This window comes from Mesorhizobium sp. P2_E9, assembly GCF_056403815.1.
In genome coordinates this window covers 113724-171394 of record NZ_JBFUET010000014.1, presented here as the reverse complement: position 1 = coordinate 171394, position 57671 = coordinate 113724, and the positions used below count along the sequence as shown (strand labels likewise).

General features: G+C 60.6%; 51 protein-coding genes and 2 pseudogenes (1 of these 53 only partly in view). 27 read left to right on the top strand and 26 right to left on the bottom strand.

The window, feature by feature from the left end; translation table 11 throughout:
• The first annotated feature begins 431 nt into the window (after nt 1–431).
• From AC1D05_RS24780 to AC1D05_RS24770, 3 genes and pseudogenes are all read left to right on the top strand, one after another.
• Nucleotides 432–2081: an ABC transporter substrate-binding protein gene (locus AC1D05_RS24780; RefSeq protein ID WP_477444347.1), complete on the top strand. Its 1650-nt coding sequence runs from the start codon at nt 432–434 to the stop codon at nt 2079–2081.
• Nucleotides 2082–2347: 266 nt separating this feature from the next.
• Nucleotides 2348–2999, top strand: a pseudogene (locus tag AC1D05_RS24775) (GntR family transcriptional regulator).
• Nucleotides 3000–3147: 148 nt separating this feature from the next.
• The gene (locus AC1D05_RS24770; RefSeq protein ID WP_095774056.1) at nt 3148–4026 is read left to right on the top strand and encodes a LysR substrate-binding domain-containing protein; all 879 of its coding nucleotides are present in this window, start codon (nt 3148–3150) and stop codon (nt 4024–4026) included.
• A gap of 55 nt (nt 4027–4081) precedes the next feature.
• Here AC1D05_RS24770 and AC1D05_RS24765 read toward each other — a convergent pair whose 3' ends face one another.
• Nucleotides 4082–5077, bottom strand: a complete 996-nt coding sequence (locus AC1D05_RS24765; protein ID WP_477444346.1) for an isopenicillin N synthase family dioxygenase — start codon at nt 5075–5077, stop codon at nt 4082–4084.
• Between the two features lie 193 nt (nt 5078–5270).
• A complete protein-coding gene (locus tag AC1D05_RS24760) occupies nt 5271–6182 on the bottom strand; it encodes a LysR substrate-binding domain-containing protein (RefSeq protein WP_477444345.1) in 912 nt (303 codons plus the stop codon).
• Nucleotides 6183–6591: 409 nt separating this feature from the next.
• On the opposite strand from AC1D05_RS24760, the gene AC1D05_RS24755 reads away from it, so the two are divergent.
• The 9 genes from AC1D05_RS24755 (at nt 6592) to gfa (ending at nt 16446) form a co-directional block, all read left to right on the top strand.
• Nucleotides 6592–8142: a trimethylamine methyltransferase family protein gene (locus tag AC1D05_RS24755; protein WP_477444344.1), complete on the top strand. Its 1551-nt coding sequence runs from the start codon at nt 6592–6594 to the stop codon at nt 8140–8142.
• An 8-nt stretch (nt 8143–8150) separates the two neighbouring features.
• Nucleotides 8151–9260, top strand: a complete 1110-nt coding sequence (locus AC1D05_RS24750; protein WP_477444343.1) for a mandelate racemase/muconate lactonizing enzyme family protein — start codon at nt 8151–8153, stop codon at nt 9258–9260.
• Entirely contained in the window at nt 9260–10321 is a 1062-nt protein-coding gene (locus AC1D05_RS24745; protein ID WP_477444342.1) for a GlxA family transcriptional regulator, read from the top strand. Before AC1D05_RS24750 ends, AC1D05_RS24745 begins: the two co-directional genes overlap by 1 nt.
• 84 nt (nt 10322–10405) lie before the next feature.
• Nucleotides 10406–11311 carry a dihydrodipicolinate synthase family protein gene (locus AC1D05_RS24740; RefSeq protein WP_477444341.1) on the top strand — a complete coding sequence of 302 codons (906 nt, stop codon included), beginning with the start codon at nt 10406–10408 and terminating at the stop codon, nt 11309–11311.
• Between the two features lie 2 nt (nt 11312–11313).
• On the top strand, nt 11314–12813 hold the full coding sequence (locus AC1D05_RS24735) for an aldehyde dehydrogenase (protein ID WP_477444340.1): 1500 nt from the start codon (nt 11314–11316) through the stop codon (nt 12811–12813).
• Nucleotides 12810–14156, top strand: a complete 1347-nt coding sequence (locus AC1D05_RS24730; protein WP_477444339.1) for an NAD(P)/FAD-dependent oxidoreductase — start codon at nt 12810–12812, stop codon at nt 14154–14156. The genes AC1D05_RS24735 and AC1D05_RS24730 overlap by 4 nt, the downstream gene beginning before the upstream one ends.
• The gene (locus AC1D05_RS24725; protein ID WP_477444338.1) at nt 14146–14685 is read left to right on the top strand and encodes an enolase C-terminal domain-like protein; all 540 of its coding nucleotides are present in this window, start codon (nt 14146–14148) and stop codon (nt 14683–14685) included. Before AC1D05_RS24730 ends, AC1D05_RS24725 begins: the two co-directional genes overlap by 11 nt.
• Nucleotides 14682–15809, top strand: coding sequence for an S-(hydroxymethyl)glutathione dehydrogenase/class III alcohol dehydrogenase (locus AC1D05_RS24720; protein ID WP_477444337.1), 1128 nt, complete (start codon nt 14682–14684; stop codon nt 15807–15809). The genes AC1D05_RS24725 and AC1D05_RS24720 overlap by 4 nt, the downstream gene beginning before the upstream one ends.
• Before the next feature lie 67 nt (nt 15810–15876).
• Complete coding sequence (gfa, locus tag AC1D05_RS24715; RefSeq protein ID WP_477444336.1) at nt 15877–16446, top strand: S-(hydroxymethyl)glutathione synthase; 570 nt, start codon at nt 15877–15879, stop codon at nt 16444–16446.
• A gap of 433 nt (nt 16447–16879) precedes the next feature.
• On the opposite strand, the gene dddP is transcribed toward gfa, so the two are convergent.
• From dddP to AC1D05_RS24685, 6 genes are all read right to left on the bottom strand, one after another.
• Nucleotides 16880–18211 (bottom strand): dimethylsulfonioproprionate lyase DddP, encoded by a 1332-nt coding sequence (dddP, locus tag AC1D05_RS24710; RefSeq protein WP_095774066.1) that lies wholly within the window; start codon nt 18209–18211, stop codon nt 16880–16882.
• Between the two features lie 134 nt (nt 18212–18345).
• Complete coding sequence (locus tag AC1D05_RS24705; protein WP_477444335.1) at nt 18346–19305, bottom strand: GlxA family transcriptional regulator; 960 nt, start codon at nt 19303–19305, stop codon at nt 18346–18348.
• Nucleotides 19306–19450: 145 nt separating this feature from the next.
• Nucleotides 19451–20143, bottom strand: coding sequence for a corrinoid protein (locus tag AC1D05_RS24700; RefSeq protein WP_477444334.1), 693 nt, complete (start codon nt 20141–20143; stop codon nt 19451–19453).
• A 92-nt stretch (nt 20144–20235) separates the two neighbouring features.
• Nucleotides 20236–21885, bottom strand: coding sequence for an ABC transporter substrate-binding protein (locus AC1D05_RS24695; RefSeq protein ID WP_477444333.1), 1650 nt, complete (start codon nt 21883–21885; stop codon nt 20236–20238).
• Nucleotides 21886–21948: 63 nt separating this feature from the next.
• Nucleotides 21949–23490 carry a trimethylamine methyltransferase family protein gene (locus AC1D05_RS24690; RefSeq protein ID WP_477444332.1) on the bottom strand — a complete coding sequence of 514 codons (1542 nt, stop codon included), beginning with the start codon at nt 23488–23490 and terminating at the stop codon, nt 21949–21951.
• A 260-nt stretch (nt 23491–23750) separates the two neighbouring features.
• Nucleotides 23751–24659 carry a LysR substrate-binding domain-containing protein gene (locus AC1D05_RS24685; RefSeq protein WP_477444331.1) on the bottom strand — a complete coding sequence of 303 codons (909 nt, stop codon included), beginning with the start codon at nt 24657–24659 and terminating at the stop codon, nt 23751–23753.
• Nucleotides 24660–24897: 238 nt separating this feature from the next.
• On the opposite strand from AC1D05_RS24685, the gene AC1D05_RS24680 reads away from it, so the two are divergent.
• From AC1D05_RS24680 to AC1D05_RS24660, 5 genes are all read left to right on the top strand, one after another.
• Complete coding sequence (locus AC1D05_RS24680; RefSeq protein WP_477444330.1) at nt 24898–26151, top strand: NAD(P)/FAD-dependent oxidoreductase; 1254 nt, start codon at nt 24898–24900, stop codon at nt 26149–26151.
• A 17-nt stretch (nt 26152–26168) separates the two neighbouring features.
• The gene (locus tag AC1D05_RS24675; RefSeq protein ID WP_023731455.1) at nt 26169–27041 is read left to right on the top strand and encodes a dihydrodipicolinate synthase family protein; all 873 of its coding nucleotides are present in this window, start codon (nt 26169–26171) and stop codon (nt 27039–27041) included.
• Between the two features lie 22 nt (nt 27042–27063).
• The gene (locus AC1D05_RS24670; protein WP_477444329.1) at nt 27064–27678 is read left to right on the top strand and encodes a short chain dehydrogenase; all 615 of its coding nucleotides are present in this window, start codon (nt 27064–27066) and stop codon (nt 27676–27678) included.
• A gap of 87 nt (nt 27679–27765) precedes the next feature.
• Entirely contained in the window at nt 27766–30207 is a 2442-nt protein-coding gene (locus AC1D05_RS24665) for a GcvT family protein (protein ID WP_477444328.1), read from the top strand.
• Between the two features lie 142 nt (nt 30208–30349).
• Entirely contained in the window at nt 30350–30715 is a 366-nt protein-coding gene (locus AC1D05_RS24660) for a helix-turn-helix domain-containing protein (protein ID WP_477444327.1), read from the top strand.
• 125 nt (nt 30716–30840) lie between these two features.
• Here AC1D05_RS24660 and AC1D05_RS24655 read toward each other — a convergent pair whose 3' ends face one another.
• A complete protein-coding gene (locus AC1D05_RS24655; RefSeq protein WP_477444326.1) occupies nt 30841–31602 on the bottom strand; it encodes a TIM barrel protein in 762 nt (253 codons plus the stop codon).
• Between the two features lie 193 nt (nt 31603–31795).
• Nucleotides 31796–32827, bottom strand: coding sequence for a LacI family DNA-binding transcriptional regulator (locus tag AC1D05_RS24650; RefSeq protein WP_477444396.1), 1032 nt, complete (start codon nt 32825–32827; stop codon nt 31796–31798).
• Between the two features lie 39 nt (nt 32828–32866).
• Between AC1D05_RS24650 and AC1D05_RS24645 the strand changes: the two genes are divergently transcribed.
• The 10 genes and pseudogenes from AC1D05_RS24645 to AC1D05_RS24600 all read left to right on the top strand — a co-directional run bounded on the left by AC1D05_RS24645 (nt 32867) and on the right by AC1D05_RS24600 (nt 42009).
• The gene (locus AC1D05_RS24645; protein WP_477444325.1) at nt 32867–33565 is read left to right on the top strand and encodes a hypothetical protein; all 699 of its coding nucleotides are present in this window, start codon (nt 32867–32869) and stop codon (nt 33563–33565) included.
• On the top strand, nt 33562–34362 hold the full coding sequence (locus tag AC1D05_RS24640; RefSeq protein WP_477444324.1) for a 3-methyl-2-oxobutanoate hydroxymethyltransferase: 801 nt from the start codon (nt 33562–33564) through the stop codon (nt 34360–34362). Before AC1D05_RS24645 ends, AC1D05_RS24640 begins: the two co-directional genes overlap by 4 nt.
• Before the next feature lie 30 nt (nt 34363–34392).
• A pseudogene (locus tag AC1D05_RS24635) lies at nt 34393–34904 on the top strand (hypothetical protein).
• Between the two features lie 134 nt (nt 34905–35038).
• Entirely contained in the window at nt 35039–35980 is a 942-nt protein-coding gene (locus AC1D05_RS24630) for a sugar ABC transporter substrate-binding protein (protein ID WP_477444323.1), read from the top strand.
• Between the two features lie 76 nt (nt 35981–36056).
• A complete protein-coding gene (locus AC1D05_RS24625) occupies nt 36057–37595 on the top strand; it encodes a sugar ABC transporter ATP-binding protein (protein ID WP_477444322.1) in 1539 nt (512 codons plus the stop codon).
• Nucleotides 37596–37624: 29 nt separating this feature from the next.
• Entirely contained in the window at nt 37625–38653 is a 1029-nt protein-coding gene (locus AC1D05_RS24620) for an ABC transporter permease (RefSeq protein WP_095774089.1), read from the top strand.
• A 69-nt stretch (nt 38654–38722) separates the two neighbouring features.
• Complete coding sequence (locus AC1D05_RS24615; RefSeq protein ID WP_095774090.1) at nt 38723–38929, top strand: LacI family DNA-binding transcriptional regulator; 207 nt, start codon at nt 38723–38725, stop codon at nt 38927–38929.
• 440 nt (nt 38930–39369) lie between these two features.
• Nucleotides 39370–40197 (top strand): transporter substrate-binding domain-containing protein, encoded by an 828-nt coding sequence (locus AC1D05_RS24610; RefSeq protein WP_142887134.1) that lies wholly within the window; start codon nt 39370–39372, stop codon nt 40195–40197.
• Entirely contained in the window at nt 40187–41035 is an 849-nt protein-coding gene (locus AC1D05_RS24605; protein WP_477444321.1) for an amino acid ABC transporter permease, read from the top strand. The genes AC1D05_RS24610 and AC1D05_RS24605 overlap by 11 nt, the downstream gene beginning before the upstream one ends.
• Before the next feature lie 35 nt (nt 41036–41070).
• Nucleotides 41071–42009 (top strand): homocysteine S-methyltransferase family protein, encoded by a 939-nt coding sequence (locus AC1D05_RS24600; RefSeq protein ID WP_477444320.1) that lies wholly within the window; start codon nt 41071–41073, stop codon nt 42007–42009.
• A gap of 266 nt (nt 42010–42275) precedes the next feature.
• Here AC1D05_RS24600 and AC1D05_RS24595 read toward each other — a convergent pair whose 3' ends face one another.
• From AC1D05_RS24595 to mdcA, 16 genes are all read right to left on the bottom strand, one after another.
• Complete coding sequence (locus tag AC1D05_RS24595; protein ID WP_477444395.1) at nt 42276–43391, bottom strand: LLM class flavin-dependent oxidoreductase; 1116 nt, start codon at nt 43389–43391, stop codon at nt 42276–42278.
• A gap of 37 nt (nt 43392–43428) precedes the next feature.
• Nucleotides 43429–44367 carry an ABC transporter substrate-binding protein gene (locus AC1D05_RS24590; RefSeq protein WP_477444319.1) on the bottom strand — a complete coding sequence of 313 codons (939 nt, stop codon included), beginning with the start codon at nt 44365–44367 and terminating at the stop codon, nt 43429–43431.
• A 102-nt stretch (nt 44368–44469) separates the two neighbouring features.
• Nucleotides 44470–45411, bottom strand: a complete 942-nt coding sequence (locus AC1D05_RS24585) for an ABC transporter substrate-binding protein (RefSeq protein WP_477444318.1) — start codon at nt 45409–45411, stop codon at nt 44470–44472.
• Between the two features lie 110 nt (nt 45412–45521).
• Nucleotides 45522–47324 (bottom strand): amino acid ABC transporter permease/ATP-binding protein, encoded by a 1803-nt coding sequence (locus AC1D05_RS24580; protein WP_477444317.1) that lies wholly within the window; start codon nt 47322–47324, stop codon nt 45522–45524.
• A 186-nt stretch (nt 47325–47510) separates the two neighbouring features.
• Nucleotides 47511–48035 carry a GNAT family N-acetyltransferase gene (locus AC1D05_RS24575; protein ID WP_477444316.1) on the bottom strand — a complete coding sequence of 175 codons (525 nt, stop codon included), beginning with the start codon at nt 48033–48035 and terminating at the stop codon, nt 47511–47513.
• Entirely contained in the window at nt 48032–49261 is a 1230-nt protein-coding gene (locus AC1D05_RS24570) for a M20 aminoacylase family protein (protein ID WP_477444315.1), read from the bottom strand. The genes AC1D05_RS24575 and AC1D05_RS24570 overlap by 4 nt, the downstream gene beginning before the upstream one ends.
• Complete coding sequence (locus AC1D05_RS24565) at nt 49261–50607, bottom strand: LLM class flavin-dependent oxidoreductase (RefSeq protein WP_477444314.1); 1347 nt, start codon at nt 50605–50607, stop codon at nt 49261–49263. Before AC1D05_RS24565 ends, AC1D05_RS24570 begins: the two co-directional genes overlap by 1 nt.
• Before the next feature lie 28 nt (nt 50608–50635).
• Nucleotides 50636–51622 carry an MsnO8 family LLM class oxidoreductase gene (locus AC1D05_RS24560; protein ID WP_477444313.1) on the bottom strand — a complete coding sequence of 329 codons (987 nt, stop codon included), beginning with the start codon at nt 51620–51622 and terminating at the stop codon, nt 50636–50638.
• 184 nt (nt 51623–51806) lie between these two features.
• The gene (locus AC1D05_RS24555; protein WP_477444312.1) at nt 51807–52217 is read right to left on the bottom strand and encodes a DUF3088 domain-containing protein; all 411 of its coding nucleotides are present in this window, start codon (nt 52215–52217) and stop codon (nt 51807–51809) included.
• Nucleotides 52218–52547: 330 nt separating this feature from the next.
• Entirely contained in the window at nt 52548–53480 is a 933-nt protein-coding gene (locus AC1D05_RS24550) for a malonate decarboxylase subunit epsilon (protein WP_477444311.1), read from the bottom strand.
• Nucleotides 53481–54425, bottom strand: coding sequence for a triphosphoribosyl-dephospho-CoA synthase MdcB (gene mdcB / locus AC1D05_RS24545; RefSeq protein WP_477444394.1), 945 nt, complete (start codon nt 54423–54425; stop codon nt 53481–53483).
• A 20-nt stretch (nt 54426–54445) separates the two neighbouring features.
• Nucleotides 54446–55126, bottom strand: a complete 681-nt coding sequence (gene mdcG, locus AC1D05_RS24540) for a malonate decarboxylase holo-[acyl-carrier-protein] synthase (RefSeq protein ID WP_477444310.1) — start codon at nt 55124–55126, stop codon at nt 54446–54448.
• Nucleotides 55101–55829 carry a biotin-independent malonate decarboxylase subunit gamma gene (gene mdcE, locus AC1D05_RS24535; protein ID WP_477444309.1) on the bottom strand — a complete coding sequence of 243 codons (729 nt, stop codon included), beginning with the start codon at nt 55827–55829 and terminating at the stop codon, nt 55101–55103. The genes mdcG and mdcE overlap by 26 nt, the downstream gene beginning before the upstream one ends.
• Nucleotides 55816–56763 (bottom strand): biotin-independent malonate decarboxylase subunit beta, encoded by a 948-nt coding sequence (locus AC1D05_RS24530; protein ID WP_477444308.1) that lies wholly within the window; start codon nt 56761–56763, stop codon nt 55816–55818. The genes mdcE and AC1D05_RS24530 overlap by 14 nt, the downstream gene beginning before the upstream one ends.
• Nucleotides 56760–57077: a malonate decarboxylase acyl carrier protein gene (gene mdcC / locus AC1D05_RS24525; protein WP_095774106.1), complete on the bottom strand. Its 318-nt coding sequence runs from the start codon at nt 57075–57077 to the stop codon at nt 56760–56762. Before mdcC ends, AC1D05_RS24530 begins: the two co-directional genes overlap by 4 nt.
• 12 nt (nt 57078–57089) lie before the next feature.
• Nucleotides 57090–57671 carry the final stretch of a malonate decarboxylase subunit alpha gene (mdcA, locus tag AC1D05_RS24520; protein ID WP_095774262.1) on the bottom strand. The gene runs 1065 nt beyond the window's last position, so only the last 582 of its 1647 coding nucleotides appear in the window; its start codon lies beyond the right edge, outside the window — the gene reads right to left on this strand; the stop codon is at nt 57090–57092.

Sequence of the window (57671 nt, the reverse complement as noted above, 5' to 3'; positions counted from 1 at the left end):
CTCCCACTTGCAGGATCGCCGTTGGATCGCTTGCCAGTCCGACTGAGGGAAATTCATGCACCTCGGGACGGAAACTTTTCAGCACCGCAAGTCAGCCTCTCGGCATCATAGCCAGCAATAGCCACGATAGAGCCGCACATTCGCTCGCTTCAATAGTCTTTCCGAATGTCCGCCTGACTGCTCAACCGCAAACTTCTCGAGGTGGGCGGACGTGCAAGCGCGACGGACAATCCGAACCGCACCAAGATTGATATGTTGTCAGGAGCCGAGTGCCTTTTAGTCAACGCGGGCGTGAGTTTTTTGCAGTAGGGCAATCGCCGCACATTCAGCAATAGTCCGGCACTGAGCGGCTCACGCGCCGGCTTCTTTCTTCTCCGTGTGTCGAGGACACTACGAGAGGAATTGAGAACGTCAAACTGGGGGATTGAAAAATGAGCTTTTTTCGAAGCAGTGGCGATCGCGTGCCGAGCGCTATCGAGGCGATGGCGCAAGAGGCACGTGCGGGTCGCATGGACCGGCGCGAGTTCCTGGCGCTGGCAAGCGCCTTCGGCGCATCGACTGCGCTTGCCTATGGCATGATCGGCCTTGCGGTGCCGGATCGGGCCCTGGCCGAAGAGCCGAAGAAAGGCGGAACGCTGCGCGTCTCGATGTCGGTGAAGGGGCAGAAGGATCCGCGCACTTACGATTGGGTGGAGCTCGCCAACATCTCGCGCTGCTGGCTGGAGCCTCTGGTCCGCTACACCAGACAATTCACCTTCGAGCCGGTCCTGCTCGAAAGCTGGGATATCAACGACGACGCCACCGAATACACGCTGCATCTGCGCAAGGGTATCACCTGGAACAACGGCGATGCTTTCAACGCCGATGACGTCGTTCAAAATCTGACGCGCTGGTGCGAGAAGAATGTCGCCGGCAATTCCATGGCCGCACGCGTCGGCGCGCTGATCGATGCAAAGACCGGCAAAGCCAGGGATGGCGCGATCACCAAGGTCGACGACAACACGGTCAGGTTGAAGCTGAGCGAACCCGACATCTCGCTGATCCCGAACTTCACCGACTATCCGGCCCTGGTGGTCCATCGCAACTTCGATGCCGACGGTGCCGATCCGATCAAGAAGCCGATCGGCACGGGACCGTTTGAACTGGTCTCCTACGATGTCGGCCAGAAGGCGGTCGTCAAGCGCCGTGAGAATGGCAAATGGTGGGGCGGTGAAGCGCCGCTCGACGGCGTCGAGTTCATCGACTACGGCACCGACTTCAACGCCTCGATCAATGCATTCGACTCTGGCGAGATCGATCTCAATTTCGAGACACCGGCCGACTTCATCGACATACTCGACAAGATGGATCTGGTGAAAACAGAGGTGGCGACGGCGACCACGCTGGTTGCCCGCACCAACATCACCCACAAGCCTTATGACGACCAACGGGTCCGAAACGCCCTGCAAATGGCCGTCGACAACAATGCCGTGCTCGAACTCGGCTATGCCGGGCGAGGCACCGTCGGCGAGAACCACCACGTCGCCCCGATCCACCCGGAATATTATCCCCTGCCAAAGAAGACACGCGACGCCGCCGGCGCCAAGAAGCTGATGGCCGACGCCGGACAGGCAGACTTCGAGCATGAACTGATTACCGTCGAGGACGATTGGCAAAAGAACACCGGCGACGCGATCGCCGGTCAGTTGCGCGATGCCGGAATCAAGGTGAAGCGCACGGTGCTGCCGGGTTCGACCTTCTGGAACGACTGGACGAAATATCCCTATTCGATGACGATCTGGTACATGCGCCCGCTCGGCGTTCAGGTGCTGGCGCTCGGCTATCGCACTGGCGAAGCCTGGAATGAATCGGCGTACTCGAATCCGGATTTCGACGCCAAGCTCAAGCAAGCTCTCTCGCTCGTCGACGTGGAGAAGCGCCGCGAGGTGATGAAGGACGTCGAGCAGATCCTGCAGGATTCGGGCGTCATCATTCAGCCATTCTGGCAGAAGCTCTACAGCCACACGAACAAGAAGGTGAAGAACTACAGCATCCATCAAACCTTTGAGATGGATCTCCAGAACGTGTGGCTGGACGCATGAGTTAGCTCCCAAGCTGGCAATGACCCGCCGGCACCTGTTGCAGAAAACAGGTGCCGGCGGGCCGAGAGTGCGACAGCCCTCAAGCTGGATACCAGCTCTCGCCGCCCCCGCGAACAGTAGGCGAGGAACGAATGCTTCCTACCTACCCTTCGGCGACTCCCAGGTAACCTCTTCAGCGGGACTCGTCCCCAATCAGGCAGCAGGAGGCCTCGGTGAAGAGCGGAAAGAACGGTCTTTACGACAATCTGAAGCGTCAGATTCTGACGATGGACCTCGATCCTGATCCGGACCTGGACGAGGCGAGCTTGAGCGCACGCTACGGCCTCTCCCGAACACCGGTTCGCGAGATTTTTCGTTGGCTCGAGGTGAAGGCTATATCGATATCCGTCCCAACCGCGGCGCGCGCGTCATCCCCATGAACCATCAGATGCTCAGGCACTACTTCCTGGTCGCGCCGATGATCTATGCCGCGATCGGCCGCCTTGCGGTCTAGAACTTCAAGCCGAAGCAGCTTGCCGACCTCAAGGACACACAGGAACGGTTCCGCACGGCAAGCGTCACCGGCGACGTGCTCTCCATGGGGCTGGAATCGCTTCCGCGAGATCATCGGCGAGATGTCGGGCAACGCCTACCTGCAGCCGAGCCTTGGCCGACCTCTGATCGACCACGCCCGGATCGGCCACACCTTCTTCCGGCCGCGTACAGATGACATGCGCCGGTGACTGCCGCTCGCCTGCCGACCACGATGATGGCTTCATCGCTGCAATCGGCTCGCCCGACGAGGACACGGTCGTCGACCTTGTATTCGAACACCGGGTGTTGTCGCGCGAGAACATGGAAATGCTCATCGCCCCGGAAGGAATGAAGGCAGATGCGCTTGTCGAAACGCCTGCCGGATCGATGGAGAAATCGTCTTGAAGTTCGAAGGTATCTACACTCCAGCCAACACGCACCATTGGAACGGGCGCTATCAATGCAATAGCATTTGTTCTCATCCCGATTTCGTTCAGATAAGCTCTTGCGCTCCGCCCTCGCATGATACGGAAAACGGGTCCGAAGAGCTGTGATGCCAAGACCGTACGATCTCTCCTCGGTGACCGCTCTCATCTGCTTCGAGGCGGCCGCCCGAAATGCGAGTTTCAAAAACGCGGCCCAGGAATTGAACGTGACGCCGGCGGCGATCAGCCACCAGATCAAGGCGCTTGAGGGTGATTTGGGATGCAACCTGTTCCTGCGCATGAGCCGCGGTGTCGAATTGACTGAGAAGGGGGCGTTCTTGTTCGTTGCCGTGCAGCGCGGGCTTGAGACGATTTCCGACGCCGTAACGCACATGCGCGATCGCCCGGAAACCGCTGACGTGACCATCCGGACAACGACGGCCGTCAGTTCGCTATGGCTGACACCGAAAATCTCGGCCTTCTGGAAAAGCCATCCTACCGTGGCTGTCTCGCAGATCGTCAGCGACGTTCCCACAAAATCCGTCCGCTGCGACCTAAGTATTCAGTACGGAGATCCGAAGGAGAATCTCGAAGAGTGCCACAAACTTTTTCAAGATCGCATTGTCGCGCTCGGAACTCCAAGGTTCGCCGCCGAGCACGGCATTGGCCGAGTTGAGGATCTGCTCAATGCACCTTTGATTCATATGGATAACGAGGAAACCGACTGGACGAACTGGCCGGACTGGTTTCAAGCGCTTGGGCACACCATGCCAAAGGGCCGCAGGTTTTCCGTGAACAACTACATGATTGCCCTCCAAGCCGCTCAGGATGATATCGGGGCGGTATTGGGGTGGGATGAATTGGTCAAAAGCCTGATTGAACAAGGACGGCTGGTCACCCTTGTGCCCGAAAATATTCCATCACCCATGGCGTTTTATCTGAAAATCCAGCCCAGGGCAGGTTCGAAAGCGCGGCTTTTTGCGAGCTGGCTCACCAAGAGCTCTTGAGTGGCTGCTCTCTCGCTCGCGGACTTATTTTGGCGGCATCACACCACCGCGCTCGCTATGCCTTGGCTAAGTGGGCGTAGCTTGCTGCGAAACGCCCGAATTTGTGCTCGCCACAGGTCACCGGTTTATAGCGACACGGGTTGCTATTCGTGACGCAGGACGCCAGCGGTTCGATGATTGCATCGAAATCAGCATCGATAAAGAACGGGATCGAATACCGCTCCCGCCCAGTGGTGTTGATCACGCGGTGCATATTCGCCAGATAGAGATCATTGGTGAGCCGCTGGATCAGGTCGCCAATGTTGATGACGAAGGTGCCGTGGATGGGTGTGCCCTCTACCCAGTCGCCGTCGCGATTCATGACCTGCAGACCGCCGACGTCGTCCTGCGCCAGGATGGTCAGATTGCCATAGTCGGTGTGCGCACCGATACCGATGATGTTTTCCCCGACGTAGCCCCCTTGCGGAGGGTAGTGGAGAAGGCGCTGGATACTGATCGGGTTTTGCATCAGTTTCTCGAAATGATCTTCCTGCAAGTCCAGACTGAGCGCGATGCCCTTCAACAGCGTTTTCGCAAGGATGATCATTTTTTGATGGTATGCGTATGTCAGCTCGGAAAACTCGGGCAGGGTTGAGGGCCACTGGTTGGAGCCAAAAAACGGACCTTCCAGGGTCGAACGCTCAGGGCCGATATCAAAGCATTCTTTGAGGTCTTTCGTCTTGCCTGGATCGGTGTTTTCCCCGAATGGCTCGATGTATCCGCGCAGTGCGACATCTGATTTGCTTACGTGCAGCTCCATCTTCTGGGGCATGGGCAAATCAAAGAACCGGCGGCTCACATCGAACACCGAATCGACGAACTCCTGGGGGACCCCATGGTTCTTCACGTACATGAAGCCAGTGTTCGACAGCGCCCAACGTATCTGCTTGGCCACCGCCTGCTTGTTGCTGCCATCGAGAAGTGGGGCGATGTCGACCACCGGAATCTTGTCGAAGCTTTCGCGCTTCGCACGCAGCTTGTCGTCCAGTTTGGCAACGAGATCTACGGACATTGAGCACCTTGGTTTGATGGAGGAAGACCGGGCTGACCTTGGCCCATTCGGTCCGATCTCCTCAACTGCAATAATATTGCTTTCGGATTACTTCTAATAACCTGGTGTCACCTCGGAAGACCGCTGCCTATGCGACGTTGACGACAGGATCGCCGTGACATCCAAACGAGGAGCGCTTCGGTGCGGAAGAACTTTAGGTGCTTCGTTCCTGCGCAGCGATTTCTCGTATCCAGCTTCGCAGGATTTCGGCAGCGGGCGAAAGCGTGCGGTTATCGTTCCAGGTGAGATAATAGGCCCCTGGCGCCGGAAGCTCGAGTTCGGTCAGCCTGACCAGTTTACCGTCCTCGATCTGTGACTTCACGAGCCGATGCCAGCCCAGCGCCACGCCCTGGTCAGCCTGAGCCGCCTGCATGGCTACAAGGAATTTGCCGAATCGGCGGCCGCGGGTCGGACCATGAGGCACGGACGCACGACGCAATACCTCATCCCAGATCGCCCAGTTTGGATCAACCCAGTCAACATGCAGCAAGGGAAGGTCCGGCAAGGATGCTGCCGTCGCGTCTCGATGCGCTGTAGCAAACTCCACCCCGCAGACCGGATAGATGGTTTCGCTGAAAAGAAGCTCGGCATTCTCGTCAGGCCAGGAACCGAACCCGTATCGGATGCGCAACTCCACCTCGGCCCTTCGATAGTCACGCTGATTGTCGGAAATCAGATGATCGACTGCGATCTCGCCGTAGCGAGTCCAGAAATCAGGCATGCGCGGTATCAGCCACATTGTAGCAAAGGCGTCAGAACAGGCGAGGGTGACGTTCTTGGACCGATCGCCGCGCTTGACGGTGCGGACAATCTCAGCTGCGCGCGAAAAGCCGCTCGCAAGAACGCCATAAAGGTCCTCGCCGGCGCTCGTCAGCATCACCCCTGAGCCCAGCCTCACAAACAACTGCACGCCCAGTTCGTCCTCGACCGCCTTGACCTGCCTGCTGACCGCCCCGGGAGTCACATTCAGCTCTCCCGCCGCCAGTTTGAATGACAAGTGCCTGGCGGAAGCTTCGAACACGGCGAGAGCTGTCAGGGAGGGCAGGTCATAATATCGGCGAACCATTTTGGGCTCCAAACATTCGAAAACCGAGCGGCGCAGCGATTTCGGCAAAGACGTAGGCGAGACATTGTGATTGCTGCCATGCATACACCAGATCGCATCAGGCGAAAGCTGGCGCTGTCGGGACGCAGATATTTTCACCCGGCACATGCTGACCGTCGCAAATCAATAAAAGGTGAGAGTTCTGCAGGGGGACGTGGGAATGATTTTCGGGCCAGCTTTCAATGATGAGCTGCATTTCCCATAACGATGCCAATCGCATCAATCGTGATCGACGAGGCCAAGCCACGGACCTCCGCATATAAGTCAACACGCGCGTGAGACTTTTGCAGTAGGTCAAATGGGCGAGTTGCAGCAATAGTCGCGCGCGGTCCGGCAGCGGCCCGCGTTGTTGTACCTCTTGGAGGCTCGCATGACCGTTGACGCGCAACTCTCTCGAAGGGGAGGACGCGATGCGCGCCGGATTATTCGGACTGCGCCCAAGGTGGAGATGCTGCCGACACTCAAGCGCGGGCTACCTGTGGTCGAGCCCATGGATGCAGAGCAAGTAGAACGCATTCACCAGGCGTCCTTGGCAATCCTGGAAGATATCGGCGTTGTATTCCGCGACCCAATCGCTCTTGAGGACTGGAAGAGAGTAGGCGCCGACGTTCGCGGGGAGCGAGTCCATCTCGATCGCGGGCTGGTGATGGAGCTGATCAAAACCATCCCGCCCGATATTGAGTATTTCGCTCGAAACCCGGCGAAAAACGTGCAGCTGGGCGGCCCGAATTCGATCTTCGTGCCGATGACTGGCGCGCCTTACATGCGCGATCTTGACGACGTGCGTCGCGGCCCGACCATTGCGGACTTGGGGACCTTCCACAAGCTGGCGCACATGATGCCGGCGTTGCATTCATCGGCGCACCACATTGTCGAGCCGATGGATATCGTCGTTGCGCACCGACATCTGCACATCACCTATTCGTCGATGAAGCATTCCGACAAGATCTTCATGGGCATGACCACCTCCCCCAAGAATGCCGAGGACGTGCTCGACATGTGCGAGATTCTCTTTGGCAAAGGCTTCATGGAAACGCATGCGGTCACGACCGGCAACTGCAACGGCAATTCTCCGCTCGTGTGGGACCAGGTCATGCTCGGCGCCATGCGGGCATTCTGTCGCCGCAACCAGCCAGTACTGTGCTCGCCATTCGTGCTGGGCGGCGCGAACACACCCGCGTCGACGGCGGCTGCGGTGGCACAGCTCAATGCCGAGGCGCTGTCCGCACTCGCCTACACCCAAGTGATCCGCAAAGGCTGCCCGGCCATCTACGGGCATTACCTGTCGACGGTCTCCATGCAGTCCGGCGCCCCCATGGCCGGAACGCCCGAGATATCGCTGATGAACTTCATGATCGGCCAGATGGCGCGACGCTACAACGTCCCGTGGCGCACATCGAACCTGCTCGGCGGCGCCAAGATTTTCGATGCGCAGGCCGGCTACGAAAGCGCCATGACGATGATGGCGGTGCTGATGTCCGGCGCCAATTATATCTGGCACTCGGCGGGCTGGAACGAAGCCGGGATGCATTGTTCCATCGCGAAGTTCGTCGTCGATGCCGAGGTTTGTGCCATGGGTTATCGCATGACCCAAGGTATCCACTGGGATGATTTTGACGAGGCCTTGGCCGCCATTCGTGACGTCGGACCCGGCGGCCACTATCTTGGACACCCGCATACCCAGGCCAACTTCGAACGCGCATTTTTCATACCAAAGCTCTTCGATAACAATTCGATCGAGCAGTGGAAGGTCGACGGCTCCAAGGACATAAAGCAAAGGGCGCTCGACCATGCAAAGCACCTCCTGGGAGAGTATCAGGAGCCCAAGCTGGACCAGGCCAAAGATGAAGAACTGCGCGCCTATATCGATCGACGCTCGCGCGAAATCCCGGCGGTTGACGCGCTCAACGACGATTATTGAGCGTCGTCATGCGCATCAGCAGGATCAACGTCTACTCGACCCAGCTTCCCATCAAGGGTGGCGCCTACAAGATGGCGAGCGCCGACGTCCACTCATTGGACAGCACGCTTGTCGAGGTTGTGACAGATGACGGCATTACGGGATGGGGCGAAACCTGCCCCGTCGGGCCAGTCTATCAACCCCATCACGCGCTAGGGGCTCGGGCTGCGATAGCCGAGATCGCGCCCGGCCTTATTGGAGAGTCGACCCAGTCGCCGCGACATCTGGCCAAGCGGATGGATGAAAGACTGAATGGGCACAACTACGCCAAGGCGGCGCTCGACATAGCGTTCCTCGATCTCATCGGTCAGCGTCTTGGCGTGCCGGTGTCGACGCTGCTGGGCGGAGCGCTGACAGACCGCGTGCCGTCCTACTACTCTACGATCGTGGGCTCTCCGGACGAAACCGCGCGTATCGCCGCCGACAAGGTCAAGGCGGGCTACCCGCGTATCCAGGTCAAGATTGGTGGTCGCAACCTGGAAAAGGACGCGGCGACAGTGCACAAGGTCTGGGAGGCTGTGGGCCTCAAGGCAAGCATAGTTGTGGACGGCAATCGAGGTCTATCGGTGGCGTCTGCCCTTCACCTAGATCGGCTTTGCCAAAACATCCCCTTTGTGTTCGAGCAGCCCTGTAACAGCATGGAAGAGATTGCATCTGTCCGGGGCAGGGGTATCCATCCCATCTATCTGGACGAGAACACCGAAGACCTGAATGCGGTATTGCGTGCCATCTCATCGGGTATTGCGGATGGTTTTGGCTTCAAAGTCACGCGTCTGGGCGGACTGACCAAAATGATGACCGCTCGCGATATGTGTTCCATCCGGTCGCTGCCGCACACCTGCGACGACGCATGGGGCGGAGACGTGATCGCGGCCGCCTGCGTGCATCTCGCCGCAACGGTCGACCCGCGGCGCTTCGAAGGCGCTTGGATCGCCCAGGAATATATTGAAGGTCACTACGATAACAAGAACCCCGTGGTCATAGACAATGGCCATATCGCCGTGCCGCAGCGACCTGGCCTCGGTGTGAAGCCCGAAGCAGGCATCTTTGGCGTCCCGGCAGCGAGTTATGGTTCTTGATGAACGCTGTGGCCCGCATCCGCGAAACCTGCAACTCGGTCCACGCTGACGCTGCGTTTCAAGTGTCGGGGAAGCCGCATGAGGTCGCCGTGCTCGTGTTGCCGGGATTCTCCCATCTAGCGCTTCACGCCTATATCGAGCCCTTCCGCATAGCCAATACGGTTTCGCGGCTTCCTCTTTTCCGCTGGCGGATTGCGGGGGTCGACGGCCAAGCGGTTGTGGGCGCCAACGGGATCTCGATACCGGTGGACGTGACACTCGAGGAGTTGACAGCGGACAGGTCCCACAGTTGCAGGCTGAACCAACTCGTCGTCGTGGCAGGCGAACCAGTCGAAAAGCAGATGACGGCTCTGTTGCACTCGTTCCTGCGGCTAGTGGCGCGGCGAGGGGTATCGATATCGGCGATCGGCACGGCAACGTGGCTGCTCGCTCAAACGGGGCTTCTCGGAGATACCCGGTGCACCATTCATTGGTCGCGGCTCGCGGCTTTCTCAGAGGTTTTTCACAAGCCACGCATCCGTGATTCCCTGTTCGTCAGGGATGGCCAATATTCAACCTGCGGTGGTGAATTGGCGGCGTTCGACCTCGCGGTAGATCTCATTGCAAGTCACGCGGGCGCCTTCATCGCCCAAGAAGTGTGCCGTCAGGCGACGGTGGAAGGCCAGCGCTCCGGTTCGAACCGGCAGACGGGTCCTTCAGGCCTGGCGTTTGCAGGAGTCAGTGACAAGCTGGCGATGGCGATGCGCATTATGGAAGAAAATGTGGAAGTTCCGCTGTCGATGGGCGACGTTTCAGATCGGGTTGGGATTTCCCGGCGGCAGCTTGAACGCCTGTTTGCAATCCATGTAGGTCAACCACCGGCTCGTCACTACCTCGGGATCAGGGTCGACCACGCCAAGCGTCTGATCGAAGGCACGCGAATGCCCATCATAGACATTGCTGTTGCCTGCGGGTTTCTGTCGGCGTCGCATTTTGCCAAATGCTTCCGCATCATCAATGGCTTTTCGCCGCAGGAGTGCCGGGCAATGGTGCCCGTTTGGGTCGGGCCGGGGCTAGGTTGAAAAGCTCAGCTGCAGCGAAACCTTCGTCTCGCCGGCAAATCCCTCTGGGCGGATGCCTGATCAGTATAGGTTGAGGAGAATTTGATGAAATTCGAAGGGATCTACACGCCCGTCATCACGCCACATCATGACGACGGTTCAATCGATCGCGAGGCGTTCGTCAAAATTGTCGAGCACCTGATAGCATCAGGTGTGCACGGCATCATCATCGGTGGGTCGACGGGCGAATACTATGCGCAGTCGATGGAAGAGCGCGTCGAAATGACGAAGTTCGCCAAGGAAGTGATTGGCGATCGCGTGTCCCTTACCATCGGCACAGTCGCTATCCGTCTGCCAGACTCGATCCTGATGGCCGAGACCGCAGCCAAAATCGGCGCTTCGGCCATTCTCGTCGGATCGCCGCCCTATTCTGTACCCACCGAGCGCGAAAACGCCCTGAACGCCTTGGCGATCGACCGGGCGGCGGACCTCCCGATCATGCTGTATAACTACCCGGGCCGCATGGGGATCAACATGGGCGAGGATTTCCTCGACCGCGTCGCCCGCAGCCGCAATTTCTGCGCCATCAAGGAGAGCTCCGGCGACATCAACCGGGTGCATCTGCTAGCCCGCGACTACCCGCATATCCAGATGTCCTGCGGAATGGACGACCAGGCCCTGGAGTTCTTTGCATGGGGAGGGCGCAGCTGGGTCTGCGGCGGTTCGAACTTCCTGCCGAAGGAACATCTCGCGCTTTACCGCGCATGCGCGGTTGAAGGCAATTTCACCAAGGGGCGTCGGATCATGTCCGCCCTGATGCCTCTGATGCGCGTGCTGGAGCAAGGTGGGAAATTCATTCAATGCATCAAGCATGGCTGTGAAATGGAGGGATTTCGTGCCGGCCCCCCACGACCGCCGCTAAAGGGATTGAACAAGGACGATATGCGTCAACTGGAACAAGTCGTGCGGGTCCTGAAGCGCACGATTGCGGAAATTGAAGCGGAGGCATGAGCATGGGCAATCTTCTCACACACGACGAATATTCCGCGATTGCCGCCAAACTGGAATTTCCGAGCCAGGCATTCATCGACGGCCGCTTCAGACCGGCAATCTCGGGCAAAACATTCGAAACGACCAATCCCGCCACGGGCAGGGTACTGGCGAAGGTTGCCTCCTGCGGTCCCGAGGACGTCGACTTTGCCGTACAAAAGGCACGCGACGCGTTCGAGGACGGTCGGTGGTCGCGCCTTCATCCGTCGGCGCGTAAGGAAGCTCTCATCCGCCTCACCAAGCTTATGAAGCGCAACGCTCACGAACTGGCGGTTCTGGAAAGCCTCGACAGCGGCAAGACAATCTATGACTGCGAGAACGTCGACGTTCCTGAAACCATCCACTGCCTCGCCTGGCATGCGGAACTGATCGACAAGATCTACGATCAGGTGGCGCCTGCCTCCGACAATCACATCGCAATGATCGTCCGCGAACCGGTCGGTGTCGTGGGCTTGGTCCTGCCCTGGAATTTCCCGCTGCTGATGCTAGCCTGGAAGATCGGACCGGCACTCGCCGCGGGCAACTCGATCATCGTCAAGCCGGCCAAGGAAACGAGCTTGACTGCGCTGCGTGTCGCCGAGCTGGCAATGGAGGCGGGCATTCCCTCCGGGGTCTTCAACGTGCTGCCGGGCGGCGGCTCCGAAGTCGGGGAACCGCTTGGGCGACACATGGACGTGGATATGGTGTCGTTCACGGGCTCCACGGAGACTGGAAGGCGCTTTCCGCGCTATTCAGCGGACTCGAACCTCAAGGAAGTGACCTTGGAGATGGGCGGGAAGAACCCGGCCGTCGTGCTGGACGACGCGGAGAATATCGACCGCGTTGCCGCCCACATCGTCAACGGCGCGTTCTGGAATATGGGGCAAAACTGCTCTGCCTCGTCGCGGCTCATCGTCCAACGCGGCATTAAGGACGAACTCCTCAAGCGGGTGATCGCGCATGCCCGGGAGTGGCCGATGGGCGACCCGCTGAATCCCGAGAACCGGGTGGGTGCGCTGGTTTCCAAGGCGCACTTCGAAAAAGTCTGCTCCTATCTCGAGAAGGGCCAGAAGGTGCTTCTCGGCGGAAAGGCCAAGGGTGGGTTCGTGGAACCCACGATCCTGGACGTCAGCGACCGCAACGCGAAGGTCGTGCGGGAAGAAATCTTTGGACCGATCCTGACGGTGCTGACTGTCGAGAGTTTCGATGAAGCCATTACGCTTGCGAACGACACGGAGTACGGACTGTGTGCGTCGATTTACACATCGAACGCGAAAAGAGCCATAAGGGGAGCACGTGCGATCCGGGCGGGTACCGTGACCGTCAACAGCTTCGGCGAGGGAGACATCACAACGCCTTTCGGAGGCTTCAAGTCTTCCGGCTTCGGCGGCCGCGACAACGGCATCCACGCCCACGACCAGTACACCAGAATCAAGACTATATGGCTTGATCTCACCGATGACGCGGACGAGGCGGTCGCGTGACTGTCCATAAGGCTGAAAGGCTGCCAGTCCAACGGGGGCCGGCAGCCTGGAACGCCATCCTCCCGGCCCAACCCTGTTCCGCGCCGCTTGAAGGCGATCTCCGCGTCGATGTCGCCATAGTCGGCGGCGGCTTCGCCGGTCTTTCAGCCGCCAAACGCCTACGCCAACAAGACGCGAACCTTCGGATCGCGGTTCTTGAGGCCGGCGGTCTCGCGGAAGGCGCTTCCGGCCGCAACTCCGGCTTCATGATCGACTTGCCTCACGATTTGCAATCCGATGATTACGCCGGAAAGGGTGTGGAGGAGGACAAGAAAATGATCGCGCTGAATCGGGCGGCCATTGGCTTCGCGAAGGAGTGCGTTGAAGAGTACGGAATGCACCCCGCCTATTTCGATCCGGCGGGCAAGATCAATGGCGCAGCCAGCGAGACCGCGCGCAACCTCAACGCAAGCTACGCCAGACACCTCACTGAATTGGGCGAAGCCAGCGAGATGCTCGACGCCAAGGCGATGCATGAGGTAACGGGAAGCCGCCACTACACGTCTGGCCTTTTCACGCCCGGGACAGTGATGATCCAGCCGGCGGGCTATATCCGGTCGCTTGGTAAAGGCCTTCGACGCGACGGCGTGTTCGTGCTCGAGAGATCGCCTGTCTCAAAGCTCGCAAGAGTGAACCAGGATTGGACGCTTGCAACGCCCAATGGCCATGTCACCGCGGCGAAGGTCATTCTTGCCAACAACGGGCACCTTGAAAGCTTTGGCTTCGCGCGCAAGCGCCTCATGCATGTTTTCCTCTACGCCTCGATGACTGCCGAACTCGACGCTGAAGTCCTTTCCAAGTTGGGAGGGCAGCCTCGTTGGGGCGTTACCCCTTCCGATCCGATGGGTACGACGATGCGGCGCATCGACACCGCACAGGGCGGAAACCGTATCGTCACCCGGACCTGCGCCAGCTATCTGCCTGGGATGGTGCCATCAAAGTCAGCGGTCGCCCGCGCGGCAAAAGTCCATCGGCGAAAATTCGCCGACCGCTTTCCTGCCATCGCCGATGTTCCCATGGAATACAGTTGGGCCGGACACCTGTGCCTGACTTGGAACGGCGTCTCGGTGATGCGCGAACTGGAGCCGGGTCTTTTCTCGGCCTGCTGCTGCAATGGCCTGGGAACGGTGCGCAGTACGCTAACCGGCATCGCCGCCGCCGACATGTTGTTCAACCGATCCTCGGAAATCTCCGCGCATTTCATGTCTGAACCAGAACCACCGAAGCTCGTGCCGTCGCTTTTCGCCGAGATCGGCGCCAACCTCTATTTCCGTTGGAAAGAGTGGAGAGCCCGTGAGGAGTAGCGTACCCGTGTATCTCGACGAAAACACAGAGGACCTTTCCACTGTGATCCGTGCGATTGGAGAGGGAGTATGCGACGGCTTCGGAATGAAGATGACCCGCATTGGTGGTCTCCATGCAATGGCGACGGTGCGGGATCTTTGCGAGGCACGTTCAATGCCTCATACTGGCGACGACGCGTGGGGCGGCGACATTCTCGCCGCCGCCTGTGTTCAAATCGGTGCGACCGTCAGTCCCCGCCTGAACGAGGGCATCTGGATCGCGGCACCGTATATCGAAGGCCACTATGACGAGAAGAATGGAGTGTCCGTTGAAGCGGGACACGTCAGGCTTCGGAGTGGGCTGGCCTGGGAGTTGTTCCGCAGGAATCCCGCTTTGGCCCTCCGGTGGCATCTTATAGTTTATCGGCGAATGCCAGCCGACCGAGAGCGATCCCGGCCGGCACAAGTCACGAACTTGCGGCTCAAGACGGAAGGGCCAGCCACCCTTGACATGGCGTCAAGGCGTAAAATGGGAAGAGGGAAACCATGAAAACGCGTGCCGCAGTCGCTGTTGGTGCTGGAAAGCCGCTGGAGATCATGGAGGTCGACCTCGAGGGTCCGCGTGAAGGCGAGGTGCTGGTCGAGATCAAGGCGACCGGCATCTGCCACACCGACGAGTTCACCCTGTCGGGCGCCGATCCCGAAGGCCTGTTTCCGGCCATCCTCGGCCATGAAGGCGCCGGCGTGGTGGTCGATGTCGGCAAGGGCGTCACCTCGGTCAGGAAGGGCGACCACGTCATTCCGCTCTATACGCCCGAATGCCGGCAGTGCCCGTCCTGCCTGTCGCGAAAAACCAATCTGTGCACCGCCATCCGCGCCACCCAGGGCCAGGGCCTGATGCCCGACGGTTCCTCGCGCTTTTCGATCGGCAAGGACAAGATCTTTCACTACATGGGCTGCTCGACCTTCTCAAACTTCACCGTGCTGCCGGAGATCGCGCTGGCCAAGGTCAACCCCGACGCCCCCTTCGACAAGATCTGCTACATCGGCTGCGGGGTCACCACCGGCATCGGCGCTGTCATCAACACCGCCAAGGTTGAGATCGGCGCGACCGCTGTCGTCTTCGGTCTCGGCGGCATCGGCCTCAACGTCATCCAAGGCCTGCGCCTTGCTGGCGCCGACATGATCATCGGCGTCGATTTGAACAACGACAAGAAAGCCTGGGGCGAGAAATTCGGCATGACCCATTTCGTCAATCCGAAGGAGATCGACGGCGATGTCGTGCCTTACCTGGTCAACATGACCAAGCGCGGTGCCGACCAGATTGGCGGCGCCGACTACACATTCGACTGCACCGGCAGCACCAAGGTGATGCGCCAGGCGCTGGAAGCCTCGCATCGCGGGTGGGGCAAGTCGGTCGTCATTGGCGTTGCCGGCGCCGGCCAGGAGATTTCGACCCGGCCATTCCAGCTGGTCACCGGCCGCACCTGGATGGGCACCGCCTTTGGCGGCGCGCGCGGCCGCACCGACGTGCCAAAAATTGTCGACTGGTACATGGACGGCAAGATCCAGATAGACCCGATGATCACCCACACGCTGAAGCTCGAGGACATCAACAAGGGTTTTGATCTCATGCATGAGGGCAAATCGATCCGAAGCGTCGTCGTTTACTGAAGCAAAGCCACAAGCCGCCGACCGATCGGCCTGCGGCCTCTGTGGTTCACAACTGGAGGAGAAAAGAATGGCCGAGAAACTGCATCCGAAAATCGACAATGGCCTGCCGAGGGAAAGCGCAAGCTTTGCCGGCGGCACGCTGGTCTGCGCCTGCACCAGCAAGCCGGTGAAGGTGAAGGTCAAGGGCCAGATCGCCCACAACCACGCCTGCGGCTGCACGAAGTGCTGGAAGCCGGACGGTGCTGTGTTCTCGGTCGTGGCCGTCGCCGGCACGGGCGACGTCACCGTCACCGAAAATGGCGACAAGTTGAAGGTGGTCGATCCGGCAGCGCTGATCCAGCGCCATGCCTGCACCAGCTGCGGCGTTCACATGCATGGCCCGGTCGAGCGCGACCACCCGTTCAAGGGCCTGACCTTCATCCATCCCGAGCGCTTCGAGGAAGACGGCTGGTCGCCGCCGGGCTTCACCGCCTTCGTCTCCTCGATCATCGAATCCGGTGTCGATCCCAAGCGCATGGATGGCATCCGCGCGCAGCTGAAGACAATTGGGCTCGAACCCTATGACTGCCTCAATCCAGGCCTGATGGACTATATCGCCACCTGGACGGCGAAGAAGTCCGGCGCCTTGCCGGCTTGAAGACCTGAAACGTCATGGGGCCGGCACAGCGATCCGGCCCCATATTTCATTGCAAGCAAGATGCACGACGCGGCACGTCCAGCAAAAAACCGATTGGCCGGCATTCAAAGAATTCGCCTTCCCTGGGTTGGAAGCATTGGAGACCTGAGCAGAGATGTCCAATTTTCCATTCGCCCGCTTGAACCTGGCTAACACAACACCGTTTGACGCCTCTAGTCGTATCGATTGGATCGTTGCGGGACTTGTCGAACGCTACCTTGCTGCCGGGATAAAGGGCTTCGTGCTTAGCTTCGGCACCGGGATGCGCGTGTACCTTACAAAGGAGAATCCAAGAACTTGCACAGCGGGGCAGCAGCATGACCCGATTTTTAAAGATCCGAGCCTAAAAGCCCCGCATCAACCACGTCCGGCCTCTCTGGCTCAAAGCCGCGGCTCAACTCATTAACACAGCGTCGAATGGACACCTCGTAAGCTTCTCATAGCCGTCGTCCGTTATCAGGACCTGCTCTTCGAGTTTTACGCCTTCACGGCCCCCAACGGCGCCAATGTATGCCTCGACACACAACGTCATGCCCGGCTCAAGAATGTAGTCGAACGCCCCCGGAATGAAATCCTCGGGATAATAGATTGCCGGATATTCGTCACACAGCCCGATACCATGCATCATTGCGCCGTATCGTTGATCAACGAATTCCTTTGGCAATTTGTGGCCATGCCGTGTGAGTTCAGTGAATGAAATACCTGGCCGCAAAAGTTCCATGTTGGTCGTTATGTGCTCGAGAGCGATGGCGTGAAGTCTGCGTTGTTCGTCGCTCGGGCGCCCATCGCCGCAAAACCAAGTTCGCGAAAAATCCGCGCACATACCGTATGGTCCCACCATATCAGTATCGAAGGCAACCAGATCTCCTGTCTGGATCCTGCGTGGCCCGGCCTCCTGCATCCAGGGATTTGTTCTGGGGCCTGAGGTCAGAATACGCGTCTCGATCCATTCGCCGCCACGTGCGATATTTTCGGCATGGAGAATTGACCACAATTCGGTCTCAGCAATGCCTGGTCGCAAAGACTCACGCATTTTCGCGACCGCAATCTCGCAAGTTGCAAGGGAGCAGCGCATGGCATTGATCTCGTCGATGCCCTTTACAGCCCTTGCATGCTCCATCAGTTGCATACCGTTGCAGATATCGATGCCGGCGGCGTCCAGTGCGCGCAAGCCGGGGATCTCGATCTTGTCGACGGCAAGTCGGCGGTTCTTGCCTCCATGGGTCCGTAATAGCTCATCAATTTGCCCTGCAAAATCCTTGGCAACGGCTTCCTCCTGATCGCCAGACACGAAATAGTAAAAGCCCGCACCGCCCGCGCGAATCTCGTTCACCAATGGCAGATGCTCCGAAAGGTGCCCGCAACGATGGAAGTCCCAAAGAACAACGTATCCATCGGCTGAAACAAAAACAGCACGTGATGGATTGTGCGTGATCCAAAGATGCATGTTCGAGGAGTCAGTTGCATATCGGATGTTCAGTGGATCGAAGCACAGCACGCCGGCGTAATCCCGCTGGCGCAGCTGTTGCACGATGCGGTCCAGACGGGTTTTCCTCATCCTTTCCAGGTTGGGAGGAGTGAGGCCCAACGCTGCCCACTCGGCGAAGGCGACATCTGTCGGTCCGATCTCCACCCGATCGTTCTCATCTATGGTTCCATCTGGCTTCAGTGCCGTCGCCCGGCGCGTCGGATCAATTTTGTTCTTCGAGACGGAAAACGAGGACATTCTTGATGGTTCCTGCTGCTGAAGATGTGTCGGTGTATCGCCGGATTGCTGGATTTGGCTCGGGGCTCCGCGCTGCTGAAGGCGGGAAGAATTTTGCCCTCCATAAGATCAATTCAGCTGGGATTTGTGAGCTATCAGCCTCGACAGGCACTTGGACTGGCACCGAAGGCCTGGCGGAAGCATTTCGAAAAATGTGAGGCCGAGGCGAAACCTGAGGCGATCGCTATCTCAACAATTGGCAACTCTGTTTGTTCAATGAGACGCTTGGCGCGGCTAAGTCTCAAATGCAGGTAGAATCGCATGGGGGACGATGTGATCGACCGCTGGAAAAGCCGTTCGATCTGACGCTGCGAGCGACCGACGCATTTTGCGATGTAAAGGAGCGGCAGCGGGTCCTCAATATGCTCCTCCATGATCCGAATGACGTCTACTAGCGCCTTGCAGATACCGGTTTCACCAGCATTGATAGTCGATTGCCTATCAGAGGCGGGGCGCCAATGGCCGGCAGTCGTATGTCGGCAGACAGCCAACGCGATGTCTCTGCCAAGGCGCTCGCTGATCAGCTCCATAACGAGGTCGAAGGACGCGAATTCTCCTGCGCAAGTCAGGAGGTGAGTATCGCGAACGAACAGTTGGTCGGTAACTTGGAGGCGGCCGAACTTTTCCGAGAGGGCGGCCCTCTGGTTCCAATGGATTGTGCAAGCGGTATCGTCGAGTAATCCGCTTTCCGCCAGCAGCCATGTGGCGGTACCCAACGCCGCGATTGGAACCCCTTGCCGCTTGCAAAGCCGAAGAATCTTCGTGAGGGAAGTCGACACCTGCTTTTGGACCGGCTCGCCCGCGCAGACGATGACCATGCTTGGTCCCCTGCCGGACTGAATGCATTCTCCGAAATTACCGCCGACCGAAAGGATGAACCCGCTGGCGCATTCAACTGGCTGGCCATCCGGGCTCGCAATCGTCCACTCGAAGGCGGATCGTCCGGAGATCGAATTGGCAAGGCGAAGCGGATCCACGAAGGATGAAAGGCCGAGCTGGGAAAATCCCGGAAGTGCAAGAATGACCAGTCGGTACACGTCGTGGGTGTCGATCACCTGCCGGCCGGGATTCCATCCCACGATCCTCGAACTGCCTCCTGCTGAAAATGGCGCATTCATAAGGGGATACATCCTCGTTGACGGACATCAACATCGGGCAGGGCGTTGGCACCAGCGTCTTGCAGGATGGACACCGCCGCCATCAGCCGCGGACGTTGTGCTTGCGCTTCATGAAGTCCTTGGCGGTCTCGACCGCCACAGCCGCGTCGCGGCAATAGGCATCGGCGCCGACGGCCTTGCCGAATTCCTCGTTGAGCGGCGCGCCGCCAACCAGCACGACATAGTCGTCGCGGATGCCCTTTTCCTTCATCGTGTCGATGACGACCTTCATGTAGGGCATGGTCGTGGTCAAAAGCGCCGACATGCCGATGATGTCGGGCTGATGCTCCTCAATCGCAGCCATATATTTCTCGACCGCATTGTTGATGCCGAGGTCAATGACGTCGAAGCCAGCACCTTCCATCATCATGCCGACCAGGTTCTTGCCGATGTCGTGGATGTCGCCCTTGACGGTGCCGATAACCATCTTGCCCTGCTTCGGCGCGCCGGTGGCGATGAGCAGCGGTCGGAGGATGAACATGCCGGCCTTCATCGCGTTGGCCGAGAGCAGCACTTCGGGAACGAACAGGATGCCGTCGCGAAAATCCTCGCCGACGATGCGCATGCCTTCGACAAGCGCCTCGGTCAGAACCGTGTAGGGCTGCCAGCCGCGCTCGAGAAGGATGTGCGTTCCTTGCTCGATTTCTTCCTTCAGCCCGTCATAGAGGTCGTCGTGCATCTGCTGCACCAACTCATCGTCGGAAAGTTCGGAAAGGATGATCTCGTCGTCGGCCATGTTGGGTCGCCTCACGCATAGTTCAAAGGAGGTCGGCACCCCATGCTCGATGGGGCACCGACCAGGCTTCCGGTTGGAGCCTTGGGAGTCTGCTAGGCTGCCAGCCAGACTTTCTGCAGATCCATCTGGAAGGTCTGATGGATCGCGTAGTTCTGGACCTTCTTGCTCATATGACCAAAGAGGCTCTGCCAGAATGGCTGGATGATCACGCCGGAGTCCTGCAAGATGGTTTCGAGGTCCTTCATAAGTTCTTTCCGCTTGGCGGGATCGCTGACCGAGAACGCCGTTTTGAGCTTGGCATCGAAATCAGGATTAGCGTAGGCGGTCTCATTCCATGCCTCGCCGGTCCGATAAGCCAGAGCGAGCACCTGGACGCCCAGCGGCCGCATGTACCAGACGGTTAGGGAATACGGGTATTTCGCCCAGTCGTTCCAGAATGTGGAGCCTGGAAGCACCGTGCGCTTCACCTTGAAGCCAGCCTCGCGCAACTGGGCCGCAATCGCGTCGCCGGTATTCTTCTGCCACTCCTCGTCGATGGATATCAGCTCGTGCTCGAAGTTGGCGTGTCCCGAGTCTGCCATCACCTTCTTGGCGCCATCGAGATCGCGCGCCTTCTTTGGCAACGCATAGTATTCAGGGTGGATCGGGCTGACATGGTGGTTCTCACCGACGACGCCGCGGCCATTGTAGCCGAGTTGAAGAACGGCATTGTTGTCGACTGCCATTTGAAGAGCGTTGCGGACTTTCTTGTCGTCATACGGTTTGTTCGTCGTGTTGGTGCGGCATACCAATGTCGTCGCGGTGGCGACCTCCGACTTGACCACGTCCATCTTATTCAAGATGTCGATGAAGTCCGCCGGCGTTTCGAGGTTCATGTCGACCTCGCCGGAGTCGAATGCCGACACCGTCGCCTGGAAGTCGGTTCCGTAGTCGATGAACTGTACGCCGTCGAGCAGGGCCTCGCCGCCCCACCACTTGCCATTGGTCCGGCGCTTCACCTCAGCCTTGCTGCCGACCGAGTATGAGACGAGCTCGAACGCTCCGGTGCCGATCGGCTTCTTGATCGGATCGGCGCCGTCCTTGTCGAAGTCGCGATGCACGATCAGTCCAGGGTAGTCGGTAAAATTGGCGATAATTGCGATATCGGGTTGGCTAAGCTTCAGCTTGACCGTGTGGTCGTCGACTTTGACGATCGCGCCGTCGCGCGCCTTGCCGGACTTGGCGTCCATCAGGGCACCGACACGGGACGCCATTGAATTGCCCGATACACCCTTGTCGCACCAGCGAGTGATATTAAAGACCACGTCATCGGCGTCGAACGCGGCGCCGTTGTTCCAAGTGACGCCCTTGCGGACGTGGAGCGTATACTCGGTGGCGTCGTCGTTGATCTCCCAGCTTTCGAGCAGGACGGGTTCGAACGTGAACTTGTGCGTGTAGGTCACAAGGGGCTCGAGCCAGCTCCGTGTAATGTTGGCCATTTCCACCCAGTCGTAGGTGCGGGGATCCTTCTGCGCCTTGACAGGCATGGAGACGCGTAGGGTGCCGCCCTTGCTTGGTTCGGCTGCATGCGCCGTTTGGGGCAGGGCCACTCCAATCAGGCCATAAGCCATCGCTGCGGAGGCGCCGAAGGTGCTTGCGAGCGCCAGAAACTCGCGCCTATCCATCCTGCCAGCCTTGACCTCACCCGCCATTTCCTCGACCGCAGCGGGTATGCGGTCCCCATTGCTTTTGAAAAATCCCATTTTTGTTCTCCCTTGTTGTGTTCCCGTTTGATTGACTTTGTTGGTCGAGTCGGAGGCAGAGCGTCAGGCAATGCTTGGCGAAATCTCCTCCTGGCGTTTCGCCACAAAAGCATCGAGCTCCTCGCGCACGGCAGGGTCCATCGGCGGTTGCTCGTAGCTCGCGATGATCGATTTCGCCTTCTCACGGCAACGCTGCGCCATGTCCTTGGAGCCTTTGACCTTCCACTGCTCGTAGCTGAGGTAGTCGAGGATCTCCGGCGCGAAGAATGCGTCCTTGAAGCGCTTGAGCGTGAAGGAATCTCCGAGATAGTGGCCGCCGGGACCGATGCGCCGCACGGCCTCGAGAGCGTCGTCGAAATGCTCGAAAGAAATCCCCTGCGCGTATTTTTCGATCAGCAGGTTCTGTTCGGCATCGGCGACAAACTTCGCCATGCAGCATACGAGGCCGGCCTCATCCCAGCCGCCTGCATGCATCATCAGGTTCGCGCATGCGCTCGCCCCAGACATGTAGGCGATCGCCGACTCGTATCCGGACTGAGCATCAAAGGTCTTGGCGGACGACTGGGATGCAGTCGTTCGCCACGGCAGACCATACCGCCTTGCCAGCTGGCCGATGACGGCGTTGATCAGAGTGACTTCGGGCATGCCGGACATCGGGGCCCCGCTGCGCATCGACACCGAGACTGAATATTGCCCATAGATCATTTTGGCGCCGGGCCTGACCAACTGGGTGTAGGCGAGCGCTGCGAGCGCCTCGGCGTTCAACTGGGCGATTGTGGCCGGGATGTCGGCGGGTGTGTTTGCGGCACCGAGCACAAAAGGCGACAGCAGGACGACCTGGTTCGCGTCGACGAAAGCGCGGAGCCCTTCCAGCATGGTCGAATCCCAAACCAGCGGCGAGTTTCCCGATACGTGACCCATCATCACCGCGTTCTGGTCCATAAAAGCCTTGCCGTGAACGATCTGCCCCATGGCGATCGAATCGTCGGCTCGCTGCTTCCCGGTCGTCAGACCGAAGAAGGGCATGTTCGTTTCCACCAGGCTCGAATGGTTGATGTGCAGATGGCGCCATGGAACAGCGATGTCGGTCGGCTCACAGGTGAACCCGCCGGCGATATGGAACCCCGGCAGCATCTGGGTCAGCCGGTTCATGTTCCGCAGATCCTCGATCGTGGATGCGCGTCGCACACCCTCAAGGTCGCGGACGTTTGGCGCGCCTTGCATGGCGCCGAAGGTCATTGTGTCCGGCGCGATCTCGAAACGCTGTGACGGATCGCGAGATGTCATCTCAAAACGGGATGGGGCCTTCGAGATGAGATGCATCAGCATCTCGCCGTCGAGGCGCACACGTTGGCCTTGGACATCGGCGCCAGCCTCCTTCCATTGCCGGATCGCCGTCTCATCCCGGAATTCGATTCCGATCTCGCGCAGGATCGCCAACGAAGCCTGGTGAATGCGCTCAAGCTGCTCAGCAGTCACAGCCTCCACGGGCCGAATGCCGTACTTGATGGTCGAGACGCGAGGCCTCTTCTCGGCTTCCCGGGCAGCTACGACCGACGCGCGTCCTCCGCGACGCCGGATTACGGGAATATCAGTGTCCATCATCGCGTTTTCCCAGAGGGGGGCAAAAGGTCCCCGCCAACAGAACTTTCTTCGGTCCGCGTACGGAACGCGGCCCTGTTCGTTGACGTTGATGATAGGGGCCAACAACCTTCCTGAGAATTCGCAAAAGGTTTCGCTGGTGTTAAATTCAGTTTATGCCTAGGTCGACAGCGCAGGCACTCGCTACCTGGTAAGGACAGCCCGAAAAGCGATGCGGAGGTGGGTATGAGAACCGAGGGAGCGTTGACCGGTAGCCGTCTAGCCTAAGGGCGTAATTCCTTTGACTGAGCGAGGAACCAGTCCACCAGAACCTTGCACCTCTTGTTTTTGCCTGCGTCATCATTGGACAAGAGGAAGAAGGCGCGGTCGGTTTTGATCTCAGTCGCGATGGGCCGAACCAGCAGGCGGTTGTTAAGTAGGTGTTGGGCGGTCAGGGACCATCCCAGCGAGATTCCTTCGCCTGCAAGAGCTGCCTGGAGCGCCAGCTGATAGTCGTTGAAAACAATGTTCGGTTTGGTCTCGCTGGCATCTCCGCCTGCAAGCGCGACCCATTCGGGCCAGCTCATTCGCTTGCGAAAGGCATCGGACGAATGAATGAGCTGATGTCGAACCAGCTCATCGACGCTCTTTGGAGCGGGGTGCGCCAGAAGATATGCGGGGGAGCAGACGGGGAAAATGATCTCGTCGCATACGAACCAGCTGTTGACCCTATCAAAATCCCGTGGCCGCACCCATACGGTGACGTCTACTTCATGATCGGGCTCGATGTCCCGATCGGTGCCGACCACCTTGATCTTAACGTCCGGATGCTCTTCCTGGAAATGATAGAGCTGAGGCGCAAGCCAATGTGCCGCGAGGGATGTCGACGCAGCAAAAGTGACGTACTTCGTTCCGCGATCGGAAATGGTTTCAAGCCGCTGTTCCAGACGGCGGAAGCTAGTGCGCACCTCGTCGTAGAGCTGCCTGCCAGCCTCCGTCAGCTGCACTCCTCGATTGTCACGGGCAAAGAGCGCGGTCCCGCAATGCTTCTCGAACATCTTGATCGAGTGCGAGACACTCGGTTGCGTCACGCTGAGCTCGCTGGCTGCGCTTTTGAAACTTAGCGTTCTGGCCGCCGCTTCGAAGACAAAAAGCGAATGCGTCGAGGGCACCAGGCTACGAAGGTTTGACATGAAGCAGGTCTATATCAGATGCTATCTTTTCCGTCTACGAAACTCCCGCCAAGTGGTCTATTCGAACAGGAGAAAACGCGACCGCGCATCGTAGCCGAGCCTTCGTCACCGGCCGCCTTAACTCAGAGAGTTGGCAGTGAATTCGTTCAACCAAACAATGACCAAAGAGCGCAAAGTGGTTCAGCCACCTCATCCCGAACCGACTAATTCCGGCTGGTACACTACGGTAGGACCGGAGTTGGCGCTGCTGCCGCAGGAAGGCGACGTTGCTTGTGATTGCCTGGTGATTGGCGGCGGCTGGATGGGGCTGCACGCGGCGCGCCGATTTGCCGAACTCAACCCGCAGTCTTCGGTTGTCCTGGTAGACGCCGGCCGCATTGGAAACAATGCATCCGGACGGTGCATGGGTTTCGTCATCGATCTCGCGCACAATCCTCGGAAGCGCGATTTCGTCGAAGACATCAAGGGGAACAAGGAAGAGCTGTTCGTTAACCTGGACGGGATCGCCTACATCCGAAGCGCCGTCGACGAGCATGGGGTCGATTGCGACTGGGACGCGCAGGGAAAATACCACAGCGCGGCCACCGCTCACGGTGTGGAGGACCTGCACCGCTTTTCGGAGGCGCTGGATAAGCTTGGGCAGAACTACAGCTGGGTCGAGACTCCCGAAATCCAGGCGATCACCGGCAGCAAGCACTACATCAAAGCCTTGCATCATCCTGGCACCGTCTTGGTCCAGCCTGCGAAGTATCTCAAGAACGCGACAAGAAGCCTGCCCGCGAACGTCACCGTTCACGAAAACACTCCCATCGTGGCGGTGCAGTTCGGGGCGCCGAAGCACATCTGCGAGACGCCCTCCGGAACGATCAGAGCTTCGAAGGTCATCATCTGCGCGTCAGGCTATCTGACGAAGTTCGGTTTCTTCGACAACCGCGCCATACCGCTGTATACATTTGCGAGCATGACACGACAGCTCACCGAGAGCGAGCTTTCGCGGGTGGGAAACAAGAACGCCTACGGGCTTATTCCAGCTAACAGCTTCGGCACGACGGTTCGTCGCACGATCGACAACCGGCTTTTCCTTCGCAACGTCTATTCCTATGCGACTGACTTCAAGACCACCACGCAGGACGTGATGAGGGCTCGAGTGCAGCAGCAGATCGCCTTCGATCGGCGGTGGCCGGAGCTCTCGTCGATCGGCTTCGAGGCCAGCTGGGGCGGCCTTCTTACCCTCGCGCAAAATGGCGGAATGGTCTTCGGCGAGTTGGCGGAGAAGGTCTACGGCGCCGCATTCTGCAACGGAACAGGCGTCGCGCGGGGAGCTGCCTTCGGCAAGGCCATAGCCGACCTGGCGTCAGGGCGATCGTCGCCGGTAGTCGACATCCTCAAGACGCGCGCAAGTCCCAGCAAGCCCTATCCCAGGCCTGTCACAGCGATGGGCGTTCGAATCGTAACCGCGGTCCGTTTCCGACAGGCCGGAGCTGAAGTCTAGATACAACGAGAGAGATCATGGCGGACCTGAAGGGCATAAATCTGGCAATGCAAACACCGTTCGATGAGAATGGTGCGATCAACTATTCGATTTTCGAGGATCTGATCGACAAGTACGTCGCCGCAGGTGTTCACGGGCTGGTGCTTGGCGCAGGGACCGGGCAACATCCCTATCTTACCGAGGCCGAGTGCAACCGCCTCTACGAAGTAGGCGCAAAGCGAATAGCTGGTCGCTGCAACGTCATTTGCCAAACCTCCGCTTTGAATATGGACGAAGTCATCAGAAGGTCGCGTCACGCGGAGTCCGTCGGCGCCGACGCATTGATGGTGCTGCCACCCTACCTGGAGGGTCCGAGTGATGAGCAGGGAATCTTCGACTTCTACAAAGCGGTCGATGCTGAACTAGGTATCGACCTGGTCGGCTACAACATCCCACAGGCCACCGGCATTTCGGTTTCACCACAGCTGTTTGAGCGCCTGAGCCAGTTGAAGAACTTCAACTACATCAAGGACAGTGCAGGGGACTTTACTGTCCATCAGGAATACCTGCAGACAAGCGGCACGGTCCTCAATGGCTGCGACACCACCACACTCTACGCGTTGATGGCCGGGGCACGCGGCGTCATATGGGGCGGTGCGAATTACATGCCTTCTGAAGCGGTCGAGCTATATAGATTGGTGGACCGCAAGGAATACGAACAGGCGCTAGCGCTCTGGCAGCGCATGTTGCCCTCGTTGCTCTTTATCTGGAGGTCGCCCTATACGCCGTCGGTACTTCGAGCGGCGCAACTGCGCGGCTACGGAACAGGAAATGTTCGCAGCCCATTGAGAAAGCTATCGGCAGATCAGGAAGCGCAGCTTCGCCGTTCGCTTGAACCGTTGGGCGTCTAGAGCGAAGAGAGGCGAGGGCTTCGTGAGAATCGTTCATGTTGGTGCGAGTGGCGTGATCGGCAAGGCCGTGTCGGCCGAACTCGGCAGACTGCATGATGTCATCGCTGTCGGTCGAAGCACCGGCGATTTCCAGGTCGATATCGACAATCCTTCGTCAATAAGTCGAATGTTCAGTCAGATTGGCGAGTTCGATGCCCTGGTATGCACAGCGGGCACGGTTCATTTCGCCCCGCTCGCCGAGTTCACCATCGAGCAATATGCAATCGGCTTGCAAAGCAAACTCATGGGGCAGGTGAACCTTGTCAGACTTGGACTTGGATTCCTTCGCGAGGAAGGATCGTTCACGTTGACCTCCGGTCCAACGAACGACGATCCGATACCGCTCGGGACATCGTCCGCGATCGTCAACGGCGCGCTCGAGGGATTTGTCCGAAGTGCTGCAATTGAGCTTCGCCAAGATCGTCGGATCAATCTTGTAAGTCCGACTATGCTCGAAGAGTCGTCTCGGCTCTACAGTCCCTACTTCCAGGGTTCGAAGGCCGTCGCCACAAACGACGTGGTGCTTGGTTACGTTAAAAGTGTCGAGGGCAAGCAAACTGGATGCGTTTACAGGATTGGATGGTCACGAGATCGCTGACCTGACTGCATCGGCGGCCGTTTGGGTTGGCCGCACTGGCATCGGCTTATCCGGCATGGATTGGTCTAGTAACGGGAGTAAGACCGCTTGATTGTTCCGTCCAAAGCTCGCGCCGTGATCATCGGCGGCGGCGTCTCCGGCTGTTCGGTCGCCTATCACCTGGCCAAGCTCGGCTGGACCGACATCGTGCTGCTGGAACGCAAGCAGCTGACCTCGGGCACGACATGGCATGCCGCCGGGTTGATCGGCCAGCTGCGCGGTTCGCAGAACATGACGCGCCTGGCCAAATATTCGGCCGACCTCTACGTCAAGCTGGAAGCCGAGACCGAGGTCGGCACCGGCATGCGCCAGGTCGGCTCCATCACCGTGGCGCTGACCGAGGAGCGCAAGCACGAGATTTACAGGCAGGCATCGCTCGCTCGCGCCTTCGATGTCGATGTCCGCGAAATTTCACCCAACGAAGTCAAACAGATGTATCCGCATCTCAATGTGGCTGACGTTGTCGGCGCCGTGCATTTGCCGCTCGACGGCCAATGCGACCCCGCCAACATCGCCATGGCCTTGGCCAAGGGGGCGCGCCAGCGCGGCGCCACCATCGTCGAGAATGTGAAGGTCACCAAGGTCCACAGCAAGGCCGGCCGCGTCACGGGCGTGTCCTGGGCACAGGGCGAGGAACAAGGCACGATCGAAGCCGACATCGTCGTCAACTGCGCCGGCATGTGGGCGCGCGAACTAGGCGCACAGAACGGCGTCACCATCCCGCTGCACGCCTGCGAGCACTTTTATCTCGTCACCGAGCCGATCCCCGGTCTGGGCCGCCTGCCGGTGCTGCGTGTTCCCGATGAATGCGCCTACTACAAGGAAGATGCTGGCAAGATGATGCTAGGCGCCTTCGAGCCGGCGGCCAAGCCATGGGGCATGGAGGGTATCCGCGAGGATTTCTGCTTCGATCAATTGCCCGAGGATATGGAGCATTTCGAGCCGATCCTCGAAATGGGCGTCAACCGCATGCCAATGCTGGCAACCGCCGGCATCCACACCTTCTTCAACGGACCGGAGAGTTTTACGCCCGACGATCGCTACTATCTCGGCGAGGCGCCGGAACTGTCCGGCTACTGGATGGCGACCGGCTACAATTCGATTGGCATCGTCTCCTCCGGCGGCGCCGGCATGGCGCTGGCGCAGTGGATCAATGATGGCGAAGCGCCCTTCGACCTGTGGGAAGTCGACATCCGCCGCGCCCAGCCGTTCCAGAAGAACCGCCGCTATCTCCGGGAGCGCGTCTCCGAAACGCTCGGCCTGCTCTATGCCGACCATTTCCCCTATCGTCAGATGGCGACCTCGAGGAATGTCAGGCGTTCGCCGCTGCACGAGCATCTGAAGGCGCGCGGCGCCGTCTTCGGCGAAGTCGCCGGCTGGGAGCGCGCCAACTGGTTTGCCCGTGAAGGCCAGGAGCGCGAATACCGCTATTCCTGGAAGCGCCAGAACTGGTTCGACAACCAGCGCGAAGAACACCTCGCGGTCAGGAACGGCGTCGGCCTGTTCGACATGACTTCGTTCGGCAAGATCCGCGTCGAGGGCCGCGACGCCTGTGCCTTCCTGCAAAGACTGTGCGCCAACGACATGGACGTCGCGCCGGGCAAGATCGTCTACACCCAGATGCTCAACCAGCGCGGCGGCATCGAGAGCGACCTCACCGTGTCGCGGCTGTCGGATACGGCGTATTTCCTCGTCGTGCCGGGCGCGACGCTGCAGCGGGATCTCGCCTGGCTGCGCCGGCATGTCGGCGAGGAATTCGTCGTCATCACCGATGTCACGGCCGCCGAGGCCGTGCTCTGCCTGATGGGTCCGGATGCTCGAAAGCTGATCCAGAAGGTCAGTCCCAACGATTTCACCAACGAGAACAATCCGTTCGGCACCTTCCAGGAGATCGAGATCGGCATGGGCCTCTCCCGCGCGCACCGCGTCACCTATGTTGGCGAACTCGGCTGGGAGCTCTATGTCTCGACCGACCAGGCGGCACATGTCTTCGAGGCGATCGACGAGGCCGGCGCGGATGTCGGCCTGAAACTCTGCGGCCTGCATACGCTGGATTCCTGCCGCATCGAAAAAGCCTTCCGCCATTTCGGCCACGACATCACCGACGAGGACAATGTGCTGGAGGCCGGCCTCGGCTTTGCGGTCAAAACCGCCAAGGGCGGCTTCATCGGCCGCGACGCGGTGCTGAAGAAGAAGGAAACAGGCCTCTCACGCCGGCTGGTGCAGTTCCGGCTGAAAGACCCTGAACCCCTGCTCTTCCACAATGAGGCCATCCTGCGCGACGGCAAGATCGTCGGCCCGATCACCTCGGGCAATTACGGCCATCATCTCGGCAGCGCGATTGGGCTCGGCTATGTGCCATGCCCCGGCGAAAGCGAGGCCGATGTGCTTGCCTCGTCCTACGAGATCGAGATTGCCGGCGAGCGTTTTGCGGCAGAAGCATCGCTGAAGCCGATGTATGATCCGAAGTCCGAGCGGACGAGGGTGTAGCGCGGTCCACTGCTCGACGTTGAATAGCCGAACGGGAGACCTAGGTTGGTATGGGCATGCTTCTTCTCCAACAAGGCTCGTCTTCGTGCGTTGAGCTCGAAAGTCGATGTAGATTCATACCTTGTTTGAAAGAGTGGACTGGATGACGCGATCTGAGTTCAACACAGAGGCGTTTTTGAAGGCGCTGGATCGAAAGAAGTCAGATAGAAAACTGAACTGGAAGCAAGTCGCTGACCTGTCTGGAGTCAGCGCTTCAACACTGATCCTTATGGCGCAGGGACAAAGGCCAGATGTCGAGAACCTGGCTCGGCTATTCCACTGGTCGGGTCTGAGTGCCGACACATTTGTGGGCGCTGGACAGGGACACCGTCTTTTTACTGAGCCGTTCAGCCAAATCGCCATGGTCATCTGTTCGGACAACTATCGTGCCGACAATGGCGGCAGCACGGTGGTTGGCACTTTCACTGGTATTTTTGTGCGTCTCCGAGACAAACTCTACCACGACTAGCGGGAAAGGATGGCTACTGGTCTAAAGCGGAATGACCATGACCTCTTCCTGTGAGCTGTCAGGCCGCTTGCGGCCCAAAAGCAATGTGCCATAGCGCCGGCAATCAAAACGTTGCAACACATCGCTTACAGCCGGGCTTGAATGAAAGCGATGCTGTTGGCGAGCGCACGCGCGGGGTCACCGAGTTCATGGACGGCCGGCGAGAATGGCTCGAAGGAGAGGGGGCCGGCGTAGCCCGCGCTTTGCAATGCACGGATCTGGCCGATATTGTCGAGGCGGTCTTTCTCATCCACGAGCACGCGATGCGGGTCGCGCATGTCATCGACCCCCACCTCCTCATCGGCGACACCCGAAATGTGGACGAGGCCGGTCATCTCCGCAAACAGCGCCGGCTCGCCAGCGAGGAAATGATGAAATGTATCGTGCACCAACCCGAAGGGGCCCACGCCGTCGATGTCCGCGATGGCGTCCGCTGCCTCTCGTTTGGAGCGCAGGGAGCAGATGGCGAAGCCCAGCGGCTCGACCAGGCCGACCACGCCGCGGTCGCTCAGGATCGGCTTCAGGCCTCGAAGGGCAGTCCTTGCGTTCTTCTGACGTTCCCCGTCCGCCCGTCCCGAGCCATCGTTGACCGGAACGAGGACCAGCGCTGCCGCGCCTGCGGCCTGCGCATAGTCGGCGAGTTCGATCGCCTCGGCCTCGCGGGCCGGCGTCCATTCGTTGAAGCGTTGCAGCGCGTTGATGCTGATCAGGGACACTCCCGCATTGCGGGCCTGGCCGCCGATTTCGGCTGCGGGCGTGCCGTCCATGATGGCGTTGCCTGCAAGATCGTTGCGGATCTCCGCCTGCGCCGCACCCACCTTGCGGCAGAGCGCGAAGAACGCGTCCATGCGCAGCGAGGGCGCTACCATATGGTTGAGTGCGAACGACGGCAATCGAGCAGTTGGCATCCGATATCCCCTCCCGTTTTGATGCCGGTCATTTCACCGGCGCGGCTGCCGATCCCATCATCCGGCGGCAGGATACAGTCAACTCGTCGTGATGAGTTTCTATCATCCATGATAGATTCTATCGCAGGTACCTCTAGATATTTTCCGGCACGTGGATGTCGAAGGGCAGGAAAGTCTGTCCCGGCGCGTTGGCGGCGCCGTCCTGGATGGCATGCGCCATGAGATTGACGAGATCGCTGCTCAGCCGGGCCAGCGGCGTTGCGAGCACCATGGTGATGATGTTGTTGGCGAGTGCAGCGCGTGACTCGGGCGTTATCTCGTTGCAGATCAAGACCGGGGGCTGGGCAGGCATGGCCGTCCTCACTGCCGTGATAGCGCCCTCCATGCCGCCACCGGCTATGTAGCATCCGACGAGATCGGGATGCCTTTCGAGCAGGTCGAGCATCGCCTGGTGGGTAAGACCGGCCGTTTCAAGATTGACCAGCGTCTCAAGCACAGTGAAATCCGGCGCATGCTCCCGAAAATAGGCGCGCACGCCGATCTCGCGCAACTCTTGGCCGTGAAAGCGATGGCTGCCGACAAACACCGCGACCTTGCCCGGCCGCCTGGCGCATTGCGCGATCATCCACGCGGCGGTGCGTCCTACCTTGCGGTTGTTGAGGCCCACATAGCCTTCGCGAACGCCTGGAGCGAAATCGGACAGAAGTGAAAACACCGGAATCCCGCGGGCCTTCAAGCTCTCCACAGCGACCGTGATCGTGGGATGATCGGGGCTAACCAATGCAATGGCATTCGTTTTTGCTGCCAGTTTCTCCAGATGAACAACAATGTCCTCGGGAGCCTGGCTCGACCAGAAATCGATAACCGGAATTCCGCGGAAGCGCGGCGCATGGGTCGTCGCGGCCTCCAACTCGCGCGCGAACTCCTGGTAGAAATGCTGCTCAGGCTTCTGCAGAAGAAAGCCCAGCCGGTATTCCGGGAGATCTTGGCGGATCCGCTGCTTGATCAGGGTTACGGCGTGGTAGCCGATAACGGTCGCCGCCTCATAGACCCGCTGCGCTGTCTCCTCGCGCACGGGAAGGCGGTTGTTCAAAACCCGGTCGACCGTCGCCACGCTGACCCCGGATGCCCGGGCCAAATCCGAAACCGTTGGGCGCTTGGCCAAGGCAGTCTCCTTTTGAGGATTTCGAATGAATGATAGTAGATGATAGAAAAATTGCAAGTGGTGTTGATGGAAATGATTGAATTTGGTAGTTCTCTTGCAGGAAAGCTTATCAGTCTTGGTTCCAGCCTGAAAAGGAAGGTCATGATCAGTGCAGCCGTCGCAGCCAAAGACTATAGGCCGACGAAACGAGACTGGGTTCTGATAGGGCGCGAAGCGCAGCGCGCCGGTGAGCAACACACGGTTCCGATGGGGTCGTGCCATGCGCTGCCGAAGCTGAACTGTCAGATCAAACGCGACCAGCTGTCGCCGTTCCCCCCGACCGGCTGCCGCGAAATGATCCAGGCCTTCCTGCGCCAGTGGCGCAACGAAGACTGCTTCATCAAGCGCGATCTGCCGCCGATGGCGCGGCCGCATCGCGAACAGTTCCAGCCCGAAACCAAGGTTGCCTCGGACCACCAGCCTCCCAAGGCTACGGAGGCGGCGGTCCGCCGCCGCCTCCGAACGTCGACCCAGACAAGATCCGCGCAGACGAAGGTGACCGATTGGATTGAGGCCTGCGGCAGGCGGCGGACGGACATCTGCCTTCGGCGAGCGGCATCGGCCCAGGCCACGCCGTGGCCCTCGACATTCGCCTGGCATCAAGCAGGCCGCCGGACCCTCGAAACTGACGTCGCTGGACGTGAAAACGAAGGCGTTGCTGGCGGCATGATTACGCAAAATGGGAGGGGCAGCCGATGAGCAGGAAGAGACCGACAGTAGCGGATATCCGCGCCATGAAAGGCAAGTACCAGTTCACGATGATCCGCGTGGAGACGCTGGAAGAGTTGGAGGCTGCCGAGAAAGCCGGCGTCGACATGGTCTCGGTGCCGCCGGAGATGATGGTTCTTCCCCATTTCCGCGAGGTTGCGCCAAGCCTGTTTGCGGTGCCGGGCGTCAATTTCTTCGAAGTCGGCACGGCGGACGATTTTGTGCGCTGGGCTTTCGCGCTCTATAAGGCGAGCGCCGACGCCGTCTATTGCAGCGCCAGCCTGGCCACCGTGAAGCGGCTCGCTGACGAAGCCATACCTGTAATCGGCCATCTCGGGCTGATCCCGTCGCGGGCCACCTGGACAGGCGGCTTCAAGGCGGTCGGCAAGTCGGCCGAAAGCGCTCTCAAAATATTCGACGCGGTCAAGGCATACGAAGCGGCCGGCGCCTTCGGCGCGGAAATCGAGGTCGTGCCGGCCGAGGTCGCGGCCGCCATCAGCGAGCGCACGTCACTGTTCATGGTTTCCATGGGTGCTGGAACCGGCTGCGATTGCCAATATCTTTTCGGGGACGACCTATTGGGCCAAAATCGCGGCCACGTGCCCAGGCACGCCAAGGCCTATCGCAACTTCGCAGCCGAGTTGGACCGTCTGCAGCGCGAGCGCATCGCGGCGTTCTCCGAGTTCGCCGCCGACGTGCGCAGCGGCACCTACCCCGAGCAGCGCCACGTCGTCGGTATCGAAGCGGGCGAACTGCGCCGCTTTTTCGATGGCCTGCCTGTCTCATGAACGCTCATTGCGCCCCAAAGCGATCACACCGTGGCGGACAAGATCCCCGTACTCAGCCTTTCGTGCGACGACCACCCCGGCACCGTGGCAGGCGTCACCACCCAACTTGCGGCGATGGGCGCCAACATTGCCAAGTGCAACCAGTTCTGGAGCGCCAGACAAGCCGCTTCTTGCGGATCGCCGTCGCGGCACCGACCGGTGCGGTAAAGGACGATATCGAAGGGGGGCTGAAATCGCCTATCGAGCGCTTCGGCATGAAGGCCACGCTTGTCGATCGTCGTCATGGTCTCGAAGTTCGACCACGCACTCCTGCACATCCTCTCCCAGACCAGGGTCGGATGGCTGAACGCCGAGGTTGTGGCATCGACCAGGGGACCCAACGCGTGACGCACTCGATGAGAGAGCAGGATTTCGTGGCGGTCGGCCGCGACATCGAAAGCAGGGTACTGGCGCGTGCGGTCAAGCTGCATCTGAAGACCGGCGTCATCCTCAACGGCCACAAGACGATCGTCTTCCAACCTTGGAGGCGCGGACGCGGGTGAACATGGAATTCGTCACGGCAAAACTGCCACCGAGGCCTTGGCGCTGAGGCACTTGCCGTTTCGATACGACCCCCGAACTGGGGGAGTTCCGGGAGGATCGGGCGCACCGGACGCCTTAAAATGGAGGAACTGACATGAAGAAACTGATTCTGGGCGCCGCAATCTCGGCGCTGACGACAACCTCGGCACTGGCTGAGAACATCGGCGTATCGATGGCGCAGTTCGACGACAACTTCCTGACCGTTCTGCGCAACGGCATGATCGATTATGCCAAGACGCTTAACGGCGTGACGCTACAGGTGGAGGACGCACAAAACGACGTTGCCAAGCAGCAGAGCCAGATCCAGAACTTCATCGCTTCGGGCGTTAGCGCGATCATCGTCAACCCGGTCGACACGGACGCGACAACGGCGATGTCGAAGATCGCGGCCGATGCAGGCATTCCTCTGGTCTATGTCAACCGCCAACCGGTCAACGTCGACAAACTGCCGGAGAAGCAGGCGTTCGTCGCGTCGAATGAGGTCGAGTCGGGCACTTTGGAAACGAAGGAAATCTGCCGGCTGCTCAAGGAAGCCGGCAAGACCGAAGCGAACATCGTGGTGATGATGGGTGAACTGTCTAACCAGGCGGCCCGCCAGCGCACGCAGGACATCCACGACGTGATCGCGATGCCCGAATGCTCCTTCATGAAGATCGTCGAGGAGCAGACCGCCAACTGGTCGCGCACCCAGGGCACCGACCTAGTCAGCAACTGGCTGTCGGCCGGCATCCAGTTCGACGCAGTCGTCGCCAACAATGACGAGATGGCGATCGGCGCCATCCAGGCGATGAAGGCCGCCGGAATCGACATGAAGACGATGCTAGTCGGCGGGGTCGACGCAACCGGGGATGCGCTTGCCGTGATGGCTGCCGGCGACCTCGACGTCACCGTGTTCCAGAACGCCGCCGGCCAGGGCCTTGGTTCGGTCGACGCGGCGCTGAAGCTCGCCAAGGGCGAGAAGGTCGACCAGAAGGTCTTCGTGCCGTTCGAGCTGGTAACGCCGGCCAATCTGGCGACCTACCAGAGCAAGAACTGATCCTGCTTGGCCAAAACTCTCTGGGCGCGCATCCGCGCGCCCAGCCGAAAATCACCCCCAGGAGGAGGAGCACGCCATGAGCAGTGCATCGACACCGGCCGCCGCCCGCGACAGGGCTTCGGCCGCAGGTTCCGAATATCTTTTGACCATCGAGAACGCGCGCAAGGAATTTCCCGGCGTCGTTGCACTGGACGACGTGTCGTTCAGGCTGCGGCCCGGAACGGTTCATGCACTGATGGGCGAGAACGGCGCGGGCAAGTCAACGCTGATGAAGATCATCGCCGGCATCTATCATCCCGACCGCGGTGAATTGCATCTGCGCGGCAAGCCTATCCAGCTGAAGTCGCCGCTGGACGCACTCGAGAACGGCATCGCCATGATCCATCAGGAACTGAACCTGATGCCCTACATGACGGTGGCGGAGAACATCTGGATCAGGCGCGAGCCACTGAATCGCTTCGGCCTCGTCGACCATACCACAATGAACAGGATGACGGCGGATCTGTTCCGGCGGCTCAACATCAACATCCATCCGCAGGTGCAGGTGCGCGATCTCACCGTCGCCAACCGGCAGATGGTCGAGATCGCCAAGGCCGTCTCCTACGAATCTGACGTGCTGATTATGGACGAACCGACATCGGCGCTGACCGAGCGCGAGGTCTCCCACCTGTTCACCATCATCCGCGACCTGAAAGCGCAAGGCAAAGGCATTATCTACATCACCCACAAGATGAACGAGCTGTTCGAGATCGCCGACGAGTTCTCGGTGTTCCGCGACGGCCGCTACATCGGCACGCACTTTTCGAGTGATGTGACCCGTGACGACATCATCCGCATGATGGTGGGGCGCGAGATCACACAGATGTTTCCGAAGGAGGAAGTCCCGATCGGCGAGGTCGTGCTGTCTGTGAAGAACCTGACGCTCGCCGGGGTCTTCACCGACGTCTCCTTCGATATCCGCGCCGGCGAAATCCTGGGCGTCGCCGGACTGGTGGGTTCGGGCCGCTCCAACGTCGCCGAAGCGATCTTCGGTGTGACGCCGGCGAGTTCGGGTTCCATAGAGATCCACGGCAAGCCGGTGACCATCTCGTCGCCGAACGTCGCAATTCGTCACCGCATGGCGCTGCTGACCGAGGACCGCAAGGAAACCGGTTGCCTGCTCATCCTCGACATCCTCGAGAACATGCAGATCGCCGTCCTGCAGCAAGACTACGTGTCACGCGGCTTCGTGGCCGAAAAGGGCATCACCAGCGCCTGCACGCTGATGAGCGAAACGCTGCGCGTCAAAACGCCAAATCTCGCGCAACGCATCGAAAACCTGTCCGGCGGCAACCAGCAGAAGGTGTTGATTGGGCGCTGGCTCCTGACCAAGCCGAGGATTCTCATCCTCGACGAGCCGACACGCGGCATCGACGTCGGCGCCAAGGCCGAGATTCATCGCTTGGTCACGGAACTCGCGCGCGATGGCGTGGCGGTGATGATGATCTCGTCGGAAATGCCCGAGGTGCTTGGCATGAGCGACCGCATCCTGGTCATGCACGAAGGACACGTCACGGGGATTCTCGATCGGGCGGAGGCGACACAGGTCAAGATCATGGAACTGGCTTCGAAATAGGACCCAAACACAACTAGGGAGGATACAACATGTCAACGAACAGCACATTGCCGGGACCCGCCGTTTTCACTGGGATCGGGGCCAACAGGCGCCGACTGCCGGTCGAAGCGAACATCCTTCTCATCTTGCTTGGAATTGCACTGGTGTTCGAACTGCTCGGCTGGATTTTCGTCGGCCAGAGCTTCCTGATGAATGCGCAACGCCTGAAGATCATGATCCTGCAGGTCTCGGTCATCGGCATCATTGCGGTGGGCGTCACCCAGGTCATCATCACCGGCGGCATTGACCTGTCGTCGGGTTCCATGGTTGGCCTGACTGCCATGATCGCGGCCAGCCTGGCGCAATCGTCGGCCTGGACCAAAGCACTCTATCCCTCGCTCACCGACTTGCCGTTTGTCATCCCGATCCTGGTCGGACTGGCAGTCGGCCTGCTCGCTGGCGTGTTCAACGGAGCGCTGATCGCCTACACCAAGATCCCGCCCTTCATCGCGACGCTGGGCACGATGGTGTCCGCGCGGGGCTTGTGCAAGTGGTACACCAAGGGTCAACCGGTGTCGGGGCTGACCGACCAGTTCAACTTCATCGGCTCGGGCATCTGGCCGGTGGTGGTTTTTCTGGTAGTCGCCGTGATCTTCCACGTGGCGCTGCGCTATACGCGCTATGGCAAGTTCACCTACGCCATCGGCGCCAATGTGCAGGCCGCACGTGTCTCCGGCATCGACGTCGAGCGCCACCTGATAAAGGTCTATGCCGTCGCTGGTCTGCTCGCGGGCGTCGCCGGCATCGTCACCGCATCGCGCGCGCAAACTGCGCAGGCCGGAATGGGTGTGATGTACGAACTTGACGCAATTGCCGCGGCGGTGATCGGCGGCACCTCGCTGACCGGCGGCGTCGGCCGCATCACGGGCACGGTGATCGGCACGATCATTCTCGGCACGATGATGTCGGGCTTCACCTTCCTGCGCGTCGATGCTTTCTATCAGGAGATCATCAAGGGCCTGATCATTATCGCCGCCGTGATTGCCGACGTCTATCGCCAGAAGAGCCGCAAGACGTGATGCAGGAGGCTGCGCAGCCGCGGCTGCGCAGCCGCCACCCGTTTCTCATTGTGGCGAGGAGAGTTAAACATGACATACGAACCGGCGATCGGGATCGAACGGCTGGGAACCATCAAGGAAATTGCCGCGGCGGCGAGCGTTGGCGTCGGCACTGTGCACCGCGTCCTGAAGGGGCAATCAAACGTCTCGTCATCTGCTTCGCGGACAGTCATGGATGCGGTCCGCAGGATCAATGAGCGGAAAATAAGCCTCGCGCGGATGGACGATCGCAGCTGACAGGAATTTCGGCAGGGGAACGCGCGTTCGCAGGCGTGACGAAAAGTTATGAGGCGATCGGATCAGATAGTATCACTGATCGCCTCCCAAGTGCTTTTGAAAAAAGAAGGTTCCTATGAGACGATCGGAGTCATTGCTGCTGCTCTCGATCTAGCCGTCTTTGGCACAGGCAAGCGAGAGAAAGGGCCGACAAGCCAATTGGCGCGGCCTTCAGCCGCGCCAAGAACGCAAGCCCTCCGTTACCCGGCGACGTCAAAGGATTTTGCCCGTTTGATGTCGACGGTCAGTTCGTCGATCTTGTATCCGGTCGGCGCGATGGCGCGGTGCTGAAAGAAGGTGGATGGTTTTTCGTCATTGCCGAAATTAATTGAAAAATCCAACCTTTAGGGCGCGGATGAACTGCTGCAAATCTCTGCTTCAACAAGGAGATTTGGCCAATCATGCAAATATCGGTTTCGAAGATCGCTGCTTATGCGTTGACGCTGTCCCTGGCGGCGTCGGCAGCCCAGGCCGGTGAGACACTCGACCGGGTTCACAAGACCGGTGTCGTGGTCGATGCCCTGGTCAATGACTATCCGCCCTTTGCCTTCATCAACGACAAGAACGAACTGGACGGTTTCGATGTCGACGTGGCGAAGGCGTTCGCCGAAAAGCTCGGCGCCAAGCTGAAGCTGGAATCGCCCGGGTGGGAAACCATTGTCGGCGGCAAGTGGGCCGGTCGCTGGGATGTTGGCATCACATCGACGACGCCCACCGAAGACCGGGCCAAGGTGCTGAACTTTCCGGTGATCTACTACAGCGTTCCGGCCGTGCTTGTGGTCAATTCCCAGGAGCAGACCATCAAGTCCGTGGCGGACATTTCCGGCAAGCGCGTCGGCGTCGGATCGGGCTCGTCATACGAAGCCTACGTCAATCGCAACTTCACCATTCCCGGCCAACCGGCGATCGAGTTTCCCTTCCATGACGTGCAGGTCGTGCCGGGCGACGAGACCGTGAATTTCCAGAATCTGGCCCTCGGACCGGGCGTGCGCCTTGACGCCATCGTCGCTTCTGCCGGCACCGCCAAGGGTCAGATAGACGCAACGGGCAAGCTCAAGGTGCTGGGCGATCCGTTGTTTGCCGAGCCGAACGCCATCGTCACCGACAAGGGCGATCCGGAATGGGACGCGGAGGTCAAACGCGTCATCGTGGAACTGAAGACGGGAGGAAAGCTCGCCGCCATTTCGAACAAATGGTTCGGCGTGGACATCACAAAAAATGTCGATTGAACCCGGCTCGGCGGGTCTCGCTGCAGACCTCGTCGCGGTCACGCGGGGTGTTCAACCGATCACGCAGAAATGGAGTTTCCGGTTCAAGGTCTGGCTGACCTGGGCGACGCTGTTTCTGGTGCTGTGCATTGGGCTCGGCAGCCTCGGTCTCGACTTCGGCCTCATCCGCCAAAAGCTGCCGTTCATGCTCGGCTTGCGCTTGTCTCCAGACGGCTTCGTCCAGGGCGTCGCGCTCACTCTTTTGGTGACGGCCTTGTCCATGATTTTTGCCGTGAGCGCGGGAATACTCACCGCGCTCGGGCGCCTGTCGACCAATCCGGTCGCCTTTGGCGTGGCGACATTCTACGCGTCTTTCTTTCGCGGCACGCCGTTGTTGGTGCAGGTCTTGCTGATCTACCTGGCGCTGCCGCAGTTCGGCATTATTCTGTCGGCGTTTACCTCCGGTATTCTGGCCCTGTCGCTGAACTATGCGGCCTATCTTGCCGAGACGATCCGGGCAGGCATCTCCTCGGTGGATCGTGGACAGCGAGAGGCGGCCCTGGCGCTCGGGCTGTCCCGGCAGGTGATCGCCTGGAAGATCATCGCTCCGCAAGCCATGCGCGTCATCATCCCGCCTGGTGGAGCCCATTTCATTTCGATGCTGAAGGATTCCTCGCTGGTGTCGATCATGGGTCTGTGGGAGCTGAATTTCCTTGCCCAGTCCTATGGCCGCGCAACTTTCCACTACATGGAAATGCTGCTGACCGCGGCCGTGCTTTATTGGGCGCTCTCGATCGGGCTCGAGCTCGTCCAGCATAGGCTTGAAGTGAAATTCGGCCGCGGCTACCGGGCCGCCTAGCTTCTCATTCGCTGACATCCAACGGACCTTGAATCATGACTGATCACCTCAACGACTTCACCATTCTGGACGGCGGCATGGGCCGTCTTCTGGAACGCCTGGGCGCTCCGTTTCGGTTGCCTGAATGGTCGGCGCTGTCGCTGATCGAGGCACCGGATTTCGTGACAAAGGCGCATATGGCATTTGCCGGTAGCGGTGCGGACATCATCACCACCAATTCCTACGGCCTGGTGCCGCATATGATCGGCAGGGAGCGTTTCGAAAAGGAGGGGCGAGCGCTTGCGGATCGCGCGGGTCGTATCGCCCGCGAAGTCGCCGACCGCGTGCCTGGCGACATCAGGGTCGCGGGGTCGCTGCCGCCGCTGTTCGAAAGCTACCGGCCCGGCAATTTCAAGCCCGACGAGGCGCCGCGTATCCTCAAGAGCTTGGTCGCGGGGCTTGCTCCACACATCGATCTTTGGCTCATCGAGACGCAAAGCTCCACCGCCGAGGCATTGACGGCGCTCGCGGTGGTCAAGAACTCGCATTTGCCGATTTTTGTCTCCTACACGCTGAAGGATGAGGACGGTCGAGCCGGCCCGCCGGAGCTCAGATCCGGCGAGCCGGTCGCCGACGCGGTGGCGGCAACGGTTGAGGCCGGAGCATCAGGGATCTTGTTCAATTGTAGTCAGCCGGAGGTCATGGGCGAAGCGGTTGTCGTGGCCCGCAAGGTGATCTCGGCGTCAGGCGATCGTAAGGTGGAGCTCGGCGTCTACGCCAACGCCTTTCTGCCCGAACCACCTTCCGAAACACCCTATGCAGGGATTTCCGAAATCAGGAAGGATCTGGACCCTGAAAACTATCTCAAATGGGTGAAGCTTTGGGTGGAACAGGGGGCAACGATCGTTGGCGGTTGCTGCGGCATAGGCCCCGAACATATCGCGGCGATCAAGGCAAGCCGCGAGCTTGTGTCAGCCGGCCAAGACGTCATCTAGTCGCCCAGTTGCCGGATCGGAAAGGGCAATTTTGAGCGGCCTGAAGGTCAGAACATGGCAGACCGGCACCACAGCAACACTGCGCCCAGACGAGCAGCTATCTCGTACGGCCTTTTAGGCAGTGAGAATCTTGAACTGCTCGGCGATTGACGGGCATGGATTGTAACCAAACCTCGCCTGTCGCTTTCGCACCCCGTTGTGAAAGAATCAGGCCATGCCGGAAACACCGCCCAGACCAGAATCTTTCCGCCCGCTCATCCGCCCGCTCAATCGCCTGGAACTATCGGCAGCGGATTCAGTTGTGTCACGTCGAAGTCTCGTGAGACCGCAGTCGGGAGCTGCAGCGGGGTCTGTGCTGCCGAAGCCGTCAGGCCTAAACGCCGCCAGCCGAGTGCCGGCGCAATAGTCTCGATGAAGTCCGTGATGATCTGCTCATATTCGTGCTGCTTGAATTCATAGGGAAGTTCGAGCCGCAACTCTTCCACCTTGGCCAGGACCGGATCACTGGCCAGTTGCTCCAGTATCTGTTCGGATGTGCCGACGATGTCACGGGCAAAAAGCGTCCGCCGCTCGCCATGCGCCTTCAAGGTGCGCTCGTGGCGTCCGGCCGCATAGTCACCATAGCGTTTCCTGGTGCGTGCGTCGGCGCTGTCGAACGGCACGATCACCCTGCCCAGCGCCACGCGAGCTTGCCTGCCGCCTTGCTGGGCAAAGAAAGTCTCCAACTGGTGCAGCTGCGCTTCAAAGAAATTGTCGGTTCCCTCGCCGGACGTGACATTGCCGATCAGCAGGTTGAGACCGTTGCGACCGGTCCATTCAACCGATCGGAGCGAGCCGCCACCGTACCAGATCCTTTCGAGGAGACCGGGTGCATGCGGCTGAAGGCGAGGGCGCACGCGCCCGCCGGGAAATTCAATGATCGCGCCGGGTTCGCCGATAGGATCGCCGCGCAAATTGTTGACGAAGCGCAAGACGCGCCCATGCGAGAAATCGAAACTCCGCCAGTCGCTGTCGAAGACCAGTGGCCCGAGGATCTCGGCATGCGGCGGGAAGCCGGCGCTCATGCCGACATTCAGCCGGCCCCGCGACAGCACGTCGACCGTCGACAGGTCCTCGGCCAGGCGATAGGGGCTTTCATAGCCGATCGGGATCACGGCTGTCCCCAGTTCGATGCGGCTTGTGCGCTGCGTGGCGGCGGCCAGAAAGGCGGCTGCCGACGAAATGCCCGGCTCGAGATGGCGCTGCCGCACCCAGGCACCGTCGTAACCCAACCGCTCGCCGAGCTCGAACAGCTGGAGCGTCTTCTCAAGCCCGGAATGCGGATCGCTGTGCGGATAGTTGCCGGGCGTGAGAAAGGCGAGCTTGCGGATGCCGTGCGAGATTGTCGTCAAGGCTGCTGCCTCCCTTCCATACCGGCGCCTAGTACTTCTTCAACCCAGGCGGATTGGTCCGTGACTGGGCTATCTGCTCGGCCGAAAGGCTCCATCTTGCGAGTGCCTTCGCGTAAGTCCCGTCCTTGATGGCCTCGTTGAGCGCCGTGGTGATGACCTCGGCGATGCCGCTGCCCTTCTTGGTGGTGACGCCGACATCGGTCGTCAGCGGCCAGCCGGCATTGACGGTTCCGACCGAACGGGTCTCACCGGTCAGCGCTGCCTGATAGACCTGAACCGAGTTCATCGAGAAAATCGTGTCGGCGCGGCCCGAGCGGATTGCCAGGCTCGATGCGGCGGTGTCGTCGAGATAGATGATCTCGACAGGCTTCAGCCCGGCTTCGACATTGCGCCTGTTCCACTCGAGGATGATCTTTTCCTGGATCGCGCCGGCATCGGTGATGACGCGCAACCCGGCAATGTCCTTTGGCTCCTTGATCGAGGTGATCGGGCTGTCGTTCCTCACATAAAAACCGTGCAGGCCCTGCCGGTAGCTCGAAAAATCGTACTGCAGCTTGCGCTCTTCGGTGACGCCGACATTGCTGATGACGGCGTCGTATTTCCCTGACACCAGCCCGAGCGGCCAATCCTCCCAGGCCACCGCGACGAGATTGAGTTTTCGGCCGAGCTTGTCGGCAATCAGCTGGGCGATGTCAGGATCGGCGCCGATGACAGTCGCCGCATCGGTTGCATAAGTGGCAACCGGTGGCGTGCCGCCAGGAGCGATGCCAACCGTGAGGACGCCGTCCTCGACAAATTTGAAACGCGCCGGGATCGACGCGATGAGGGCGGGATCCTTCTCGGTGCGCGGACGGGCGGATTGTTCGGGGCTGAGGTCGAAGGGCTCGGATGCGAGCGACACGAGGGAAGTCGCCAAAAACGCCGAAATGCCGATGACGGCAGGGATCGCTTTGGTTCTCAAGAACATTGAATTTCCAATTTTTCGCTGTGTTGTCCGGGTACGTCGTCGACACGCCGGCATGACTGCGAAGGCGGACGCCGATGGCGTCCGCCTTCGCAGTGTTTCGGCTCAGCTGTTCGGCTTCGGCAGGCCGGGCGGGTTGGTGTGCGACTGGTCGATGGCTTCGGCGGTCAGGCTCCACTTCTTCAGCACCTCACCATATTTGCCGCTGGCGATCAGCTCGTTGATGGCGATCGTGATGGCGTCGGCCAGGCCGCTGCCCTTTCGCGTCGCCACCGCGATCTCGGCGGTCAGCGGCCAGCCGCCGCTGACGATGCCGACCAGCTTGGTCTTGCCGCTGACGGCGGCAGAGTAGGCAAGCGTGGCGTTCGGATTGAATTCGGCATCGGCGCGGCCCGACTGGATGGCGAGCTGACTCGCGGCGGAATCGTCATAGTACTGAACCTCGATCGGCTTCAGCCCGGCCGCGACGTTCTCGCGGTCCCATTCAAGCAGGACTTTTTCCTGGTTGGTGCCGGCACCGGTGATCACCCTCAGGCCAGCGACGTCTTTCGGCTCCTTGATCGAGGTGATCTTGCTGTCGGCCTTCACATAGAAGCCGAGCACGTCCTGCCGGTAAGTCGAGAAGTCGAACTTCTCCTTGCGCTCTTCCGTCACCGTCACGTTGCTGATGACAGCGTCATATTTCCCTGAGGCAAGGCCGAGCGGCCAGTCGGCCCAGGCGACTGGAACGAGGTCGAGCTTGAGCCCCAGCGTCTCGGCGATCAGCACGGTGATATCAGGATCGGTGCCGACCGGGGTTTTGGCGTCGGTCGCATAGGTGCCGACCGGCGGATCCCACGGGTGGGTGGCGACGGTCAGATAGCCTTCCTTGGCGAATTTGAAACTGGGCGAGATCGCCGCCGCCGCCTTGTCGCTCTTTTTGGTGTGGATGCGGCCCGGCTGCTCGGGAGTGAGATCGAACTCCGCTGCCTGGGCGACAGAGGCAAAGGTAATGGCCGATAGGACCGCGCCGAAGGCGAGGGATAGCGGTTTCCTGTACAAAGTCATGGGTCTCTCCTTGCATGATGGTCGTGCGGGGTCGATGCTCCCCGGCGGGGAGCCTGGAAGGCCGGCGGTTCGCACATGGCGCCGGCGTGTTTTTCCTGGAATTCCGCTCGCTAAAGAACCTTGGCGAGGAACTCGCGCGTGCGTTGGTGGGCGGGCGTGGTGAAGACCCTGGCCGGCGTCCCGACCTCTAGGATCTTGCCGCCTTCCATGAAGACGATGGTGTCGGCGACTTCGCGGGCAAAGCCGATCTCATGGGTGACGATCACCATCGTCGTGCCGGAAGTCGCCAGCTCCTTGATGACATCGAGCACCTCACCGACGAGCTCGGGATCGAGCGCCGATGTCGGTTCGTCGAACAGCAGCACCTTCGGCTTCAGCGCCAGCGCCCTGGCGATCGCGACACGCTGCTGCTGGCCTCCTGAGAGATGGCGCGGATAGGCATCGGCCTTCTCCGGCAGGCCGATGCGCGCGAGCAGATCCCTTGCCAGCTCAATCGCCTCGGCGCGCGCAACGCCCTGCACCGAGACAGGCGCTTCGATGATGTTTTCGATCACCGTCAGATGCGGGAAGAGATTGAAGTTCTGGAACACCATGCCGATGGCGGCGCGGCGGCGGCGGATGGCCGCTTCTTTGAGTTCATAGAGCGTATGGCCTTCGCGGTGATAGCCGACCAGCTCGTCGTCGATGGTCACGAATCCGGTGTCTGTGCGCTCGAGATGGTTGATGGTGCGCAACAGCGTCGATTTGCCGGCACCGGACGGGCCGATGATCGCCGTCACCGATCCCGGAGCGAGATCGAGATCGACGCCATCGAGGACGGTCAGCGCGCCGAAGCTCTTGGAGACGTCACAGATTTCGATGCGCCCGACACCGCGCCGCGCTAGTTTTTCACTTGGGGTAACCAGCGGCTTGCGAACCGCAGTCGCTGGCGCCGGGACGAAGGGCGCAGGCTTGGCCGCTGGTGCGGCGCCGCGGCCGGACAGGAAGGTGACCAGGTTGGGCAGGAGCGGGCCGGACGGCGTGCGCACGGCGCCGCGCGAAAAGCGTCGCTCGATGCCGAGTTGGATGATCGACAGCACGGTCATGATGATCAGGTACCAGATGGTCGCCACCATCAAGAGCGGGATCACTTCCAGATTGCGCTTGTAGATGACCTGGACGGTGTAGAAGAGCTCGGGCAGAGCGAGTACGTAGACCATCGAGGTCGACTTGGCCAAGCCGATCATCTCGTTGAAGCCGCTGGGCAGGATGGCGCGCATGGCCTGCGGCAACACGATGCTCAGCGCCTGCCGGCGTCGCGAAAGGCCGAGTGCCGCCGCCGCTTCATGCTGGCCCTGGTCGACGGAGAGAATGCCGCCGCGGATGATCTCGGCCGAGAAGGCGGCCTGGTTGAGGCTCAAGCCGACCACCGCCACCCAGAACGGGGTGAACATCTCGACGGTGTTGTACTGCGCAAACAAAAGGCCGGTGAACGGCACGCCGACATCGATGGTCGGATAGAGATAGCCGAGATTGTTGAGGACGAGCAGGAGCACGATCAGTGGGATGGAGCGTAAGAGCCAGATATAGGCCCACGAGACGCCCGACAGCAGCGGCGAGGCGGAGACGCGGGCGAAAGCGAGCAGCGTCCCCAGGAAAAAGCCGAGCGCGGAGGCGAGCACCGTCAGGAGCAGCGTTCGGCCAAGGCCGACCAGCACGGGTTCGGAGAGGAAGAACCGGGCAAAGACATCCCAACCCCATCTCGGATTGGTCAGGATCGATTGCAACGTGAAGAAAATGACCACGGCGGCGACAACGGTGCCGATCACGCGCCAGGGATGTCTGGCCGGTACCACTCTGTACCCCTGACGGTCCGCGGTGAACGGTCTATTCCGAGCGGATGCTACTTCGCCTATGTCGGCCGTCACTGTCATGGGTCGCCGTCGCTCCAATGGAGTAGTATTTCGAGGAAGTACTTTGTCTTTATAAGTAAACCTGGATTACCCTAGCGACCACAAGATAAATTACGCGGCATTCGTTTTTATATTTTTAGAGTTCGGTAGTTTAATCATCTATCTTATTCGAATTTCGTGGGTGCGTTGCCGCGCCTGATCGCTGGATCAGCTTGCCTTGCGTTCAAGCGCGTTCGGCCCGAATTCCTGGGTCAGGGCGCTGATGTCCTTTTCGAAGGGCAGCGTGCCGTGGATTTCCGGGTCGACGGCGGTGTCGAACAGGGCTGTGTAGCCATCGTTGAGATATAGGCCGGCGGCCTCTGGCTGGCGGAAACCCGTGGTCAAATAGAGCCTGGTGTAACCCTGGCGCGCCGCCTGCAGTTCGAGTTCGGCCAGCACCTTGCGTGCCAGTCCCTGACGGCGCAGGTCGATATGCGTCCAGACGCGCTTGAGCTCGGCGGTGCGTTCGTCATAGCGCTTGAAGGCGCCGCCGGCGATCGCCGCGCCGTCGCGCAGCAACAGCAGGAAATTCCCGTTTGGCGGCGCGAAGAGCTCGGCGGGGTAGCGACGCATCTCCTCGCCGGGTTCGCCAAAGTGATCGCCGTATCGGGTCGTGTATTCCCAGGTCAGCGCTTCGATGAGCGGTGCGGCGCGCGGATCGATCGGGGTCGTGTAGAGAAAGCTGTCTGTCATGGCGTAGGCCCTGTTGCCGGCTCGCTTGTCCGCGGAGCCTCGTTCGCGGCGAGATAGTCCTGGACCAGCGTCACCCAGTAGCGCGCAGCGTCAGGCAGGATGTCGTCGTTGAAGTCGTAGTTGGGACTGTGCAGGTCGGCGCTGTCGCCATTGCCGACGAAGAGGTAGCTGCCCGGTCGCGCCTCGAGCATGAAGGCGAAATCCTCGCTGGCGGTGATCAGCGGGAAATTGGTCTCGATCCGTTCAGTGCCGAACTGCCGAAGCGCCACCTGGCGGGCGAATTCGGTTTCTTGCGGGTGATTGACGAGGGTGGGATAGCCGCGCGGATAGTTGACCTCGGCGGTGGCGCCATAGCTTTGCGCCTGTGCTTGGGCGAGCGCGATGATGCGCGTGCGGATCTGCTCGCGCACCGTCTTGCTGAACGTCCGGATGGTGACTTTGAGCTCGACGCTGTCGGGGATCACGTTGGCGGCGATGCCGCCATTGAATGTGCCAACGGTGACCACCGCCGTCTCCAACGGGTCGACATTGCGCGACACGATGGTCTGCAGCGCCATCACCAGCGATGCGGCGGCGACGATCGGATCGACGGCATGGCTGGGCCGTGCGCCATGGCCGCCCTTGCCGACGATGCGGATGATGGCGAGGTCGACGGAAGCCATCGCAGGACCACTGAGGAAGGCGAACTGGCCGGCCGGCACGCCCGGCCAATTGTGCAGGCCGAAGACGGCGTCGACCGGGAAGCGTTCGAACAGCCCGTCGGCAATCATCGCCTTGGCGCCGGCGCCACCTTCCTCGGCGGGCTGGAAGATCAGACGCAGCGTGCCCGAAAACTCCCGCGTCTCGGCAAGATGGCGGGCGGCTGCCAGCAGGATCGCGGTGTGTCCATCATGCCCACAGGCATGCATTACCCCTGGATTGGTGCTGGCATAGGGCAGGCCAGTCGCCTCGACGATCGGCAAGGCGTCCATGTCAGCGCGGATGCCGATGCTTTTCTCGCCGAGCCCGTTGCGCAGCGTGCCGACCACGCCTGTGCCGCCGATGGCCTCAGTGACCTCGTAGCCCCAGGATCGCAGACGTTCGGCAACCAGCGCGCTGGTTTTCTTCTCCTTGTAGGCCAGCTCCGGCTCGCTGTGCAGCTTGCGGCGCAGGGCGACGAACTCGTCGGCGTGGTCGAGGATCGCCGCTTCGGTCGTGATCGACCGCGGAGGAGCCTGAAAGGTCATCAGGCGGCTTCCTCGGTGGCCGCGGGAGAGGCAGCCTGCGCGTAGCGGCTCTCCTTGAACGGCAGTCCGAGATGATCGCGCAACGTCGTGCCGATCTGGCTGCGGGCGTGGCGACCGCGCTTTTCCAGAATGGGCAGCACATGCGCTTCGAAATCGTTGAGCCCGGAGGGGATGACCTGGAAGCCCAGCACGAAACCGTCGGCCGCTCCGCCATCGACCCAGCGGACCAGCTGGTCGGCGATCTTTTCGGGCGTACCGATGAATTCGTTGCGCGACGTCGCCGCGTCCAGCGCGACTTCCCGCAGCGTGAGGTTTTTCTCCCTGGCGACACGCTTGATACGGTCGGTGGCGGAGCGGAAATTGTTCTTGCCGATGTCGCCCAACTCGGGGAACGGATCGTCGACCGGGTAGGCAGTGAAATCATGATGGTCGAAGAAACGGCCGAGATAGAGCAGCGCCTCGTGAACGCTGACGAGGTCGCGTATCTCGCGATATTTGCGCTCGGCCTCCTCTTCCGTCGAGCCGACGATCGGCGCTATGCCGGGGAAGATTTTTATGTGGTCGGCCGAGCGGCCATGCGCGACCGCGCTGTCCTTGAGCCGTCGCGATAGCTCGCGGTTCTCTTCGAAGGCGGCGGCGTTGGCAAAGACGGCGTCGGCGTGCTGGCCGCCGAGCGAGATGCCGTCATCGGAGCCGCCGGCCTGGAACAGCACGGGCTGTCCTTGCGGCGAGCGGCCAAGATTGAGCGGCCCTTCGGCAGAATGGAAGCGGCCCTTGAAGTTCAGCCGGTGCATCCTGGAGAAATCGGCGTAGCGGCCGGCCTGCCGGTCGCGCACGAACGCGTCGTCGTCCCAGGAATCCCACAGGCCCTTGACGATCTCGATGTGCTCGGCGGCGATCTCGTAGCGCAGCGCGTGTTCGGGATGCTTGTCGCGGCCGTAGTTTTTCGCCGAGCCTTCGAGTGGCGAGGTGACCGCATTCCAGCCGGCGCGTCCGCCGCTGACCACGTCGATCGATCCGAACTGCCGCGCGACGGTGAACGGATCGCTGTAGGAGGTGGACAGCGTGCCGACGAGGCCGATGCTCTTTGTCGCCACCGCCAGCGCCGACAAAAGCACGATGGGCTCGAAGCGGTTAAGGAAATGCGGGATCGACTGCTCGTTGATGTAGAGCCCGTCGGCGACGAAGGCGAAGGCAATGCCAGCCGCTTCTGCCTGCTGCGCGATGCGCACGTAGTAGTCGAAATTGGTGCTGGCATCAGCAGGAACGCTCGGATGCTTCCAGGCATTCATGTGCCCGCCCGGGCCTTGCAGCATGATGCCGAAGGGAATTCGCTGATTGCTCATGACGGCAAAGCTCCTTGATCCGTTTGTTTCAGGCCGCGGCCGCCGGCCGCTCGCGCGCCAGCATCTCGGCGGTGGCAAGCCGCCACAGGCCGCCGACGGCCGGCTCGACGATGAATTCACTGGTGCCGGAGCGCGCATGCAGGCGGTCGAGTTCGGAGCGGACCTGGTCCGGCGTTCCGGCGATCACGCTCGGCTGCTTGGGCTCGATGCGGTATTCGGCCGAGCCCAGTTGGCGCGCATAGTCCTTTGCTTGTTCCTCGCTGCCAACGGTGACGCTCTGGGCGCCGGGGACATGCACCTTGAACAGCTTGATCTTGTCGGCCTGCGCCTCGGCCTCGCCGGCATATTCGGAGACAATGACCGAGACAGCTATGATCGGCGCGCGGCCGGTCTGCGCCCGATAGGCCGCAACGGTGTCATCGAGCAGGGTGTCGTCGCCATTGAGATGGCGGGCGAACACGAACTCCCATTGATGCGCAGCAGCGAGCAGCGCGCTTTCAACGCTGGCGCCGAGCAGGAAGCGCTGCGGGGCGACCGGCGGACGCGGCGTGGCGCTCAGCCCTTCGACCGGGCCAGCGCCGTCGAGATAGGCGCCAAGCTCGGCGATCTGCTCGCCGAAATCCCGGCTGTGCGACGGGTCACTTCTGCCTTGCAGGGCGCGTGTCGACAACGGCAGCCCACCGGGCGCCTTGCCGATGCCGAGATCGACGCGGCCCGGCGCCAGCGCCCCCAGCAGATGAAAATTCTCGGCGACCTTGTAGGGGCTGTAGTGCTGGAGCATGACACCGCCGGAGCCGATGCGGATCCGGCTGGTGTGGGCGAGCAGGTACGCAATCAGCACTTCCGGCGAGGAACTCGCGAGGTCCGGCACATTGTGGTGCTCGGCCACCCAGAACCTGCGGTAGCCGAGCCGTTCGGCAAGCTGTGCAAGCGCTACAGTTCGTTTCAGCGCATCTGTTGCGCTTTCTCCACGGGCGAGCGGGCTCTTGTCGAGGAGGCTGAGCGCGTAGGCCATGGGATCTCCACCTTCGGCGGCCGCGTGGGCCATGAACTTCCTGGGTGCAGATCGTAATGCATATAGTCTATAGACTTTATAGACTATATGCCGAGTTTCAGCCGTTGAGGGAAAAACCCTTTCTCATCGGGCACCGGCTTTGGAATGTCCGGCCTGTGAGCGGGTTTCGCATCATGGCTCCGGATCATGGGTGGGGCGGCGGGATGAGGTCGCGTCCGACCAGGGCATCAATGATCCGCTCGGCCCCTGAAATGAACTGGCGGCCATTGGCTTCGCCGGATGCGTGAGGGGAGGTCTCGCCCGACGGCAGCACCAGGACGGGGAGCCCTTGATTGGCTTCGCCGATGAGTTCCACCACATCGGTGCGCGGCCGGGGGAAGGCGATCCGTCTGATGTCGATTGCATCGACAAGCCTGGGAAACGAGGTCAACACGCCTTCCACCAGGGCGGAGTGGCGGCAGAAGAATCGCTGCCCCGGAAATTTGGCGTCTTCGAAATCCGGGGAGAGCAGGAACAGGGCGGGTTTTTCTGAATTGGCGGATGGCAACGGCATTTCCACTTCGAGGAGGTTTCGGACGCCGAAGCTTACTTGCATCGGCGGACCCAGCCGAAGGCAGGCATTTCAAAGCGCGTGCCTTGTGAAGCAATAATTGTCTCTTGAACGGCTTTTGCTCCGAACCCAGTTGCTGCCGAGGTCGATGGGGTCGACCAGTGGATGTTCCCGGATGTGGGTGGTTCGTGCGGCTATGACCTCGGTATCTGGAAGCTGATTTCGCAGACAGACAGCAATCCGATCAACGGGGAAGTATTCGTCGATATCGATCTCGTCTTGGAGGTTTGCTGCAGTGGGGCAGTTGAGGCTGTGCCTAGCTTCGAGCGATCGACCAAGGCTTGAGGGTCCGTCCGCACCGGGAGTTGCAATTCGTCAGGAGAGGTGCGCCAGCCAGGTGCGGACGCCCGCCGCCGTCCTGAAGTCGTCAAGGCTCCGGGCGGGTATGTGGGGGTAGGCGCTCCTAGCCATTTCGCTGAGCGCCCGGCCCGGCCCGAGTTCAAGAAATGTGGTTGCTCCGGCTTCCACGCAAGCCTGCAGGCATGCTGCCCATTGGACGGTGCGGGAAATCTGCAGAGCCAACTTGTCCATGCCGACCGCGACGTCAACGACAGAAGAGCCATCGATCCCGCTGAGCAGGCGCACTCCGATTTCGGGCGCAGAGCTGACAAGAGCGTGTCCCAACGCTTTGCGGAATCCGGCCGAGGCGGCCGCCAAGCGTGGCGTGTGAGAGGCTATGTTCACCGCAACGCGAACAACGCGGGCAGCGCCCATCGCTTTTGCTTCATCTGCCAGGGAATCCAACGCGTTGCCGGCGCCGCCGAGGACATAGGCGTCGCCCGGATTGACGATAGCAACCGCCATGTCGTGTTGCCTGCACAAGCGATCAACAGCACTGCGAGACAAGCCGCGGACAAACAGCAAGCCATCCCCAGGCATGCTGGCCGCATCCATTAGGTCCGCGCGTTGCGCCGCAAGGTCGAGGGTGACCAGAGCATCCAGCAAGCCCGCGACACCCCAGGCGGCCACTTCGCCAACGCTGTAGCCTGCGATGACGAGCCTGCGCGGCCACACATCGCGCAGGATTGACGCTGCGGCCAGTGACTGAAGAGTGCACAGTATCTGCCCGACGCGGTTGCGGTGCAGGCCGTCGTCTGTATCGGTCTGGACCATCGTGCGCGGGTCACTTCCGCCACACAGTGCCGCAGCGTGAGCGAAAAGGTTTGCTGCTCCCGGTGCATTCCCGGTTAAAGCGAACATTTCCCGATGCTGCGGACCTTGGCCGGAGCATAAAACAGCCAAGGTCATTCAGGGTGCCTCACCAGATAGAGAACGAAGCAAGCGAGGGCGCGAATAAGGAATTGCGCTCCAGTCATCTCGCATACGCGATGAAGCGGCCTTCGGCTCGCAAGCCTGGGCGAAGAGGCTCATGGCGAGAAGATCCGCCGACCCGCCCGGACTTAGTCGACGTGTGACGAAAGACTGATGTACGACATTGGCCCGCTGGCGCCAGTCGGGCGTCCCCACGCCGCCGTCATCAAGAAATCCGCGGGCAGCGTGCTGGGCATAAGAGAGGCCGGACAGGCCACCGCGGTGCAGCAGATTGGTGTCCTGCAAAATGGCAATCAGCGCAAAACAGGCTTGTACGCGCGCCGCTTCCGCATCGCCAGGCGCGAGCAGGGCGCCGCGCTGAAGCGCTGGCAAGCCGACCCTGTAGATACTCGGGAACCCTTGCGCCGCCTCCGATCGGGCGCCGCCGGCTCCATAGCGCCTGAACGCCCCGCCGCCATGACTGTCATGCAACGCTGGCCCGTCCAAAATGTCGCGGCCCCACAGCTTTGCGACGGCCACCCCCAGTGGCGTTGCGCAATCGATTCGCCCGCTCGCCGCAGCGCCGGCAGCGGCGCAGAGCAAACCCAGTCCGAAGATAGCGCCTCGGTGCGTGTTTATGCCTGCCGTGGCGGCGAACATGGCAGCTTCGGCTTCAAGACCGATGATCCTGAGACGTGGCATGCCCCAGCCTTGGGAGCCCGCTTGCGCCAGAGCGTGGAAGTAGGGTTGGATTGCGGTGGCGCTGCGGCGGAACGTAGCGGCGTCCATGTCCCAATGGCTGCCGGCGTCGAGATGACTGACAAGGCCGGGCTTGGGCCAGGTTTCCAATTCGTCGAGCAGGCAGCGGGTGGCAATGGCGGCGATGGCTTCCGCATCATGGACGCCCCCCGGTCTGACAGCGGTCAGGCAGTTTTGACGCATGCTCGCAGACGCATTGATCGTCATCGCAAACTCCCACCCTTGATGAAGTGGTTCGCGTCCAACAAGACGACTTCTCGGATGGTCTTGACCAGCACCTCGCGCGCGCCTGTGTGCAATTCGCGCCAATTCACGCCCGCGCCATCCTCGCGCACCAATTCGCCGTCGAGGTGCATAGGTGCCGCGGCTTCGACAATGGCGATGTGGGCAGTCAACTGCGCGAGATCGCTTTGTCCAGAAAAAGGCAGGAGCAGGTCGAGATCGGATCCCGCAGTCAGATAATCCAATTCAGTGAGCATTTGCCAAGACAGACTGCCGAAAATCCGAGCCACCATGCCTTGCCGGAAAGCCAGGCTCGCGACGTTCTTGAGTGTCTGCCGCCATGGTTCAGGTGCGGCGCCAATGGCGGCGCCCAGCTCAAGCGGGGGTGCCGTTGAAACGATATCCTCGGGTTGCATGAGAACGGATACCCGCCGTTTGCCGGCAAATGGCGGCAAGGGCAAACCCAGCGCCACTCCCTCCTCTTCGCCGGGCATCGCGCGACGCGCGACAAGCGGCCAGCCGCGATCCACCCATCCTGGCAGCAGCGGTTCTTGCGCCAGATCGTCACGCCTATGCATCAGGGAGCGCCACGCCACCGGTGACACGAATACAAGATCGTGGCGGCGCACCTTCAGATCAATGTGACCGGAGTGCGAGGTCATGCACGCGCTCCGCGATGTCGGCCGCCTTGGGGCGTCCGTTTCTCATTTTTCCGAGATGGTCACGTTGATCGCCGTTGTTGTTTTGCATGTGACCGAGCAAGGCCTGCAACTGGTCGGCCAGCGATGTCTTGTCGTCCCACGTCGCATGTACCGCGCCCGTCTGAGCCAGGTTTTCCAACCCTGGAGCGAAAACCGGCGTGGATTTGGCCTTTTCCTTGAGAACGTCGAGCGAGAGTTTGGTCACCTTCGACATGGAGGGCAAATCCATCACCTCGGGCTCCGCGCCGGGCAGCGCCACGAGGGTCCGGGTTGCCAGTGCGCTCGCGATGAATGCGCCGGCTGCGGTGTGACCGTAAAGCAGGCCGATGGTGTGGCGGCCCCGCATGTCAGCATAGATCAGACATTTCGCGAGGTGGGCCAAGAATTCGTTCAACCCCAGAAGCTCGTCACGCTTGCTCATCCGTTGGCTGTCACTGTCCACCAGGACCAGAATGGGTCCTTCGCCGTCTTCCAGGATGGCATTGAGGACGTAGCGCGACAGCTGGATCGCCTCGTCCACGCCAATTGCCGTTCGATCGGTAATGCCGATCATTGCGACTTGGCCACCGCCCGCTAGCGACCCGGATCCCCACAGCAAACCGCCATCATGCGTGACGGAACAGCCCTGCGGAAACAGCGAGGCGAGAATCTCATTGATCGTCATGTTGCTGCTCCCGATCGCTGTTCATCAGGGCGATAAAGTCCTGGGCATCCATTGCAGGGACAGCTTCAGCCTGGGAAATCCCCATCGCCCTCCAGATATCCATGGCATCGCTGCAAGCGCCGAAGCGTTCCAGGCGCTCCTCCAGGCCAGCCTGCTCGGCCTCCAGCCTGCTCACATCGAAACCCGGCGCTGACGTGATCAGATGGAGTGCGACATTGCGGAAGCTCGCTATCGTGTCATCGACAAAGGCACTGGCACTGCCAAGCAACCGCCGGTGCTTGCCGCCCATCGTGCGCCACACCAGCGCACGATCCCTGGAGTCGAACTCCTCCACCCCACGGTTGGTCTCGATCACCTCGGGTCCAGAGACGCTGATGCGGCCTTGCTCTGATATGGCTAGCGCCGAACAACAGCCGGCAATCAATCCACCACCACCATAGCAACCTGCCCGCCCACCAATCAGACCAACAACCTTCACACCCGCGGCCCGCGCCTCAATCAGCGCGCGCATGATTTCGGCAATGGCCAGTTCGCCGGCATTGGCCTCCTGCAGGCGCACACCGCCTGTGTCGAAGAGAATGAGAACAGGGATCGACTTCATGTCGCGCGCAGCGCGCAGAAGCCCGGTGAACTTGGCTCCGTGAACCTCGCCGAACGCTCCGCCCATGAATCGACCTTCCTGCGCGGCAAGGAACACGGATGCACCTGCAATCTTGCCCCGCCCCACGATGATGCCGTCATCGAACTGCTCGGGAAGATCGAATACCCGCAGGTGCGGGCTGGTCTCGCGCTGTTCAGGTCCGATGAACTCCTCAAAGCTGCCGGCATCGACCAGCAATCGAATCCGCTCTCGCGCGGAAGCTTCATACCAGCTCGTCGTCTCACGGATTGCGACTTGGGATACCTGCCGTAGCGGTAGATTTGGAGTGTTCATCGATCATCTTCCTCGATCAGCCGGACGGCTTGGGCAAGTCGCAGGGCGACGGTATCGGGGCGCGCACCCCCATCGTTGATGGAGAGCTTCAGGCCACCAGGGGAGCGTCGTTCGACAAAATCGGCAACAACCGCCATCCACACCGCTCCGAATCCTTCGGCCGCGGTGTTGACCTCCACCTGGCATTCCGTATCGGGCAACACCCGCTCAACCAGGACCTCCAGATTGCCGGAGGCAACCACGCCAAGCAGGGCAACCGACTTCGAACCGCCAGCCCGCTGCTGCGTCGTAAGACGATAGCTCAAGGTTTCCATCGCGGCTTCCTTTCACCAGTTGCGGAATTGGGAGGGTGGCGCGTAGAGGCCACCGGACCATCGAACCAGATCCTTGATCGACCGCGCTGCCAGCAGGTTCCTGTCCGCATCCAGCGGATCGATGTCGAGATCTTCCGGTCGACGGATAACGCCTCGCTCTCGCAGGCGCTGGACCATCTTCGCATCCCGGCCGCGGCCCACCTCGGTATAGCCCGCTACCCCACGGATCGCCTGCTCACGCTCGTCCTTGTCGCGGCACAGCAGAAGATTGGCGATTCCCTCCTCGGTGACGATGTGGCTCACGTCGTCGCCGTAGACCATCACCGGGGCGAGTTCGAGATCCAGTTTCTCGGCCAGTGTCAGCGCCTCCAGCCGTTCGACGAAGAGCGGTACGTTCTTGTCACCGAAGGTCTCGCCGATCTGAACAACGAGCTTGCGACCGCGTCGCAAATGCGCCGGCGTGTTGGGATCCGCCTCGGCGCCGGCCTTTAGCCAGGGCTCGCTCGGATGTCGGCGCCCGCGCGGATCAGATCCCATGTTTGGCGCGCCCCCGAAACCGGCAATGCGGCTTGCCGTCACCGTGGAGCTGTGTCC

What these genes read in the sequence shown, in the direction of transcription:
- AC1D05_RS24780 (WP_477444347.1), top strand. Translation starts at nt 432, where the DNA reads ATGAGCTTTTTTCGAAGCAGTGGCGATCGCGTGCCGAGCGCTATCGAG.
- AC1D05_RS24770 (WP_095774056.1), top strand. Translation starts at nt 3,148, where the DNA reads ATGCCAAGACCGTACGATCTCTCCTCGGTGACCGCTCTCATCTGCTTC.
- AC1D05_RS24765 (WP_477444346.1), bottom strand. Translation starts at nt 5,077, where the DNA reads ATGTCCGTAGATCTCGTTGCCAAACTGGACGACAAGCTGCGTGCGAAG.
- AC1D05_RS24760 (WP_477444345.1), bottom strand. Translation starts at nt 6,182, where the DNA reads ATGGTTCGCCGATATTATGACCTGCCCTCCCTGACAGCTCTCGCCGTG.
- AC1D05_RS24755 (WP_477444344.1), top strand. Translation starts at nt 6,592, where the DNA reads ATGACCGTTGACGCGCAACTCTCTCGAAGGGGAGGACGCGATGCGCGC.
- AC1D05_RS24750 (WP_477444343.1), top strand. Translation starts at nt 8,151, where the DNA reads ATGCGCATCAGCAGGATCAACGTCTACTCGACCCAGCTTCCCATCAAG.
- AC1D05_RS24745 (WP_477444342.1), top strand. Translation starts at nt 9,260, where the DNA reads ATGAACGCTGTGGCCCGCATCCGCGAAACCTGCAACTCGGTCCACGCT.
- AC1D05_RS24740 (WP_477444341.1), top strand. Translation starts at nt 10,406, where the DNA reads ATGAAATTCGAAGGGATCTACACGCCCGTCATCACGCCACATCATGAC.
- AC1D05_RS24735 (WP_477444340.1), top strand. Translation starts at nt 11,314, where the DNA reads ATGGGCAATCTTCTCACACACGACGAATATTCCGCGATTGCCGCCAAA.
- AC1D05_RS24720 (WP_477444337.1), top strand. Translation starts at nt 14,682, where the DNA reads ATGAAAACGCGTGCCGCAGTCGCTGTTGGTGCTGGAAAGCCGCTGGAG.
- gfa (WP_477444336.1), top strand. Translation starts at nt 15,877, where the DNA reads ATGGCCGAGAAACTGCATCCGAAAATCGACAATGGCCTGCCGAGGGAA.
- dddP (WP_095774066.1), bottom strand. Translation starts at nt 18,211, where the DNA reads ATGTCCTCGTTTTCCGTCTCGAAGAACAAAATTGATCCGACGCGCCGG.
- AC1D05_RS24700 (WP_477444334.1), bottom strand. Translation starts at nt 20,143, where the DNA reads ATGGCCGACGACGAGATCATCCTTTCCGAACTTTCCGACGATGAGTTG.
- AC1D05_RS24695 (WP_477444333.1), bottom strand. Translation starts at nt 21,885, where the DNA reads ATGGGATTTTTCAAAAGCAATGGGGACCGCATACCCGCTGCGGTCGAG.
- AC1D05_RS24690 (WP_477444332.1), bottom strand. Translation starts at nt 23,490, where the DNA reads ATGATGGACACTGATATTCCCGTAATCCGGCGTCGCGGAGGACGCGCG.
- AC1D05_RS24685 (WP_477444331.1), bottom strand. Translation starts at nt 24,659, where the DNA reads ATGTCAAACCTTCGTAGCCTGGTGCCCTCGACGCATTCGCTTTTTGTC.
- AC1D05_RS24675 (WP_023731455.1), top strand. Translation starts at nt 26,169, where the DNA reads ATGGCGGACCTGAAGGGCATAAATCTGGCAATGCAAACACCGTTCGAT.
- AC1D05_RS24660 (WP_477444327.1), top strand. Translation starts at nt 30,350, where the DNA reads ATGACGCGATCTGAGTTCAACACAGAGGCGTTTTTGAAGGCGCTGGAT.
- AC1D05_RS24655 (WP_477444326.1), bottom strand. Translation starts at nt 31,602, where the DNA reads ATGGACGCGTTCTTCGCGCTCTGCCGCAAGGTGGGTGCGGCGCAGGCG.
- AC1D05_RS24645 (WP_477444325.1), top strand. Translation starts at nt 32,867, where the DNA reads ATGATAGAAAAATTGCAAGTGGTGTTGATGGAAATGATTGAATTTGGT.
- AC1D05_RS24640 (WP_477444324.1), top strand. Translation starts at nt 33,562, where the DNA reads ATGAGCAGGAAGAGACCGACAGTAGCGGATATCCGCGCCATGAAAGGC.
- AC1D05_RS24630 (WP_477444323.1), top strand. Translation starts at nt 35,039, where the DNA reads ATGAAGAAACTGATTCTGGGCGCCGCAATCTCGGCGCTGACGACAACC.
- AC1D05_RS24625 (WP_477444322.1), top strand. Translation starts at nt 36,057, where the DNA reads ATGAGCAGTGCATCGACACCGGCCGCCGCCCGCGACAGGGCTTCGGCC.
- AC1D05_RS24620 (WP_095774089.1), top strand. Translation starts at nt 37,625, where the DNA reads ATGTCAACGAACAGCACATTGCCGGGACCCGCCGTTTTCACTGGGATC.
- AC1D05_RS24615 (WP_095774090.1), top strand. Translation starts at nt 38,723, where the DNA reads ATGACATACGAACCGGCGATCGGGATCGAACGGCTGGGAACCATCAAG.
- AC1D05_RS24610 (WP_142887134.1), top strand. Translation starts at nt 39,370, where the DNA reads ATGCAAATATCGGTTTCGAAGATCGCTGCTTATGCGTTGACGCTGTCC.
- AC1D05_RS24605 (WP_477444321.1), top strand. Translation starts at nt 40,187, where the DNA reads ATGTCGATTGAACCCGGCTCGGCGGGTCTCGCTGCAGACCTCGTCGCG.
- AC1D05_RS24600 (WP_477444320.1), top strand. Translation starts at nt 41,071, where the DNA reads ATGACTGATCACCTCAACGACTTCACCATTCTGGACGGCGGCATGGGC.
- AC1D05_RS24590 (WP_477444319.1), bottom strand. Translation starts at nt 44,367, where the DNA reads ATGTTCTTGAGAACCAAAGCGATCCCTGCCGTCATCGGCATTTCGGCG.
- AC1D05_RS24585 (WP_477444318.1), bottom strand. Translation starts at nt 45,411, where the DNA reads ATGACTTTGTACAGGAAACCGCTATCCCTCGCCTTCGGCGCGGTCCTA.
- AC1D05_RS24580 (WP_477444317.1), bottom strand. Translation starts at nt 47,324, where the DNA reads ATGACAGTGACGGCCGACATAGGCGAAGTAGCATCCGCTCGGAATAGA.
- AC1D05_RS24575 (WP_477444316.1), bottom strand. Translation starts at nt 48,035, where the DNA reads ATGACAGACAGCTTTCTCTACACGACCCCGATCGATCCGCGCGCCGCA.
- AC1D05_RS24570 (WP_477444315.1), bottom strand. Translation starts at nt 49,261, where the DNA reads ATGACCTTTCAGGCTCCTCCGCGGTCGATCACGACCGAAGCGGCGATC.
- AC1D05_RS24565 (WP_477444314.1), bottom strand. Translation starts at nt 50,607, where the DNA reads ATGAGCAATCAGCGAATTCCCTTCGGCATCATGCTGCAAGGCCCGGGC.
- AC1D05_RS24560 (WP_477444313.1), bottom strand. Translation starts at nt 51,622, where the DNA reads ATGGCCTACGCGCTCAGCCTCCTCGACAAGAGCCCGCTCGCCCGTGGA.
- AC1D05_RS24555 (WP_477444312.1), bottom strand. Translation starts at nt 52,217, where the DNA reads ATGCAAGTAAGCTTCGGCGTCCGAAACCTCCTCGAAGTGGAAATGCCG.
- AC1D05_RS24550 (WP_477444311.1), bottom strand. Translation starts at nt 53,480, where the DNA reads ATGACCTTGGCTGTTTTATGCTCCGGCCAAGGTCCGCAGCATCGGGAA.
- mdcB (WP_477444394.1), bottom strand. Translation starts at nt 54,425, where the DNA reads ATGCGTCAAAACTGCCTGACCGCTGTCAGACCGGGGGGCGTCCATGAT.
- mdcG (WP_477444310.1), bottom strand. Translation starts at nt 55,126, where the DNA reads ATGACCTCGCACTCCGGTCACATTGATCTGAAGGTGCGCCGCCACGAT.
- mdcE (WP_477444309.1), bottom strand. Translation starts at nt 55,829, where the DNA reads ATGACGATCAATGAGATTCTCGCCTCGCTGTTTCCGCAGGGCTGTTCC.
- AC1D05_RS24530 (WP_477444308.1), bottom strand. Translation starts at nt 56,763, where the DNA reads ATGAACACTCCAAATCTACCGCTACGGCAGGTATCCCAAGTCGCAATC.
- mdcC (WP_095774106.1), bottom strand. Translation starts at nt 57,077, where the DNA reads ATGGAAACCTTGAGCTATCGTCTTACGACGCAGCAGCGGGCTGGCGGT.